47 protein-coding genes, 2 pseudogenes and 1 CRISPR repeat array (1 of these 50 running past the window's edge) are annotated in these 57671 nt (G+C 41.7%); of the genes and pseudogenes, 36 read left to right on the forward strand and 13 right to left on the reverse strand.

The window, feature by feature from the left end:
* Positions 1–137 precede the first annotated feature (137 nt).
* The 9 genes and pseudogenes from JO375_RS14310 (at position 138) to ahbB (ending at position 8102) form a co-directional block, all read left to right on the forward strand.
* On the forward strand, positions 138–587 hold the full coding sequence (locus JO375_RS14310; protein ID WP_229525180.1) for a deaminase domain-containing protein: 450 nt from the start codon (positions 138–140) through the stop codon (positions 585–587).
* Between the two features lie 21 nt (positions 588–608).
* Positions 609–1313 carry an Imm3 family immunity protein gene (locus tag JO375_RS14315; protein WP_229525105.1) on the forward strand — a complete coding sequence of 235 codons (705 nt, stop codon included), beginning with the start codon at positions 609–611 and terminating at the stop codon, positions 1311–1313.
* Between the two features lie 705 nt (positions 1314–2018).
* Entirely contained in the window at positions 2019–2753 is a 735-nt protein-coding gene (locus JO375_RS14320) for a BlaI/MecI/CopY family transcriptional regulator (protein WP_229525106.1), read from the forward strand.
* A gap of 595 nt (positions 2754–3348) precedes the next feature.
* Positions 3349–3411, forward strand: a complete 63-nt coding sequence (locus JO375_RS14325; protein WP_229525181.1) for a hypothetical protein — start codon at positions 3349–3351, stop codon at positions 3409–3411.
* Between the two features lie 17 nt (positions 3412–3428).
* On the forward strand, positions 3429–3620 hold the full coding sequence (locus JO375_RS14330) for a hypothetical protein (RefSeq protein WP_229525107.1): 192 nt from the start codon (positions 3429–3431) through the stop codon (positions 3618–3620).
* Between the two features lie 515 nt (positions 3621–4135).
* Positions 4136–4318, forward strand: a pseudogene (locus tag JO375_RS25065) (radical SAM protein); the annotation flags it as partial.
* 576 nt (positions 4319–4894) lie between these two features.
* Entirely contained in the window at positions 4895–6067 is a 1173-nt protein-coding gene (locus tag JO375_RS14335; protein WP_229525108.1) for a radical SAM/SPASM domain-containing protein, read from the forward strand.
* Between the two features lie 43 nt (positions 6068–6110).
* Positions 6111–7094 (forward strand): radical SAM/SPASM domain-containing protein, encoded by a 984-nt coding sequence (locus tag JO375_RS14340; RefSeq protein ID WP_229525109.1) that lies wholly within the window; start codon positions 6111–6113, stop codon positions 7092–7094.
* 18 nt (positions 7095–7112) lie between these two features.
* The gene (gene ahbB / locus JO375_RS14345; RefSeq protein WP_229525110.1) at positions 7113–8102 is read left to right on the forward strand and encodes a siroheme decarboxylase subunit beta; all 990 of its coding nucleotides are present in this window, start codon (positions 7113–7115) and stop codon (positions 8100–8102) included.
* A gap of 605 nt (positions 8103–8707) precedes the next feature.
* Here the strand turns inward: ahbB and JO375_RS14350 are convergent.
* On the reverse strand, positions 8708–8920 hold the full coding sequence (locus tag JO375_RS14350) for a hypothetical protein (RefSeq protein ID WP_229525111.1): 213 nt from the start codon (positions 8918–8920) through the stop codon (positions 8708–8710).
* An 83-nt stretch (positions 8921–9003) separates the two neighbouring features.
* On the opposite strand from JO375_RS14350, the gene JO375_RS14355 reads away from it, so the two are divergent.
* From JO375_RS14355 to JO375_RS14450, 21 genes and pseudogenes are all read left to right on the forward strand, one after another.
* On the forward strand, positions 9004–9888 hold the full coding sequence (locus tag JO375_RS14355) for a copper amine oxidase N-terminal domain-containing protein (RefSeq protein WP_229525112.1): 885 nt from the start codon (positions 9004–9006) through the stop codon (positions 9886–9888).
* Positions 9889–10317: 429 nt separating this feature from the next.
* On the forward strand, positions 10318–11202 hold the full coding sequence (locus JO375_RS14360; protein ID WP_229525113.1) for a copper amine oxidase N-terminal domain-containing protein: 885 nt from the start codon (positions 10318–10320) through the stop codon (positions 11200–11202).
* 255 nt (positions 11203–11457) lie between these two features.
* The gene (locus JO375_RS14365) at positions 11458–12300 is read left to right on the forward strand and encodes a nuclear transport factor 2 family protein (RefSeq protein WP_229525114.1); all 843 of its coding nucleotides are present in this window, start codon (positions 11458–11460) and stop codon (positions 12298–12300) included.
* A gap of 74 nt (positions 12301–12374) precedes the next feature.
* Positions 12375–12659, forward strand: coding sequence for a hypothetical protein (locus JO375_RS14370; protein ID WP_229525115.1), 285 nt, complete (start codon positions 12375–12377; stop codon positions 12657–12659).
* A 445-nt stretch (positions 12660–13104) separates the two neighbouring features.
* A complete protein-coding gene (locus JO375_RS14375) occupies positions 13105–13506 on the forward strand; it encodes a hypothetical protein (RefSeq protein WP_229525116.1) in 402 nt (133 codons plus the stop codon).
* 12 nt (positions 13507–13518) lie between these two features.
* Entirely contained in the window at positions 13519–13794 is a 276-nt protein-coding gene (locus JO375_RS14380) for a hypothetical protein (RefSeq protein ID WP_229525117.1), read from the forward strand.
* Positions 13795–13886: 92 nt separating this feature from the next.
* Positions 13887–14189: an ArdC-like ssDNA-binding domain-containing protein gene (locus tag JO375_RS14385; protein ID WP_229525118.1), complete on the forward strand. Its 303-nt coding sequence runs from the start codon at positions 13887–13889 to the stop codon at positions 14187–14189.
* The gene (locus tag JO375_RS14390; RefSeq protein WP_229525119.1) at positions 14182–14382 is read left to right on the forward strand and encodes a hypothetical protein; all 201 of its coding nucleotides are present in this window, start codon (positions 14182–14184) and stop codon (positions 14380–14382) included. Before JO375_RS14385 ends, JO375_RS14390 begins: the two co-directional genes overlap by 8 nt.
* A gap of 322 nt (positions 14383–14704) precedes the next feature.
* On the forward strand, positions 14705–15319 hold the full coding sequence (locus JO375_RS14395) for a restriction endonuclease (RefSeq protein WP_229525120.1): 615 nt from the start codon (positions 14705–14707) through the stop codon (positions 15317–15319).
* 463 nt (positions 15320–15782) lie between these two features.
* The gene (locus tag JO375_RS14400; protein WP_229525121.1) at positions 15783–16247 is read left to right on the forward strand and encodes a hypothetical protein; all 465 of its coding nucleotides are present in this window, start codon (positions 15783–15785) and stop codon (positions 16245–16247) included.
* 68 nt (positions 16248–16315) lie between these two features.
* Positions 16316–19828 (forward strand): NACHT domain-containing protein, encoded by a 3513-nt coding sequence (locus JO375_RS14405; RefSeq protein WP_229525122.1) that lies wholly within the window; start codon positions 16316–16318, stop codon positions 19826–19828.
* A 200-nt stretch (positions 19829–20028) separates the two neighbouring features.
* The gene (locus tag JO375_RS14410) at positions 20029–21363 is read left to right on the forward strand and encodes an RES domain-containing protein (protein ID WP_229525123.1); all 1335 of its coding nucleotides are present in this window, start codon (positions 20029–20031) and stop codon (positions 21361–21363) included.
* Between the two features lie 317 nt (positions 21364–21680).
* Complete coding sequence (locus JO375_RS25070) at positions 21681–21947, forward strand: restriction endonuclease (protein WP_377532617.1); 267 nt, start codon at positions 21681–21683, stop codon at positions 21945–21947.
* Positions 21948–22223: 276 nt separating this feature from the next.
* Positions 22224–22463 (forward strand): hypothetical protein, encoded by a 240-nt coding sequence (locus JO375_RS14415; protein ID WP_229525124.1) that lies wholly within the window; start codon positions 22224–22226, stop codon positions 22461–22463.
* Between the two features lie 21 nt (positions 22464–22484).
* A complete protein-coding gene (locus JO375_RS14420; RefSeq protein ID WP_229525125.1) occupies positions 22485–22868 on the forward strand; it encodes a hypothetical protein in 384 nt (127 codons plus the stop codon).
* A gap of 271 nt (positions 22869–23139) precedes the next feature.
* Positions 23140–24228, forward strand: a complete 1089-nt coding sequence (locus tag JO375_RS14425) for a hypothetical protein (RefSeq protein WP_229525126.1) — start codon at positions 23140–23142, stop codon at positions 24226–24228.
* A gap of 2620 nt (positions 24229–26848) precedes the next feature.
* Entirely contained in the window at positions 26849–27100 is a 252-nt protein-coding gene (locus tag JO375_RS14430; RefSeq protein ID WP_229525127.1) for a hypothetical protein, read from the forward strand.
* 399 nt (positions 27101–27499) lie between these two features.
* Positions 27500–29431: a fructose-1,6-bisphosphatase gene (locus tag JO375_RS14435; protein ID WP_229525128.1), complete on the forward strand. Its 1932-nt coding sequence runs from the start codon at positions 27500–27502 to the stop codon at positions 29429–29431.
* Positions 29432–29821: 390 nt separating this feature from the next.
* Positions 29822–29908: a hypothetical protein gene (locus tag JO375_RS14440; protein ID WP_229525182.1), complete on the forward strand. Its 87-nt coding sequence runs from the start codon at positions 29822–29824 to the stop codon at positions 29906–29908.
* 109 nt (positions 29909–30017) lie between these two features.
* The gene (trxA, locus tag JO375_RS14445; protein WP_229525129.1) at positions 30018–30338 is read left to right on the forward strand and encodes a thioredoxin; all 321 of its coding nucleotides are present in this window, start codon (positions 30018–30020) and stop codon (positions 30336–30338) included.
* 120 nt (positions 30339–30458) lie between these two features.
* Positions 30459–30645: pseudogene (locus JO375_RS14450) on the forward strand (ArsR/SmtB family transcription factor); the annotation flags it as partial.
* A 462-nt stretch (positions 30646–31107) separates the two neighbouring features.
* Here JO375_RS14450 and JO375_RS14460 read toward each other — a convergent pair.
* Complete coding sequence (locus JO375_RS14460; RefSeq protein WP_229525130.1) at positions 31108–32118, reverse strand: LacI family DNA-binding transcriptional regulator; 1011 nt, start codon at positions 32116–32118, stop codon at positions 31108–31110.
* Between the two features lie 906 nt (positions 32119–33024).
* Between JO375_RS14460 and JO375_RS14465 the strand changes: the two genes are divergently transcribed.
* The gene (locus JO375_RS14465) at positions 33025–36837 is read left to right on the forward strand and encodes a GH32 C-terminal domain-containing protein (protein WP_229525131.1); all 3813 of its coding nucleotides are present in this window, start codon (positions 33025–33027) and stop codon (positions 36835–36837) included.
* Positions 36838–37180: 343 nt separating this feature from the next.
* Entirely contained in the window at positions 37181–37999 is an 819-nt protein-coding gene (locus JO375_RS14470; protein WP_229525132.1) for a GNAT family N-acetyltransferase, read from the forward strand.
* Between the two features lie 112 nt (positions 38000–38111).
* On the opposite strand, the gene JO375_RS14475 is transcribed toward JO375_RS14470, so the two are convergent.
* Positions 38112–39107, reverse strand: a complete 996-nt coding sequence (locus JO375_RS14475) for a carbohydrate kinase family protein (RefSeq protein ID WP_229525133.1) — start codon at positions 39105–39107, stop codon at positions 38112–38114.
* Positions 39108–39129: 22 nt separating this feature from the next.
* Entirely contained in the window at positions 39130–40155 is a 1026-nt protein-coding gene (locus tag JO375_RS14480) for a LacI family DNA-binding transcriptional regulator (protein ID WP_229525134.1), read from the reverse strand.
* Positions 40156–40666: 511 nt separating this feature from the next.
* Between JO375_RS14480 and JO375_RS14485 the strand changes: the two genes are divergently transcribed.
* The 4 genes from JO375_RS14485 (at position 40667) to JO375_RS14500 (ending at position 45760) form a co-directional block, all read left to right on the forward strand.
* Positions 40667–41551 carry an ABC transporter permease gene (locus tag JO375_RS14485; RefSeq protein ID WP_229525183.1) on the forward strand — a complete coding sequence of 295 codons (885 nt, stop codon included), beginning with the start codon at positions 40667–40669 and terminating at the stop codon, positions 41549–41551.
* Between the two features lie 14 nt (positions 41552–41565).
* On the forward strand, positions 41566–42447 hold the full coding sequence (locus JO375_RS14490) for a carbohydrate ABC transporter permease (protein ID WP_229525135.1): 882 nt from the start codon (positions 41566–41568) through the stop codon (positions 42445–42447).
* An 18-nt stretch (positions 42448–42465) separates the two neighbouring features.
* On the forward strand, positions 42466–44085 hold the full coding sequence (locus tag JO375_RS14495) for an ABC transporter substrate-binding protein (protein WP_229525136.1): 1620 nt from the start codon (positions 42466–42468) through the stop codon (positions 44083–44085).
* Between the two features lie 88 nt (positions 44086–44173).
* Entirely contained in the window at positions 44174–45760 is a 1587-nt protein-coding gene (locus tag JO375_RS14500) for a glycoside hydrolase family 32 protein (protein WP_229525137.1), read from the forward strand.
* 356 nt (positions 45761–46116) lie between these two features.
* Here the strand turns inward: JO375_RS14500 and JO375_RS25075 are convergent, their stop codons facing one another.
* From JO375_RS25075 to cas10, 9 genes are all read right to left on the reverse strand, one after another.
* Positions 46117–46440 carry a Mu transposase C-terminal domain-containing protein gene (locus tag JO375_RS25075; protein WP_377532357.1) on the reverse strand — a complete coding sequence of 108 codons (324 nt, stop codon included), beginning with the start codon at positions 46438–46440 and terminating at the stop codon, positions 46117–46119.
* A complete protein-coding gene (locus tag JO375_RS14505) occupies positions 46437–46802 on the reverse strand; it encodes a TnsA endonuclease N-terminal domain-containing protein (protein ID WP_229525138.1) in 366 nt (121 codons plus the stop codon). The genes JO375_RS25075 and JO375_RS14505 overlap by 4 nt, the downstream gene beginning before the upstream one ends.
* 462 nt (positions 46803–47264) lie before the next feature.
* Complete coding sequence (locus JO375_RS14510) at positions 47265–48392, reverse strand: serine hydrolase domain-containing protein (RefSeq protein WP_229525139.1); 1128 nt, start codon at positions 48390–48392, stop codon at positions 47265–47267.
* Positions 48393–48849: 457 nt separating this feature from the next.
* Positions 48850–50364 carry an SAVED domain-containing protein gene (locus JO375_RS14515; protein ID WP_229525140.1) on the reverse strand — a complete coding sequence of 505 codons (1515 nt, stop codon included), beginning with the start codon at positions 50362–50364 and terminating at the stop codon, positions 48850–48852.
* Between the two features lie 1333 nt (positions 50365–51697).
* A CRISPR array of direct repeats spans positions 51698–52394; the repeat unit is 32 nt; unit sequence ATTTCAATCCACGCACTCACATGGAGTGCGAC.
* Between the two features lie 194 nt (positions 52395–52588).
* Positions 52589–53380 (reverse strand): type III-B CRISPR module RAMP protein Cmr6, encoded by a 792-nt coding sequence (gene cmr6 / locus JO375_RS14520; RefSeq protein ID WP_229525141.1) that lies wholly within the window; start codon positions 53378–53380, stop codon positions 52589–52591.
* Positions 53377–53763, reverse strand: a complete 387-nt coding sequence (gene cmr5 / locus JO375_RS14525) for a type III-B CRISPR module-associated protein Cmr5 (RefSeq protein ID WP_229525142.1) — start codon at positions 53761–53763, stop codon at positions 53377–53379. The genes cmr6 and cmr5 overlap by 4 nt, the downstream gene beginning before the upstream one ends.
* Positions 53760–54662: a type III-B CRISPR module RAMP protein Cmr4 gene (gene cmr4 / locus JO375_RS14530; protein WP_229525143.1), complete on the reverse strand. Its 903-nt coding sequence runs from the start codon at positions 54660–54662 to the stop codon at positions 53760–53762. Before cmr4 ends, cmr5 begins: the two co-directional genes overlap by 4 nt.
* Before the next feature lie 33 nt (positions 54663–54695).
* Positions 54696–55958 carry a type III-B CRISPR module-associated protein Cmr3 gene (gene cmr3 / locus JO375_RS14535; RefSeq protein WP_229525144.1) on the reverse strand — a complete coding sequence of 421 codons (1263 nt, stop codon included), beginning with the start codon at positions 55956–55958 and terminating at the stop codon, positions 54696–54698.
* Positions 55927–57671, reverse strand: partial view of a type III-B CRISPR-associated protein Cas10/Cmr2 gene (cas10, locus tag JO375_RS14540; protein ID WP_229525145.1) — the 3' portion only. It continues 88 nt past the right edge of the window; 1745 of the gene's 1833 nt are visible here — the last part of the coding sequence; its start codon lies beyond the right edge, outside the window; it ends in the stop codon at positions 55927–55929. Before cas10 ends, cmr3 begins: the two co-directional genes overlap by 32 nt.

The raw sequence follows: 57671 nt of genomic DNA on the forward strand, positions 1-57671 counted from the left end.
TACATAAATTTTGATTTAGGTAACGTAGACGATACGGACTAAGATCGTTTTCTCCTTAGGGGACGGGTAAAGGTGTTCAGGGGAAAAGCGGGAGATTTCCTACTAAATCAATTGATCCAATAGCGGATAAACATATTATTGATAAAGTATCCGAGGCAAGGGGAGGATTATCAAATAGATATAAAGAAAATGGTAATTTTGCTTATGCTGAAGTAAATATTAAAGGCGTCGAGAAAACAGACTTTTATGCGCATAGCGGAATTCATGATGTAAACAAAAAAATTCCTGGTTCTGAGGAGTTTTCATTCAAACCTGACGAGCCAATATTTAAGGCAACTGAAGCTCCTGATAAAGCAGGAAATACTTACTTGAGGGACGGAGATACAGAGTATAAAATCTTAAATGATCTAGCAAATAGATTAGGCGATAATCCAAATGCAACTGGGAAAATTAAATTATTTACTGAAAAGGACACATGCGGTAGTTGTAATAAAATTATTCAACAATTTGATAAAAAGTATCCTAATATTACAATTGAAGTAGTTCATAATGGTGATGTTCCTATTCCACCTAAGACTTCAAAATAATTTTTCGGAGGTTTCTAAAAAATGGCCACAAGTTATGAAGAGTACTCGGAATATATAAATGAGACGTATTGTGAGTTTAAAGAAGAGGAAAAGATGAGTAGTAAGGAGGCTATTGCAAGGACATTTAATGAATATGATATGTCAATGAAAAAAAGTGAGACAGATAAAGCGGTGATAAGTGTTATCATTGCAGAAATTTTAGTTTCTCATGTAAGGATTCTACACACTTTTAAGGATTATATGATGGAAACAATATCCGAACTAAATTTTAAATTAATAGAACAAGAGAATAAATTATCAAGTGATCAATTCAATGAATTAATTTCACGTAAAGACAAAGTACTTAAACAATTGGATAATAAACCTTTGGATTATTATCCAAGGGTATGTTGGTACTATGAAGAATTGACAGATGAACTTAATAAATTTTTTGATCAAATCAACACAGACTCCATAAATGAAGAAGAAATAATTGCTAGAGTTCTTAATCGTTTTGAACGAGATTGTAAGAATACATTGAGTGAAAAAATAATCGTGTATACAACGCTAGCCGAAAATCTTTTGAAATTTGGATACACAAGAAAAGAAGGCTTATATAGGATTAAAGAGGAGTTGCAGCTATTCAATGTGGAAGATATTCGTGATGAGCAACTGATAGAAGAGGAGAGGAGGGACTTGGTAGTAAGAATTGATAACGTGTTAGAGCAATTCAACAATATAAGTTAATATATATAAAATTTGAGATTATTATAACGAACATACACGACCAACAAACCAATATTAACTTCAAAAAATCTCGATAGATTTTTTTTAAAAAAAAGGCTTATTCCAAGGATAAATGAAAAGGAATAAGCCTTGTTTACAATAGACGAATAAAAATAATGAGAGAAGGAATTACCCGTGTTGTGGTCTTTTTTTATCCGGTGGGTAGATGAAATAGATCCCCCAGTGCCGAGTGAACCCATCATTTAACCAATAACACAAATAACCCATGTAATACCTTTATAAAGATTTCTTCATTTCGGTTGTACGCACATCAAATGCTTGAATTTTATACCCTAAAAAGTGCTATTCCGATACATTGAACAGGTCGATTATGGTCAGATACTACCATGATTGACCTGTTTTTTGTTATGATCGCTTTCTCACAGGATTTTCAAAATGCTACGCAACTGTAGAATACGCCGCCCCGATAGGGAGGATGAAAGGCAAAGCATCTTTTGAGATAGATAGTCCGACCATTAATATTGTCAGGATGTATCTGAACAATATCCGCAATAAATCTGGAAGTTGTAGCGATTGTTATTGTGTAAGCAAGGAATCTGGTGACGACCAGTTGACATATAAAGGTGAGGTAACGATTGGGCTAGCCGCCTTCCCCACTCCACAGCCGCCGAGCGGCGGAACACCATGCGAAGGAAGGTAATGGAAATGAAATTGACCGATTGGAACGAGCTGCATTCTGGCTTGTTCAAAAATACTTGTGCTGAGCAACTGGAAGAAGAAGTAACATATCTTCATGAAGTCGACACCACGTTTTATGCGAAAGTTCCGCAAGAAATCCGCCGCTGTTTCTTCTTGGACGGCAATGCGGTCAATGTTCTGCTTGAACTTGTGTCGTGGCGCATGTTAGACAGTGGGCGGAAACGTGAAGTCACGGAGTGGTTTGCTATCAATCAGCAAGTGATGGCTCTCTATCTTGGGCTTAGCGAGAATACTATATGCTCCAAGCTAAAGGAGTTGCAGAAGAAGCAGTTTATTGAGGTTCAACGACGTGGACGGAGGAACTTCTATCGACTGAATACAACGTTGAACCCCTATCTCGTCCTTTCGGAAGCCCTTCATGCGTTCTTACGACATGTCTACAGCAAGTCCAACTATGACGTGGTACTAGAGCAGATGGAGGACTTGGACAAGGAAGCCTATCGCGAAAAGCAGGATTTGTTTCGGGAAGTTGTCGCTATGGCGGTTCTACCGACAATTAGGAACAAGGACTTCTATCAGCCGTATGCGAGACGAATACAGGAAGATATACGCAATGCGGCGGTGGATGAGACAGGTATGCTGTCATTGGTCAACTATCACAGCATCATACTGGGCTTGTGTACGGAACTGAGCGATAAAATCGAACGACGAGTACGGCTGTTAGACGGAACTGCATCGTAAAGAGCCGCCCTGTTTCGGCGTTAGAGTGACCGCTAAAGCCCCAAAAAATTGAGGTTTATTGCCCCAATATTTTGGATTGAGGGGACTGTCAGTCCTAAATATTTGGTTTGAGAATCCTCGATCACAAAATTTTGGTTTGTATATATAATAAATACTTTAAACATCTATTGTATCCATACCTGTAAAGAAGATTTGAAAAAATACCCTTGACTGCACGCACTCCTGCGGAGCTCGGCGGATTTCTTTCCATAGCGGTTTTTATGGGGAGGATACTTTACTCAAGAATTAAAGATAGAGTTCCGTCGCCGCTCCTCCCTGCACCGTCGGGCGGCTCATTGGCTCTGGGAACGCATAGAAGGCTCATATAGACGTTTCTACAAGTGGTAAAGGTCGTTGGTAGTAATGTTGGAGATTTTAGTCATTCCAAAGTTGATAAGTCATAGGAAACCTATGTTGATGATGAATTCCCAAGATATAATGACACGGAGGCAAAGATTCTTGAAGATATTGCTCCTCAAATAAAAAACCCTAATGTTAAAGGGCGAATAGATTTGTTACAGAACTAGATGCGTGCCAAAGTTGCTCCAATTTAATTATGGAATTTAGACGTAAGTTCCCAAATATTGAGTTAAATGTCTATTCTAAAAATATGAAATAAGGACTGATGATATGAACATGACAAGTTATGAATCAATAAAATCATCTATAGTGTTAGACTTTGAGGAATATATTGAAGAAGAAGGTTTAAGTGTGGCGCAGGTTTCAGCAAAAACTTTGGAAGAAGATTGGAGAATAGTAAATGATAATTTCTTCAGATCATGGGATAGTACCAGCATAGCTGTCATGAAGTGCAAACGTATCAGTTAATTCATTCGACGACATTGTCCGAGGGCTGTTAGCGAACAAAACTGTTGTCTGTCCGATGGAAATAAAGTTTTAGACTGGAAGGCTTGATATTACGGGCTTTGAGAAAGGGATAATCGTCAGCTTGCTGGAAATTAGTATTAGGGGTAGTACCAGCTAAGCTGTCACAGCTCGCAAAGAAAACCAGTGAAAAGTTCTGGTTTTTGTTGGTATCGGAACCATAGTTCTGCTTTGCACTCGTTATTCTGATTCAACGTGGTTTCCAAGGCGCAGTTTGAACCACGTAGCTGTCATGAAGTGCAATGATGTCATGTTCGCTGGTACTGCCCCGATTTGTTGGCGGGCCCCCTGGTAGATCGTACCGTGAAAAGAATATAAAACTTTCAGGTTTATTATGTGATTAAGTAGGAGATAGCTAGTATTGTTACAATTTAAATTAGTGATTAAATAAAAGGGAGGGAATAACAATTAGAAATCATTTAACAGTAGGGTTTAATTACTAACATAAGTGTCCTCTTAATTGTAACTTTTGTGGAAACCCAAAATCCGTTATTGGAGATAAAGAATTTACCCCAGAGGAATTAACCCACCTTGTCATTGAATTTTCTAAACATAAAGATGTCGAAAAATTTGTTCTAACTGGTGGTGAACCTTTCCTCTTTGTGTCCGAAGAAAATAAAGTATTAGACTGCAGTTGTTGATTTGACTCGGTTTTTTGGTCGCAAAATGTCAGGTATTGAGAAATAAGTTTTAGACTGGTTATGTAACTGATTCTCTTGAATCAAGGGAATCAGAAAAATAAAGTATTAGACTATTGGAATAGGTGCGTCCATTGGGGGGATTTCTCTGCAACTTTACAGCTGTTTCTTTAGTATGATGGACGGTGTGTACATGACCCGGGAAAGTTAGCTCATTTCATTGCTCGTTCTTGTCGTTATGATCATAGCAACTGGCTAACGGTAAGAAAAAATCATTTCGGCCACGACCTTTTTGATACCTGCAGCATTGCGGTTTTTTTCTTGAAATATAAGACTTTTTAGGCTTCGCGCCTATCGTTTGGTCTTATATTTTTACGAGAAACGTACCTAAAAGCGATACTCGTATCGCTACTTCGGAAGCGTAAGCTCTAATAAGACGCCGTCAGGCGTTTCTTCTTATTGCAGACCCAAGCATTAATGCGGCGCAAGAGCAAGATAATAGCGCATATCCTTATTCTCACAAGTTATTTTAAGATAAAGAGAACTGGTATCTAATTATAGGGAGATGAGGGAGCGGAAATGATTAATGTAACGAAACTACTTACCGGTATGAAGGGAGAAGGCGATGACCTTCGTTATACCATTAAGCCGGGACACAAACCGCATGGCGTTTCCGCGGGCAGAGGGCCTGTCGTCGTATGGAATTCGACACGGGCTTGCAACTTAACCTGTAAACATTGTTATGCGAATGCCTGTCCTGCCCATGATCCCGATGAAATGTCGACGGAGGAAGCTAAGGTGTTTATTGATAATCTGGCCGCCTTCCAGGTGCCGGTACTGCTTTTTTCCGGTGGAGAGCCTCTGATCCGCAAAGATATTTATGAGCTGATTTCTTATGCGTCAAGCAAAGGGCTTCGGCCGGTAGTATCGACCAATGGCACATTGATTACCATGGACAGGGCGAAGATGCTAAAAGAAGCAGGGGTTAAGTATGTCGGTGTAAGCCTGGATGGGCTAGAAGAGCGCCATGATGAATTTCGTGGGCGAAAAGGGGCCTTTGAACAGGCGCTTCAGGGTATCCGAAACTGCTTGGCCATCGGCCAGAAGGTAGGGGTCCGGTTCACGATCAGCAGACATACATATGAAGACTTGGATGGAGTCCTTGATTTGATCGAGCGGGAAAATATTCCTCGGGCCTGCTTCTACCATCTCGTCTATTCCGGCCGCGGGAGCGCCCTGCAGCAAGAGGATGTTACCCATGAACAATCCCGGCATGCTCTTGACCGGATTATGGCTAAAACGATGGACCTGCATGTGAAAGGCAAACCGGTGGAATTGCTCACCGTTGATAATCATGCGGATGGCGTTTACTTATACCAGCGGATGATGGAGCACGACCCGGAGCGCGCAGCTGAACTGCTTGGCTTGCTTCAGAGAAATGGCGGCAACCGTTCCGGAATAGCCATCGGCTGCGTGGATTGGCACGGCAACGTCTATCCCGATCAGTTCACGAGAGATATCGAAATCGGTAATATCCGCAAGCAGAAATTCAGCGAGATTTGGCGTGATGCCGCTCATCCGCTAATGGTCGGCCTGCGCGACCGTAAACCGCTGCTAAAGGGACGCTGCAGAGAATGCAATTGGCTGGATATCTGTAACGGGAATTTCCGGGCCCGGGCTTCGGTAAGCGGTGATTTCTGGGCGGAGGACCCATCTTGTTATTTAAGTGACCGAGAAATTGGAATCGTATAACACTGGAAAGGAAGGCTGAATACGCATGCTCGTTTCCTGGAATGTGACCAAGAAATGCAATTTATACTGCGAACACTGCTATCGCGACTCGGGGCCGACATCGTCTATAGAAGACCAGCTAACCACGGAGGAAGGCATCCGGCTCATTGATCAGATCAAGCAGGCCGGATTCAAGCTTCTCATATTCAGCGGCGGCGAGCCCTTGATCCGTGAAGATCTCTGCGAATTGATCGCGTATGCCTCGTCTATCGGCCTTCGTCCCGCACTTGGCAGCAACGGCACGCTTCTGACCGCCGCCAAAGCTGCGGAGCTGAAAAAAGTGGGTTTGGGAGGCATTGCCATCAGCATAGACAGCGCCACGCCTGAGTATCACAACCGGTTCAGGAATGCGCCGGAAGGCTGGCAGCAAGCATTGGAGGGCATCCGTTATGCCCGGGAAGCAGGGCTGAGAGTGCAGATCAACATGACGCTGACCGAAGGAAATATGGATGATTTCGTGCAGGTTGCCCAGCTTGCCGAGGAGCTTCATGTATCCTCTCTGCACCCGTTCTTTCTCGTCCCGACCGGACGGGCCGTCCATATCGAAGAAGACGGGCTGAAGCGGGAACGGTATTACTCGGTTCTGCGCAGTGTTCTGTCCAAACAGAAATCAACATCCCTTGAAATCAAACCGACATGCGCACCCCAGTTCATGCCGCTTGCCAAGAGCATGGGGCTGGAAATGCGGTACACGCGCGGTTGTCTGGCCGGGGTCTCCTATTGTTCGGTGCTGCCGAATGGCGAGGTGCATATTTGTCCGTACCTGCCGGTCAAGGTGGGGAATGTTCGCGAGCAGCCTTTTGATGAAATATGGCGGGATAATCCGGTGTTTCGGGATTTAAGGGACTTCAAGAAATATGAGGGAGAATGCGGCTCCTGTCCCGATGTGGGCATTTGTGGCGGCTGCCGGGCGAGATCGTACTATTACAGCGGCGGCAATTTCATGGCCGAAGAGCCGTGGTGTTACAAAAGATCGGCGACGCTGTAAGCTGGGGAGGTGGGAACAGTGGACCTGGATTCGAACGACCGGAAGCTGCTGAATCGGCTGCAAATCGGGCTTCCTCTGGTCAGACGCCCTTGGAATGCCATTGCGGAGGAACTGGAATTGCGCCAGGAAGATGTGCTTCAAAGGCTTGAAAGGCTGAAGAAAGAGGGATTCATCCGGCGGATCGGCGGGGTGTTTAATCCGGCGGGACTGGGATTTAGAGGCTGTCTGTATGCGATGGCAGTCAGGGAGGATCTTTTTTACCAGACCGCTGCTGTCGTCAACAGGTATAGAGGCGTAACCCATAACTACCGTCGGCGCAGCAGGCTCAATATGTGGTTCACGCTGACTTCCTGGACCGAGGAAGAACGGGGGGCTATTCTTGAAACGATCCGTGAAGCTGCGGGCGGGCCGCTGCTATATGAGTTCCCCTCCGAGCAATTATTCAAACTAAAGGTCTTCCTGAATATGGAAGGGAAGGCTGATGCATCAGCCATTACACCCAGCCCGAACTTGAATGGAGGCGCAACTTCCAAACAGGAACCATGCAAAATAGAAATAATGGATTTGCAGCTGATCCGCGAACTGCAGGGAGATCTTCCGTTGTCACCCGAACCGTATACCGAGATTGCCAATAAGACAGGTTGCAGCTTGGAAGAGGTGTTTCTGCGCTTGCAGGCGCTGCAGGCAGGAGGAGCACTCAAACGAATCGGAGCCGTTCTAAAGCATAGGGAAGCGGGATTTTCAGCAAATGGCCTGTTCATCTGCGTACTTCCTGAGGAGCATATACCTGAGGCAGGAAAAAGGCTGGCCGGTTATTCGGAAGTCAGCCACTGCTACAAGCGCCGGGCGCATCCCGATTGGCCGTATAATTTATACGCCATGATTCATGGACCCGATGAAGCGTCTGTTCGGAAAGTTGCGGAGCAATTTGTTCGGCGGGAAGGCATCAAGGATTACGATATTCTGTTCAGCACGGAAGAACTGAAGAAAACGAGCTTTTCGATCTAAAGCGCTTCTTATATTCACACGGATGCCGTCTCTTCAAGGACAGTGTCTGTTTTTCGTGTTGACAGGTTAACGCTCTTTGACTATATTGAGTTTATTCGTAATACTTACAATTTTACACAGATCGGAAGTACCGAGCGTGCAGTCTGAAAGCATCGGCAAAGGCCCCGCTAACCTTAATTGTCGGCGGGGCCTTTTTTGCTTTATAAATGTATGAAGAAAATATAGTTCTAGACTGGAATTGTTGATTCTACAAGGTTTTGGAGCTGAGGAATCGTCAGCCTTTGAGAAATAAGTTTTAGACTGAATATCCAGGAGAAGGGGTCCGTACCGCAAACCGACACTGTTCGGAGAAAATAAAGTAGTAGACTGAGTATTGACTGGTGATCGCCCTGCAGTTGATGGCCGCTGGGCCTACGGATCACTGGGCCAATCCGCATCCGGAAAGGCATTCGTCAGTCTACAACTTTATTTTCCGAGTCTAATGTAGTGTAGTGCTTAGAAAAATTTATTTGAGCCCACCACCGTATTTGGATGCTGCTTAATTTCCAATTTACAGGGAAATGGGCTAACTATGTTTTATTAAAGGCAGTGTAAGGTACTGTCGCTTATAAGACATCATCATCAGCTAACTCATCTGCCTTGCGTTCGTAATCTTCTAAATTAGCAGGAATCTTTAATCTTACTTTATCGCCATCAAGTACTACTCCCATTTTGCTCGCATGTTTGAACGGATCATACGGTTCATTGTTTTTAAGGCATGAGTATAAAACTTGGGCAATCTTACCGCAAACATGACCAATTGCTTTTCTCTTCGCCATTCCTCGATCAACTAATCGCTTATAGTAAACACGAAAACGGTTTTTAATTTAGTGAATTACAAATTATTGGAGGTTAGTTAGGTATGAAAAAAATCTTTCTTTCATCTATGCTTACTTTAAGCATGCTCTTAACGTTTGCTATCCCGCTTTCTGCTGCACCGTCGATTCAATTGGTCATAAATAGTGAGGTGGTACATTCAGATGCCCCCCCTGTTTCTGTAGCAGGGAGAACTATGGTTTCTTTAGCTTCCTTAAAGCCGCTAAAGCTTAATCTAGTCTGGAACGCGGACAAGAAGACGGTGACTGTCAATGCTCCTGGGGTAAAAGAAAAGCTTATACTTACGATCGGCAAAAAAGAAGCTTCTTATGGAGAAAAAACACTTACTTTGGATGTGCCTGCTCAATTGAACAAGAATCGCGTAGTTGTGCCATTGCGCTTCATCAGCGAAGCCTTTAAAGCAGAGGTGGAGTGGAAAGCGGACAAAAATACTGTCATTATCCGGAGTGCTGATCAAGTAGAAACATATAAGAAGCTGTATCAAGGTACGGATTTGGTGGCGGCACGCAAAATCGCTGTAAATCTTCCTTCTAAGGATGAAAATACGCTTAATAATACCGAGGAGGGTGTTTATTATCAGTATATCTTTCCTGAAGGAGAAGCATTGAGATATTATTATGTTGTTGGGAATTTATATACTTACTATGAAATTAAGGATGATGTTAAACATTTAGTTTGGGAAGGTGTAGAAGAAGATGATCCGAGGCAGAAAATGAAAGAAAAAGGAAAGCGTCCATCGGAAGACAACACACAATATTATTTTTTAAAAGAACGTGTGGACAATAGTGTCACATATGGTAAAGTAGGGGCCAAAAAACCAGTAACACAAGCTTTACCCGGTAATGCTTCGGTATTAGCGGATATTATTTTACCTATTTCCGGTGAAGTAAGGAAAGACCAAATTAAATAGATTATTCACTTCAATTTGGACGTCCTGAGCAATAAGGGACGTCCTTTTTATGTTTTAAGTTTTCTATTCCAGTAGGTTGAAGAACAACAGGACAGAAGCGGGGAAACAGGCTCATGCTACTGGTCTAAGACGGCAAGAACGGCCACCTAAGATCGCACCGCTGGATTACTACTCACGTGGATAACTAGAGCACCTACGCCGGGCGAGAGCGACCTGGCCAAGGCGCTCTACGTTCTTGGCGCTCGGCTTAACGCAACCCACGGAGCGAAGGGTCTTGAAAGGGGATTAGGGAAGGAAAAAAACACCGGGAACACTCCATTTCGCTCATCATCTCAAAACATATGAATTACTTTGGTATGGATTGGAAACTTTCGAATTATTTCATACGTCTTATGTAAGGGTACTCATCGAAAAAGGAGGTAATTTATCTTGAAAAAGGTTATTGTGTTTGTGTTTTTCTTCGTGCTTATGTTTCAATCCTGGGCGATTGCTGATGCTGCCAATCCTATATCCGTTAACGCGGTGAATGTGAATGGAAAGTTTATAGCAACTGATGTTTCACCTATTATTAAGGACGGGCGTGTTTTGGTCCCTATACGCACGCTTGCTTCACTTGGGGTAACCTATCAATGGGATAGTAAAAGTCAGTCTGCTCTCAACACAAAAGGCAAAGATCAAATTAAGCTGACGGCCAACAAAAAAGAGGCATTTAAAAATAACCAAGCAGTTCAGGTAGACGTTCCTGTCCAAACTCAAGGAAGGATATTGGTACCCATCCGTTTTGTTTCGGAGAACTTTGGCTACAAGGCAAACTATGAGAAGGTCCGGTCTATTTTATTTATTCAAGACGGAAATTATAGGGTAGACCAAGAGAGCTTACAGGCAGAAGATTTACAAGCAGCCCGTCAGGCTGCTATATCGTTGCCGATTCAATTCTCCTTCAAATCGCTTTCTTCTTTAGAAAGACCGGGGGCTAATAAAGACTATGGTTATGTCTTCCCGAGAGGGGATGCGTCCAGATACATGTATTCAAACAATGTTGGACACACAGTAGTTGAAATTAAAAATGGAGTGGCCAAAGCAGTTTGGCAATTTACGGAAGGAAATGGTCTGGCTGATATTGTATCCAGTGCTGGTCAGAAACCAAGTTATAATTACGTCGAATGGGTAACTGATATTATGATGTTTAATGATGAGAATGGGAATATCAAAGCTGTATACAAAGATGAGAAAGGTCAACAAAAGGATCTCACTGCAAAGGCGAAATCCTATATAGATATTATCCAACCTATTCCTAATGAGACGAGAAAATAATAGCTAATACTGAATCCATTTATTAAAGGACGTCCTGGGCAGCAGGGACGTCCCTTTATTTTGATAGACAACAGTTTTTAATTTAGTGAATTACAAATTATTGGAGGTTAGTTAGGTATGAAAAAAATCTTTCTTTCAGAGTTGATGAAAATCTATCGCTCTCGGGGTAACAAAATTTTCACATGGCTGTAATGTACATTTATTCCAAAAACATGTAAGATGATTATGTAAAAAAAAAGAGAGGATGGAAGATGAATGAAATTTCTAAGTTTTAATGGTAAAATAAAAAAGACAATGTTATTGGTTCCTTTGCTTGCAATGTCAGTATTTCCTGGTCTTACGGGCGCAGAAAGCGTTTCGAATCAGGAATTAGCTAAGCAGGCTATAAAAAACTATGTGGAAGCAGGAAAATCTGGAGATGGTTTGGAAGCTTCAAAATGGGTGATAGATACCAGATTTAACAACAAAGAGGAACAAGCTAAAGTATACAACGAATCATTAAAAGATAGCCCATTCTCCGATGTTAGTATTACAGATGTGGCTTCTGCCTCTGATGGTACTTATAAAGCCACTGTTGAACTAACCAGGAAAGATGACGGTTCAATCAATACAGTCACATATCCAATTATTAAAAAGGACGACAGCTGGAAAATTCTGATAGATGGACAACAAGAGACAAAAAGTAAAAAGGTTGAAAAATTATTGCAATCTCAGAAAGAGAATAGCACTTCGTTGGTCAAACCTATGTCTACTGAACTCGCAAGATATGGTGTAGGCGGTAAGGAATGGGTCTCTGCGGGGGATCACACATACAGTAGTCAGTTTAATATGAACAAGGACAGAATAGGTATTACAGGTTGGCAGCAGATTCCTGGAAGCACATCAAAATGTGCTGTGCGTTATAGTGTTGTAAGCAAAGGTTTTTTTAGTGATGAACCTTACGGGCAGGCATTCCATACAGGTTTCAATTATTGGGATGGAGATGCTTTCTATGAATCTATATACACAGGCCGCACACTTTCCGGTGTATTTCTAAAAGCTACAAATGAGGAAATTGGTAATTCCGTGAAGGTAAGAGGACATGTTTACCACAATTAAGATTAGGATGCAAGGAGATCTGGAGCTTTGCTCTTCAGGTCTTCTTGCTACTTTGTTTTCTATGGAGGTTGAAAATGGTTTTGCTAAAAGATAGTTCTACCAAAGAAGCAATTCGAGAGCAATATGAACAAATTTGGAGTGAACTTTTAAATAAAGATGAGGAAAAAGCAGAACATGTTTTAAAGAAATTGGAATATGAGTTGTTGCCTACCCGTCAGAAAATCCTAAGACGATGGGGGAAAATTCTATCTCCATTAAAAAAACGTTTTATCTGGATTATCCTTTTTAGTGTGATTGGGTTCTTCCTTTTAGCTTACGTATTATTTATCTACGTATCATTGTGGGTTGAAGATTATTAAAGACGTTTCTGGGAAACCGGAAGCGTCTTTTTTTTATGAGCCGGTTGAAACCTAAAGGCTGGTTATAACCAGCCTGGGTACCTGTAGCAAGCAGGCTGGCTTCCCAATCGGTGAGCAGAAAAGTTGGCAGGGAAAGAGCGGGAAGCTGGCTCATGCTACTGGCTCTAAGGCGGGCGCTCTTGCCGCCTTAGAGCCAGTACGCACCGCTGGGCCGCTACTCACGCCGATAACTATAGCGCCTACGCCGGGTGAGAGCGTCCCGGCCAAGGCGCTCTACGTTCCTGTCGTTCGTTTCACGCAGCCCACGGAGCGCAAGAGCTGTAGGCCAAATCAAAGATGGCAGGCACACATCATGAGCCGCTACGCTGGCGCTGCGCTTTATCATCGTGCTTATCGATTAAAACCGTTTTGAAAGTAGACCAGGGAAGATGGAGAGAACCGGCGAATGCCGGTTCTTTTTGATGGAAAGCATTTTTTTCCCTTTTGGGGAAGCCAGCCATGCGGCAGGCAACGTCCAAAAAATGCTCTTTTGACAACCAAAATCCAAGACAGAAAGGAAGAAATACACATGCCGAACATGCTTAGAAAGTTCTCTTTAGGTCGGGTAGTGGGAACGCCGGGATGTTTGCAAGCCGTTTCGGATGATGAAATTTTGTTAGCTCTACGCTGGCATATTTCAGGGAACTGGGGCGAGATATCGGAAGAGGACAAGGAAAGCAACGAGCAGGCTTTAAAAGATGGTGGGCGGCTGCTATCGGCCTACAGAGCAGCGAGCGGGGTCCGGTTCTGGATTATTACAGAAGCAGATCGCAGCGTCACCACGCTGTTACTGCCAGAAGAATATTAAGGGGGAGCAATCATGAAGGATGAAGATTTTACAACGGTTTTCAGATATGTGCGTGAGGTCGAGACCGAGGATTATTGGCCATTTTTAGAATGGTTGGTCCTTGCGCGGATTCAGCGCTGTGAATCAAATATATGCAGTTTGGAAATGCAGCAGGCAGCGGGTGACCAAGAAGAAAATTTGGACGAGCTTCTTATTGATTGCCGAGCAGAGTTAGCAGCATTTCAAGACTTAAAAACATTTGTAGATCAAAACAAAAATGGAAAAGGCCCCAATCGCGGTAACGATTGAAGCCTGATACAAACCTCGCTGAAAGGTTGGTAGGGACGGATGCTATCCGTTCCCACCTCCTATCATAACACGGGAAAAAATGGGAGAGCAATATGAAAAATGATGTATACGAGCTTGTAACTAAACGCATTTTGGATATGCTGGCGGCAGGTGTTGCCCCGTGGCGGCAACCGTGGGTTGTCGGCGGCGCGGTCAACTGGAAAACACAAAAACCCTATCGCGGCATTAACACGATGCTGCTGGATTCTGGCGAATACGCCACGTTCAAACAAATAAAAGAATCAGGCGGCAGGGTCAAGCGGGGAGAGAAGGCGCAAACTGTGGTGTTTTGGAAGTGGCTGGAGCTGAAGGACAAAGACAGCACACGAACCCAAAAAAATACCGTATTTGCGTAAATCTGCGGTGTTCAATATTCAAACGCAATGCGAAGGACTACAAAGCAAACGGCAGGAACTAACGTTCCAGCATGACCCGATTGCCGCTGCTGAAGCGATCATAAACGGTTATGTAGGTGGACCGCCTACGAGTTTTATGTCAGGCCGAGCGTTCTACAGACCGAGAACGGACACGATCGCCGAGTTGTATTAAAGCCCACCTCAGGGACGCGTAAGCAATTTTTTTAAGTTACCCTGTTACCCGTTTTCATTGCTACTTAACATATATTTACCACTTTCTTCAATGACGCTCTAGGGAAACCTAGAGTGTTTTTTGTATTCCATCATAAAAGACGGATAAAGAATGAGGATTAAAGAGACCGATTCTCGAGGGATACGTGGAATTTATGCTTTATAAAACAATAAGGCTATTATTTACTTTTTCACTTTTTTACATTTTTACATCTTGTACGAAATAAGTCCCAAGTGTAAAATTCCCTTATAGTTCATTATGCTTATTTAGTAGGAGGAGAATCATGGCTAGAAGGAAAAGTAAATCGAAACAGGAAGAAGAGTTATTCCAAGGGCTGGCTGGTATGGTCATGCTGGGAGGTATTGCAGGTACATACTCGTTAACTAAATCCTGGGGTGCTTCAATGGTGGTTGGAGTGCTCGGAGTGGTTGGTGTTGTTCTATTAATGATCAGCATTCAGCGTAAGCGAACTGAGCGCCTAAAGAGATCCGGTATTACACAGATTGACAAAATGGATGGCGTGCAGTTTGAACATTATCTGGGCCACCTGTTCCGATTTCAAGGTTACAAGGCTGAAGTAACACAGGCAACTGGTGACTTCGGTGCTGATTTAATTCTTTCAAAGGAAGGCAAACGAATAGTTGTACAAGCGAAGCGTTACAGCAAGAATGTAGGCTTAAAAGCGGTTCAGGAAGTACAGAGCGCCCGTGCACATTATAGAGCAAATAGTGCATGGGTGGTCACCAATAGCAACTTTACACAGCAGGCCTATGAGTTAGCTAAGTCAAATGGTGTCAGACTAATTAACCGTGATGAATTGATTGAGATGTTGCTACAGATGAAAGGAAAATTGTCTGCATCCAAGAAAGCCAATGATAATGTAAAGACAAGTGCATAATTCGTTTATTAGTCTCACTCATTTTCAAATAGAAAACTGTATCTCGCAAGTACTCATTAGAATCCTTTAGGTTTACCATTAATGCTGATGAAGCACGTCAGTTCGTGCAGTGTTCCATTAAATGTGATAATACTCAACGATGTTCCGTTAAGCCCTGGCTTCCGTGATCTACTAGAGGCAAAAATCGAGGCATTTGAGCTATATTGATGCACTTTGGCTAATGCCGCAGAGATAACTGGTTAGAACGATTTTTTCGTTAGAGTGGTTTTGTCAGTCGAAACCTCCTGGTTGTGATCGAGTCTTAAACTTAGCCACATAGGGGACTTATTTATCTTTTATTAGAATGGAACAAGCAATCAGCTAATCAATATACACTGGAAGGGCAAAGAATCTGCCTAGTGTTAAAGCAATTTTGTGAAAATGATATAGAAAACAATTATACTTCGAAAAGGATTGGTTAAATTTGAAAAATAATGATGAGGAGATCCAACATTCCTGGTGTCGCTTCTGGTATTTACGTGGAGACAACGAGGTAAGATCTATGTGGGAAGGGATGCATATACCTTCCAGACCGGATGATAGAACAAATCTATTCGAGCTAGATCAGCTTTCTACAATACCCTGTTTAATCCTATTAGGAGATGCCGGATTGGGAAAATCCACAATTATTGATGAATACCAAAGAAAAAAAATATTGAAAAATAAATTATATCTTAATTTGCGGTATGTATCTACGAAGGGAGAATTAAAGGAACAAATCTTCCAGCATCCGATTTATCAATCTTGGTACAACAGCAAAGATAGCATGAATCATCTTTATTTGTTTCTGGATAGTTTAGATGAAGGCATGCTGCAGTTAGGCTATTTGACGGAATTATTATTAGAATATTTACAAGACGTGATACATCAAGGCTGTTTTTGCGGGTAACGTGTAGACCTGGACTATTTCCTGACTCGTTTGAAAAAGGGTTAGCGAGATTGTGGGGGGACAAATCTGTGAAGGCATTTCAGTTATCCCCGTTATTTTTGGAAGATATCTCACAGGCTTGTGTGGATTATAAAATCGATCGTAAAGATTTTATGAATATAGTTAAAAAAAGCAATATGACGGGATTTGTTACCACACCTGTGACTTTGAGAATGCTGCTAACACACTTCAAAAGTAATGGAGAATTTCCGAGAACGAGAGACCAACTATATGAAATAGGCTGCTTAGAGCTGTGCGCGGAACCAAAGCGTAAAATGATAACTGCTCTCCCTTTAACACCTTCCAAGAGACGCTTTGAGATTGCTATGTTAATGGGAGCTATAACGATATTTTGTAACAAGCAATTGATCAGTAAAGGGAACCCTCTTTGTAATAATGACGTTGTTTTCGATATTCATAGCTGGAAAATAACTTCGTCAAAAGTATCAGGTATTCATTCGGATGACTTTGAAGAACTGTTACAGACGGCCTTATTTAAGGAGTTAGAGCCAAATAAATTTAGCTGGGCGCATTATAGTTATGCGGAATATTTAGCTGCTAGGTATGCACAAGATCAAGAACTAACAGGATCACAAATTATCAGTCTGATTGAGAATGAGGAAAGAAATATTGTTCCGCAGTTATACCAGACATCTGCATGGTTAGCCGGATCATCGGAAGAAGTATTCAACCACATCTTGCAAAATGATCCAGAAGTGTTGAGCCTTTGTGATTCCAATTTACTAAGTGATTCAAGCAAAAGAGCCCTGCTCATAGCTTTGCTGGACAGATATGAACAAAGTGGATCTTACAATCGTCTAGCCAGTTGGGATTTTTTTAAGCAACTCTATTTTTCTGGTATCGAGGAAGTTCTTCTTTCCTATCTAGATATGCGAACACTGTATTCACTAAACTGTAGATTAATTCTTGGTATTATAAAAGAAATGAAGCTTACATCGTTAATAGCAAAATTATTTGAAATTGCTACAGTATGGTTCAATCCTTTGCTTGCTGAACAGGCGCTATACGTGTTAACCAAAGTAATTGAAGAAGAAAAGGATAAGGCGGAATTAAGGAAAGTTCTTTTAGAAGGAAAAGTGGATGAAGATAACTCAAGTTTAGTCGTCAATTATTTATATCCCTCTCATTTATCTATAGAAGAGATTATTTCCTTTCTAGAATTAAAAAATTGGAACATGGATGTTAAGGAAATATTCACTTTCCTTTCAGAACACGATCAGTATCGAGTCGTAGAGCTATTAATTAATAGGGAAAGAGATAGTGATTTTTTTTTTGAGACCCAGATGCTTGATTGGCTGTTGATTCTTATGGGGGAGCAAACAGAATATGCAGAAAAATGGAATTCGCTAGCCTTATCAAGACTCCATATTAAGGGCCACCTCATACTCACACCAAGTATATTACATAGTGAAGATGTAACCTGGGATACAAGAATGGAATTGGTAAATTGGACTTGGGGAAATGTGGGAACTGGTACATGGTTTCGCATATATGAGTGGTTCAATTCAAAAGATTTGTCTGATCTCGTAAACCATATTGAAACAGTAGCTGAAAATGAGTTTCGGACTGAGCTGATTTTTTTGACTGTCCAACTTATGAATCCCTATAGTGAAAAGGATATAACCGATGTAAAACCACTTTACAAATGGATAGAAAATAACAGTAGAATGGTTGTACCAATCCAATCTTTGACAAGTGTAAATATGAGAAGCTTACCGGTTTTTACTGCCAATAAAAAAAGTAGGCATCTAAGTTTTGTAAGTAAAAGGGAATCTTTAAAACGTGTAGGAATTCTGCTTGGGGCAGAGAAAAAAGATGTAACACGTGTTTGGCCGCTGATTGCTCGGCAGCTAAGACCAGACTTACTTGAATTATATGAGCACTGCATAACTAAATCTCGAGCTTGGCCTCTTTTTTCAAATGAACAAAAAGAAAGATTGCTGCAAACAGCAAATTTATTCATTAATAAATTTGAAGTAAAGTATTATCCAGATGAGTACTGGAGATCAGATTTATCCCCGATATGTTCAGCGTTGCAATTAATATGGAAATTGCGTCCGCAATTATTTGAACAATTGTCAAATGAAAGATTATATCTTTTGATTCCATATATGGTTCATCCGAAGATGGATTCATACGATAGCGGTAATGATATTTTTCGTTTTGCCTACAAAAGAGCTAAATCCAAAGAAATTATTAAGCCTCTTCTTTCTCTTTTAAAGAAACGCCGCTCTATAGGATCTTGGCATGGAGATCGATCCATAGCAACAGAGAGAATCAATCACGTTTGGGATGAGAAGATAAATAAAGCAATTCAACATATCTTGATGGAACCATTGCTACCTAGAACTTCGGCTAGAGATTTATTGGGAATTTTATATCTACATGAAGAAGATACTGCTTTGACTTTTTGTGAGGATATCATAAAAGAACGCTTTCTGAGCTATTCTTCATGGAAGAAAGCTGTAGCTATAGCTTCCAAAATGTTGGATTCTGCCAAAGACGGTGGAGAAAAAATACTCACAATTTTATTAAGATCAAAAAAAAATGCGGATATCAAATTTGTATATTACGTTCTGAGGCTATACTCCAAAGATAGATCCGATTTTAATTATCGAAATAAATGGACCCCCGCAGGGTTGATAGAATTATATAGTTGGATTCATAAAAATGCTGGTCTATTTAAGAAGGAATGGAGGGTGGGGGTTGAGGAGTGGAAATCATATATCCTAAATGAAACGGAATCCATTGATATCTTAAAACCGGAGCATGTACTGCAATTAAAACAACTAATTCCAGACTGTAATATTGTGCGTGATCATTGGGAAATGATCAGGGTTCAGTTCCAACGGGAAAGTTGGTATGCTCCTTCCATAGAAGGACTGCTACATATGACGGAAAATGCTGAATCAAAGCCCATAACCAATGAATATCAGTTAATTGAGGCTCTTCGGGAATCATTAGAAGCTTTTGAACTTGAATGGAATGGTAATGAGAATCCATTAGTCGCACTTCTTTGGAACCAAAATAAAGGAAGCTTAAAGCATCAATATTGGCCAAAAGACGAAAATTTACTATCGGACACGTTAAAATATTTTGTTTCAAAAGATCTGCAGAGAAGAGGACTGATAGCAAATAGAGAAGTGCAGGTTCTTCGCAAACAAGGAGGCGAAAACGGGGCTCTTTTAGATATTAAGGTTGAGGTTCCTGCAACGAATGGCACTAGGACTTTACGTGTGTATATTGAAGTGAAGGGTTGCTGGAATGAAGATTTGGAGACTGCCATGCTAGACCAGCTTACTAATAAGTATATGGTTCAACATCATTGTGATTTCGGTATGTATGTTGTAGGCTGGTATCAGTGTTCACATTGGAAAAAAGAGTGGGATTATAGAGCGGGGAAAGCACCAACGTACTCTATTCATAAAGCAAGGGAGCTATTTAGTGCGCAGGCTAAGAATATATCTATTCAAAGTAGAAAGAGAATAGAGGCTGTGATATTAAATTTATCCTTGAGGTGAGATCATTTATATTTTCTCTGCCTAATGATTAAGTTAGACCGATTGCTAGAGCTATTGTTGTTGAACGGCATCAAACCAGCCACTTATAATTACCTCAGTGTTCGGAACTTTGTAACATTGATCAATCTATATATCATAGAATGACAGGATCACGTCGTATGGGCATCAATTGATTAACTGATGTTGAAAGGATGATATATTTGAAAGCATTACAACTGGGTAGTATTACGGAAACAACCATGTGTTCTTTTTGTTGGGGGGATTTGGCCGAAATATTCGATAAAAACAGACACAATTTGCTCGAGGATGCTGGGTATGAAGTGCAGATTGCAGAACTAGGGGATTCGACGATATGCGAAGTATGCAGTCAGAAGATCAACAGTCACGAAGATTATTATATTGTAACTGTTGATGATGCTGATTTGGTGGAAGTGGTCGATGAAATTTCAAAGCTTATTGGTGGTTGTGAACATTGCGAAGGAAGTGAAAGAGGGCATCTGGCCCATAACTATAATAAAGATTTAGGTCCAGATGAAGCGGAAATGGATGTCTCCGGAGAATCACTGAGTAGTTATTTAAGTGATCAGGGTGTACCAGACAATTACATTGCGCTATTTGCGGGTTATGTTAATTGTCCTCGTTGCGGGAGTGGTCGAGATGCTGATCCACGTGATGATCCAAGTGCTCAGGGGCTCGATGTACACTCAGAAATCTTCACTGTGAGTGATGTGAACTTTTTTTGGGGTGATGATTTCTATGATGAGTCCGCCTTACATCATTACTGCAGTTTCACAAGTAGCTATGGATTTGGCGTTAAGCATGAGGACTTAACTGAATTCGGTAAATTTCTGATTAAACATCCAACTATGGGCACCAAGCATCCTGTTGGTGATATGCTTTTTCAAGCTATTAAGCTCCATAAACAAGAAGGCCAAGGAATGAGGCTTAAACCGACATTGGATAACGGAATGCTGCTGTATCGCGGCCGAAGTCGTAAAGAGGATTCGACGGAACAATATCCAGCGTCAAAAATGTGGTCGCCACCTGAAGGAAATGCCAGCCATGGACGCTACAATGCGATCGGTGTACCGGTATTATATCTTACAAATGACCTGGAGGCTGTACCGTATGAGATCCATACAGCAGACGACGAAGTAATCGATATAGCAAGCTTTGAAATAAAAAAGGAACTGCTACTTTTTGATATTGGGGTTTTCGATCAGGGCTTTGAAGGCTTCTTTGAAGATAGTCGAGCTGATTCTCGGTTGTTAAAACATCGATATTTATTACCCAACTTTATCGGGGCATGCTGCAGTCTGGTTGAGTATGACGGAGTGAATTATACTGGTGTGCGAGAGGCTGGACCTTATACTAACTATGCACTATTTATTCAGGAAGAGGACCGTGATGTCGGAATTATCGATAAAATTAAAACGTACAAGCAAACGATCGTAAGAACGATAAATGTTATTGAATCTATTCCTGAAGAAAATGATCGCGTTAAAAGTCGCCTAAAAGGGACCTTTATGTTTTAACAATACAAGTTCTTGTCCCTTGCCGAGGACAAGAACTTGATTCCTTCCCGTAAAGGACTAACGTTTGCCCCAGTAGACTGTACTTAATCACACTCAAAACCGGTGATGAAGGAGAGAAATTAAAACGGGCCAATAAATTCAATGTTGAATAGGCATAGGAGGGCAGCCAAAAGATCATCAGGCATTCACAGTTCTATCCTGCGCCTTCCTACTCCGATTTGGTTCGAATCCGGTGGGTGAACAACAAGCTTTTCTTTATGAGAAAACTCAGTAAAAAAACAAGAGCATTGGATATCAGGTGAACAATACCAGGTAACCTGGATGAAGGCATTGATCTCATCATCGAAATAAGTGATGGCCGTATTGGGGTTAAATGCAAACGTTACTCAGGTAAAATCTCAGTTTCGACCGTGCAAGAAGCGTATGCTAAAAAAGATATGCACGACTGTGACAAAATTCTGGCTGTAACGAATTCCTACTTTACTGCTCCCGCCGTGAAGATGGCAGAAAAGATAAATGTAGTTCTCTGGGATCACGATGAACCGGTAACCGAGCTGTTAGAGGTACAAATTTTGTATTGGTGAACGTTTGCCTAAAGAATACTACGAGTTAAACGAAGTAAATGAAATTGCCATTTAGATGTTTCGCTGTGACTGTATTTCGCCGGTGCGTCTCCAAAATCAGGAGCGAGTCATCCGTATGTCCGGAAGAATCCGGGTGCAGCGATTCAAGGTGGCTCTTTTAATCGTGAAAGATTGAGGTGTCTGAATGTGTATAATTAAGCATTTGAAATGTATGATTAAGAAAGATTTGATTATTGTCCCAAAAATCATTATCACAATAAAATTATAGAAAATGGGTTGACAGAAGAATTATTGAATCAAGTGAGGATTAAAAAAAATGAAGCACAACATAAAATAAAGAAGGTAAAAGGTATTGGTGAGTTACTAAATATACATATCCAGATCCCTGATATTGAGGTGAATCGAAACCTTGAAATTATAGAAATACAAGAATGCAAACTGAATCCTTCTGGCTGTAAATCAAGCTATGAGATTGTTCAGAAGCATCCTCAGGTATTACATGTGGAGCTGAATTAGGAAATTGGGATTTTAAATTCAATGGCGGACGTAATTGAGCATCTGAGGGAGCTGCACAAAGAAAAAGGTTATCCAAGAGATGTGTATTATAGGCTTTTCTTTGATAGAGACGATCATATGACTTGTGTTTATTTTGATTTAAGTAATTATGATCCTGATAACTTGGCCATCCTGTATCTGTCTTTTGGCAAGACACCAATGAACTATCGGTCAAGAATGTATTTAAAACATACTGATGAAGATGTTGGAATTTTAAAGATAGTTGATTTTTTCTCTATAGAAGAAAACAAAGGACATGGGGCATTTATGCTCGAGTCACTTGTCGATTTAATTCCACTATTGAATCAGAAAATAGAGAGAAGGAACCAAGAGTATTATGGTTCTTTCTGTAAACAAAATCACTAATCTGTCCGATACATACATAAGGATGTTTTATTGTTAAATATACCCTTGAAAAATATCATTTCACATATCATTTATATTAGACCTCGGTTTAAGATAACAGCTACTTTAATACGCACAGCATTATGTAAATGCAGCAACCAGAAAGGAAATGGAACGTGAATCGTGAGGAAATTCTTCAACATTTTACAAAAGAGGTCTACGAACGCTTAAGCACCAAATGTTATTCACGAATGCATATTTTTAAGGACGATAACAAAAAGGGGAGAGTTATTTGTTTAGAAATAGAAAAGGTAAAAAATTTAACAAAAAACAAAGATATCAAAAAAATGAATTGAGTTTCTCAGAAAGAACAACCAGATTAGTATTAGTTCTAACTATAATAGGAGGTATTTTTGGATTTATCGGAAGTTTCTACCTAGATTTTTTTGTGTATTCTTTTTCGTCAAGAGTACCTTTGGAATTTTCTATAGGTGCAGAACATATTGTACTAATATGTTTAGGAATAAGTTTAACCATGATTATTGGGAATATTATAGTTTATATCTGGAGAGAGTTCAATAGCTTTAATTTACAAACAAATCTAGTAGAAGTTATAGAGCAAAAAATAAAAAAGGCAAATCAAGCATACAGTAACATTTTTAAGAGTATAAATATGAATCTTTCAATATCATCAATAATAATTGTAGTCTTTATTGTCGTTCGGAGTTTTTATGTTAAGGATCGTTTGGTTATCGGAATGACACTTATTTTTACATTTTTGGTACTGTCTATAATCATTTTGTTTTGTATTAAGAAAAAATATAAATTTGATCCTAAAAAAATACTGAATTTAATTACGCGTATATCAATTATGCGTGTTTGGGTTTTTGTAATAATTTCCTTTTTGTGGTCTTTATTTGGTATAATAACTATGATACCGAAGCAACCAATAGATATTAAGTTTGAAAACTCAAATATTGTCATTGACAGCGACAATTACCCACCACAAAATGTTTCTATTACTTTTATGAGTTTCGATAGGAAGGGAACCCCGCTTGCAAAGAAAATACGTTTAAAAGAGGATGATTTTAAAGTAGCTTTTCAAGAAGTTATAGAAAACCCGAATACAAACGATGATTATTTGTATCAGTTGAGAAAATCGTCACCTAGTAGTGATCAAGTAATTCAAATGGGGAATACTATGTATAACTATCGTTATAAATTAGATTACAGAAAATATATAAAAGAAGGAGAAAACTTTGTCCGTATCACTTTTGATGCTAAAGGATTATCCAGCAATAAAAATACAACAATTGTTACTCCAATAATTTATAAGGATAAGAAATATGACATCCAACAAAATGAATTCCATATCAAATAGTTGTTATGAGACAGCAAATCGCAGTCTTCTTTCTTACTTACTTCTATTCGGTACTGAAGCTCGGGAGGGGACAGCAAACCTCCTCTGAGCGGTATGTAGAAACACAGTAGATATCACTAAGCATGAGTAAAATGGTAAATCCCCTTATGACGGAGTGTTTTATTTGCTGTTCACTGATGTGAAATTCCGCAACCAGGTATAAAAAGATCTGCATAACTTCTTCGCAGTAAGTGGACAAAAGTGGTAATATAATTGAAGTTACTATGAAGAGACTGTAACGACGGGAACCCTAGATCTAGAATTGTCTGTATCTCGGGATAACATATATGTAACGGAAAATCGGAATTGACGCAGCATTACTTGAGGAATTCATTTTGCATCGCGTTATGTTTAACCATCAAGTTTGTTAGTCCTGCTATGCATAAATAAAAAGAACTCATTTTTGTTAATGAGTTCAGGCTGTCGAGACTTCTCGACAGCCTATTTTATGTTGAATTTGTTTAATGCGACACCGCATTAATGTTATATATTATAGGTAACTTTTTTCGCCTCTGGTTAGTTCAATTCAACATTTTACTCTGGAACCTAGAATTAAATCCAAGTATTTTTCTAATGTGGAAGTTGCCTTAACGCAAGATTACTTATATAGAGATGAATTTAAAAATGATTTATATAAGCAAAATTGTAGATGTTTCAAAGCTATAGACCAATATGTTAAAAAGAAATTCATCAAAAAACATCTAAAATGTATACTAATGCTTCAAGAACTTAGGAAGAATGAAAATGAAGAGTTTCCTCCCATTTGTCCATATGCATATGCTTATGTATTTTGGAAGCAAAGTTTATTAGGGAGAGAGCAATTTTAAAACACAACTCAGATGTAAGGCACAAACAAAAGATTGAAATTATGCTTCCAAATGTAGCTAGAACGATTAATTTTAATGAATTTAAATGCCCGCTAAGTACTAAAACTATGAAGAAATTGTTATTCAAAATGAATACTTTTAAACCATTGAGTGTAGCAATGAGAATTTACAAAAATCCAAATGATGAAAATAAAAGAATTGAATCTTACGTTAACCAATATGTAAGGAAACTAAGAATATAAAACACAATTTAATTCGCCTTTATTAGGCGTTTTTTTATTTTTGCTGTAGTAATATACTCATCAGATATAATAAAATAATATTGCATGGGGAATGAGATAAGATTCTTGTCATTTATGAGATAAAGTTCTTGTCATCCGACACCAGAGACTAATGTCGGGTGATAAGAACATTATCTCATTAATTGCTGCGAAAATCGCGGCTTTTTTTATTTTAGGGATAAAGTTCTTGTCAAAACCAAATGACAAGAACTTTATCCCATTTCCAATTTTGACAAGAATATTATCTCATTCCCGACGGGGGTTAATAAGAGGAGGATATAAGAAATCGTAGCAGCATAGGAATACTGATTAAGTACTTGCATTGCATTATGTTGCAACCTTTAGTCCATTCATTGTCTGAGCCAATCGAATAAAATGACGAATTCAAATCAGAACAAAGAAAGACGATTACGAAAGGGAGTTTATGGAGTGTTTTCCGGCTACACTTGCAGAAAAGTAATGAAGAGTCTCTTAAAGTACGACAATATCAGAAGACCATTAATAATGCTCGATATAGATAGATTGTTTTACAAATTTAATGATTTGGTACGGGAAAGTTCAAATAATGATGGGATTTACAATTCCGATTATGCTTTAACCAATTATATTGCTGAATGTTGCAAGGAAATAGGGTATCACGGTATTTCTTATAAAGGGGTAAGAGGTGAAGATTATACAAACTTATTTTAAATTTCACAAGCACAGAGGATATGAGTATTAATCACGTTAGAAGAATGAAAATAAACATAAAATATGAAGTTGATATTTAGCATATTATAAAGACTTTATCTCCAGGCTGCTGTCGGGAGACGAAAACATGGTCCCATTATAAAGTTGCTTATTTAGCGGCTTTAGGGGGGGGCCCCGTAATAAACAACATCTACTACCTTCAGAACGATAACCTTAGGGAGGGCGAATAGCAAAAGATCATTGAATGATGCTGAACGCTATGCTTTGGGGAGCCAGATCCGGAGCGCCATGGCGAGACTTTCTTGACCGTGTACACGCGTTTCCGACACTGGAAGATAGCTGGAATTTGGGGTCGAATAGAAGCATGTTTCCATCACACCTGACTTTGAAACATTATGATCGATGCCACGATATTTTGCGTCCATCAACACGGATCAGTGCAAAAGGGGGAAACAATTCCAAGCGATCGGACGATCCCAAAGCGGAATAACGACGAAAATACAAGCGATTGTCGATAGTCTCGGTAACCCGCTCCGTTACGACTTAACGGACCATGATTGTGAGTCATACCAAGCCGAAAACATCGCAAAATCCAGCATGAGTGGGATTGGTGGTTATACAAAGAAGAGTGTGGGAACACGGTAAGCGGTGAAACATAATCCTGTAGAGGGGACAGAACATGTTACGAATACCTTTGCTCTAACTACCATTAAACATCAATTCGTTGATTGAACAGAAGGTAACATGGTTTCCCCAGACGGCTATGCGCTAGCCATTGCGTATATGTCTCGACCTGGAAATGATGAAAAACAGTTGGATTTAATTTATGATTACCAAACTAATGTGAAAATGTATCCACAGTTTCGGCAATATCTCCAAGAGCGCCAGCCACCTTTCTTGGCTGCTTGGGGAAAGAATGACGTTTTATCTATTCCTGAAGGCGCTAAGGCCTTTAAAAAAAGGATCTACCCCATGCGAAAATTTATTTACTGGACTCAGGACACTTTGCCTTGGAAACACATGCTCAGGAAATAGGAGAATTGATGATTCACTTTTTTTGAAAACTTGTAAAGCACGAATCCTAAATTGCTCAGATGTTGGATGAAGTTTGTTCATTCATGAGGGACTGGAGTATGATGGGGGAAAGTTGTGCTGATATCACCACATAAATAATTTTATTTTTATTATTAACCATACAGGTGAAGAGGCATCAAAACCTAATGTTTTTTTACTTTAGCTATTTTTCGAATTGGAAATCTGTTAAAATCAATGCCACATAAAGAGCGATATCATCGAGCCTTAACGACCTGTGCGGATGGCATTCCGAAAGCGCCAATATTCCGTATGTAAAAAATCATTTATAGAATTGTAGGTTGAATAAAGCTTTTGGACCCGCTATACATCACCATACTTCCTTGAAGGGGGACATCTGTTTTGGATGAGCAGTTTCTAGATTTATTGGCTGAGAAATATGATACGGAAGAAAAAGTCATAACAGAGATCATCAACCTTGAAGCGATCTCCAATCTTCCCAAGGGAACTGAGCATTTTGTCAGTGATTTGCATGGGGAATTCCATGCTTTTCAGCATGTACTAAGAAACGGTTCGGGTAATGTAAAGGAGAAAATCAAGGATTTATTCCGTGAGGTTTGGACGGATAATGAAATCAATGATTTTGCGGTGTTAGTTTATTATCCGGAAGAAAAAATACAGCTGGTTAAAGCGGATCTGTGCAATAAACAAGCCTTGAACCGGTGGTATAGACAAACGATTGAACAAATGCTTAAGCTCATTTCTTATGCCTCTTCCAAATATACGCGCTCGAAATTGCGTAAAGCTCTGCCGGAGCAGTTTGTATATATTGTAGAAGAGCTTCTATACAAGACGGATTTGACCAACAATAAGGATTCTTATTATGAGGAGATATACCAGCAAATTATCTCCTTGGGCCAGGCGGACAAGCTCATTATCGGCCTTGCTTATACGACCCAGTCCCTAGTGGTTGACCATCTTCATGTGGTCGGAGATATCTATGACCGCGGGCCTGACCCAGACAAAATTATGGATACGCTGATCAACTACCCTTCTGTAGACATTCAGTGGGGGAACCATGATGTCCTGTGGATAGGCGCCTATGCGGGTTCCCTGGTCTGCCTTGCGAATATTATCCGGATCTGCGCCAGATACGACAATTTGGACATCGTTGAAGACGTATACGGAATTAATCTTCGTCCACTTCTGAACTTGGCGGAGAAATACTATGACAACAATCCGGCCTTCAGACCGAAGCTGCAGGCCGACCATAACGCATCGGAGCAGGAAATCCTGCAGATTACCAAAATTCATCAAGCCATTGCCTTGATCCAGTTTAAGCTTGAAATCCCAATTATCAAGAGACGCCCATACTTTAATATGTCTGAAAGGCTTTTGCTTGAGCAGATCGATTACGACAAAAATGAAGTCAAGATTGGCGGAAAAACTTACCCGCTGGAAAACACCTGTTTCGCAACCGTAAATCCGCAGCAGCCTGAACAATTGCTGGAAGAAGAACAGCAGGTGATGGAAAAGCTGCTGTTCTCCGTTCAGCATTCCGAAAAGCTGGCCAGACATATGAATTTTCTTATGAAAAAGGGCAGCCTTTATTTAAAATACAACGGGAATCTGTTAATCCACGGTTGTATTCCTTTGGATGAAGAAGGAAACATGCAAGAAATGCAGATTAATGACAAGACGTATTCGGGCCGTCAGTTGCTCGATGTTTTTGAAGATTATTTACGTTACGCCTTTGCGCATCCGGAAGAGACAGATGATCTAGCGACGGATATGGTATGGTACATCTGGACAGGGGAATGTTCCTCGCTCTTTGGAAAGAGAGAAATGACCACTTTTGAACGGTACTTTATCCAAGATAAAGAAACCCATAAGGAGAGAAAGAACCCTTACTACCATTTGCGTGAAAATGAAGAGATCTGTCGGAAAATCCTGCTGGAGTTTGATTTGAATCCGGATCATGGACATGTCATTAACGGGCACACGCCAGTTAAAGAAATTCATGGAGAGAATCCCGTTAAAGCAAACGGGAAAATGGTCGTCATTGACGGCGGTTTTTCCAAAGCCTATCAATCCACAACGGGCATCGCCGGATATACCTTGTTGTATAATTCCTTTGGCATGCAGCTCGTCGCCCATAAGAAATTTAATTCAAAAGAAGATGTGTTATGTAACGGAACGGACGTATTATCTGTAAAAAGACTGGTGGACAAAGAACTGGAGCGGAAGCTGGTGAGGGAAACCAATGTCGGGGGGGAGCTGTTGCAGAAAATCTCCAATTTGAAGAATCTCCTGGAATATCGCTACATGAAATGAAACAATTGCTAAAGGTACAATGAGCCCTCACCCGGGAGGCGGCTTTTAAGTATCCGGTAGGTTTTCCAAGGCCTACGTCAATCAACTTATTCGGAGAATTAATAAAAATAGCCAACTCAATGGAGTCGGCTATTTTTATGTGGGCAATTCAGGCAGTAGAAGCAACGCTTATCTGCCTACTCAGCAGCTATGGCAGGAAGACGCGCCCTGACTCGAAATCTAGCAATTGAGTTCGCCGGGAATCACTTTCGAGTGAATACCGTGCAGTTGTTGAAACTCCAATATACAACACCTTTATAAGTGAAGAGGAAGTAGCAAAAGTGCTTCCTGAATTTTAATGCCTTTCATCCGATCGGTCGGAACGGCGTACTTCTGAACGTAGCTGAAGCGATCCTATTTCTTGCTAGTGACTCAGCTTCGTGGATTACAGGTATTGTTATGTTGTTAGATGGCGGAGTCACAGCTCGCTTGAGATAACGGATCTATTCCTGCAAAGATAAAAAGACTTGACGAAACAAAAAAAAGTTATACTATAATTCAACTAATTAATTGAATAGTTGACTACAAAATATAGCAGGTCTTTTTTATGGGAGCTATAACATTAACAAAAGAAACATTTCATGGTCAAATTCAAACAGGGGTAACATTGGTTGACTTCTGGGCACCTTGGTGTGGCCCGTGTAAAATTCAGCTTCCAATTGTTGAGGAGTTAGCTAACGAGCTAAAGGGGGAAGCAACACTGGCAAAGGTCAATGTCGATGATGAGACGGAACTAGCTTCGCAATTTGGCATTAGAAGCATACCCACACTTCTTTTGTTTAAAGACGGTAAACTAGCTGACACGATGGTGGGTGTTAACCAAAAGCATATACTGAAAGAGAAAATTACTAATTTGACAAAACAATAATTCCAGATAAATAGACTGGAAATCGGCAATGCTTCGAATAAGCAATTGCCGATTTTAATCTAGACTTAAAGGAGGATTCATCATGCATTCAAATTCTGAAATTTCCATTAAAGAAAGACTATTCAACAATATGCCCGAATCGGGAAATGTTTGTCCAGTGATAAACGCCTTGAACTTTTGGATCTACTTTCCAATGGACCAAAACCTGTTGAATTGTTAGCACAACAGACGGGGATGAGTGTAGCTAGCTAATGTATCACGGCATCTTCAAATCTTGTTGGATTCCCGACTGGTGAAATTCAGAAGGAACTTAGGTGAAATATTGGTGGATCAAATACCCAATTCAGAGGATTCTTCCTGACGCAACCCCTCCGAAATCGCTCTCACAGCAAATTTCGTAGCGTCGTATATGGCTGAAGTAAGACTCATTACATGGTCTGCGCTCATCGAGTTGAAGTTCGTGGATGCCAGGAAAAGTGAATAAACATTAGCTCGCTGGATCGAAAGCAACAGATTGTATGGCTTTACTGATTCAGAACGGTAGCCATCCGGATCAAGTTGATTTTTCAACTCATTCTTTCCCCAAGACCCCAATCGAACCAACCATTTGAAGTTGAAAAGCGATTTTTGGTTGGAAGTTCTATAATTAACTTTTCAGCGCCCCCATCTTTTAATACTACATATTATCTTTCAAATCAAGGGTCCCGAAAGACCCTAAGACAAAAGTGAATAAAAATGGTTCCTTGTATCTTTGCTACATACAACTTGATTAGGAAGACTTCGTGGAGCCTCTCTGAACGATGCATGTCTCAAGATGAATGGTCTCATTCCGTCGATCCGGCTGCTCCAATCGAGCCAACAAGGACTCAACGACGCGTGTACCGAGCCCGTACGGATAAGTATGTATGGTCGTGAGCGGAGGATCGATAATCTTGGCATTAGCAATATCGTCGAAACCTGTTACCTCAATTTGTCCAGGAACATCGATGTGCAACTCTTTTAGGGCACGAATAACCGATATTCCAATATCATCGTTGGCACAAACAAATGCTGTCGGAAGCTTTGGAAGCTGCTTCAACTGTTCAAGCATCCACTCAGCAGATAGATAAGGATTGTTGTCCTCAAGCGTAATGCTGAACGTCTCTCCAGATGAAGCGCGATGCATTCGGAGGGCTTGATCGTAACCAAGCCAACGCTCATAAAAGCTTCGACAGTGATTGTGGTCTCCGATAAATCCGATCTCCGAATGACCGCGTCCAATGAGAGAACGAGTAAGATTGTATGTCGTGCGGTGATTCTCCATCAAGAGGATGTCGAATTTGTGTGGAGAGTTCAACGACTCTGGCAAAAAATCGATAAACACCGTTGGAATGCCCGTGTTTAGAATAGTTTTAATATAGGCTTCTTGGAAGATCTCAATACAAACAATTCCGTTCACATTTGAGTGGTTAATATTGGGGGGTAGTGTGCATGAATAGATATCGCCAGGATTGACAAGTGATAAGATCAGATTAAAGCCTTCAGCGCGTAGGGAGGTTTCCATCCCTTTAATCGTTTCAGAGTAGAAGCTGATGGCGTTAATGTCCGCTCGTGTAAGAAGAGCAATATTGCCTCCATTCATGAAACTGTAGTTTTTGTATTTCATCTCCGCTGCTTTTTGGATTACTTTCTTCTTTGTGCCCTCTGGAATTTGTGGATGGTTGTTGAGGGCTTTGGATATGGTATTTCGAGACAGCCCCATTGCATCCGCGATGTCTTGAACCGTTACTTTCTCAGCCATAATAAACTCCTTTTTACCCTGTTTCATAGAATCTTAAATGATAAACAAAAATTTATCGAAATGTAAATGTAAATATGGTTTTTAGTTGGAAACAATTCTTTGATCTTGCATACTATTAATAAACATTCCCCTCTTATACTACACTACTCTTTGCCTTTTTTGTAGTAAGAGTTACATAAGAAAAGATTCTATACTATATAGGATAAATCGGTGTTCTTATAAGAAAAGAAAGAGAGCTAGATCCCTTCTGGTGAGGGTTTGCTATCAAGGAAATATATAAACTTAAACAAGTAACAGAGTGAGTGAAATTTTCATTGCTTTTTATTTTTGAAAGCGCTACACTTTTCATTATATAAATTAATGTTTATAAATATTGATTATAAATGTAAACATAATGAACAATTATATGCACAAATATTTTGAGGGTAAAGCTGGAGGTAAACTAAAATGAGCTCTGTATAACCGTCTGAGAATTTATTGAGCTTTTCCGCCGGATAGCCAAATTACAGGTTCGTTACGCCAACTCCTAAGTCGGGGTCGGAAATTACAAACACTGAGTATTTTGCGGCGGGTTTTGCCGTTCCCGTTTGGCTGGGAAACAAATGTCAATGCAGCAATTTATAGCATGATTTAGATGGGGTGCTGCGTAAAGAATGTCCTACTGCTTGTGATATATCGTAGGTACGGGGGGACGGTGTTGGTGTTTATTCGGAAGGTAAAATTATACGTATACTTGTATACCCGAAGAGTGGACAAATGTTGACCAGACGGCATCCTGAAGATGAAATTCGTTAACATAGGGATGCCATAAAGGCCATTGAAGCCACTATCCCGGCCAGTTACTGTGCTGTAATTGGCCGCCTTCTAAAGATGATTATTCGATAGAGTAGAAATGGAGGGTAATCGATGAAAAAGAAATTCAAAGCTGTGCTGCACATCCTCATTGTGATGGCTATCATTATGACTTCATCTGGAGTTTACGCTGCTAGTCCTGATACCGGCTGGGCTGCACGTGCGGAAAGTAACACAGGAAAATCGGAAGAGGAGGGTCTTTCTATTTTAGAAAACGCTATCAATGTAAATGCAAATTTGACAGGATGGCAGGTAAAGGGAAAAGGCAAGTGGGGAGATTCCGCAGAAGGGCTCCTGCTGACATCTGATCCGCAGGAGAACATAATGGCCATCTCTGAAACGATAGCAGATGATTTCCTGTATGAAGCCGATGTTATGATCAAGGATATGCAAGCGGATGCTTCTTTGCTCTTCCGTTCTAATGAAGACGGGTTGAATTCGTATATGCTTCAAATTTCACCGCAGTCCGGTATTATCCGTTTAAAAGATGCGGTCGGTGGGACAGGTAAATTAAATGAAGCGCATCAGGTTTCTCTCAAGGCAGGGGAGATCTATCATCTCAAGGTAAAGGCTGAAGGGACCTCGCTGAAAGTTTATTGGGGAACTCAATATAAGCCTGTGATTGATATTCAAGACAGTTCATACCGCTCCGGCCGCCTTGGGGTCCACGTCTGGGATGGGTCTGCCTTGTTCCAGAACATAACCGTTAGCGATCTCAAAGGAAATTTGGGTATGGTGCTTGTAAAAAAAGGACAGTGGCAACCTGACCTCAGCGGCCAAAAAGGAACGTCTGTAGACCAGAGCAAGGCCCAGCAAATATATAGCAGGCAAGCTGCTGACTTTGTATATGAAGGAACAATCGCTTTCCGCTCCGATGCTGCTGCCGCTCTTGCTTTCCGCTCCTCTACCGATGGAGCCCGTGGATATGAAGCCACTCTGGTGAAGGAAGGAGAGCAGGTTCGCGTATCCCTGACGAAAGCGGATGGAACTGCAATTACAAGCTCAGAGCGATCTTATCCGAGCTTAGCGGGGGCGAAGCATTATGTGGAAGTAAAGGCGATGGGTAACCGGATTCAAATTTTCGTGGACGGTTATACTCCGCCAGCAATCGATGTAACCGATCATTCGTATTCAACAGGAAACGTCGGTCTTGTTGTGAAAAAGGGAAACGCTTACTTCCAGAATACTTATGTCACGGAGGCTAACAGCTATTATACTGAAACCTACCGTCCTCAGTATCATTATACACCGATCCGTGGTTACGCCAGTGACCCGAACGGGCTGGTCTATTTCGAAGGTGAGTACCATCTTTTCCATCAGGATGGAGGCACATGGGCTCATGCCGTCAGCAAGGATATGCTGAACTGGAAACGTCTGCCGATTGCACTTCCGTGGAATGATTACGGGCATATCTGGTCCGGATCTGCTGTGGCCGATGTAACGAATACATCAGGCTTGTTCACGAATTCGGGCGGCAAAGGTCTGATCGCCTATTATACCTCCTATAACCCGGATGGTCCAAATGGCAACCAGCGCATTGGCCTTGCTTACAGCAAGGATCAGGGGCGTACGTGGGAATATGCTAAGGATCGTCCGATTGTGATTGAGAACCCCGGCAAGAACGGGGAAGATTCGGGGGGATGGGATTTCCGCGACCCCAAGGTGATTCGCGATGACGAGCATAACCGCTGGGTCATGGTAGTGTCCGGTGGAGATCATATCCGGTTCTTTACATCGGCTAATTTGCTGGACTGGACATTAACCGATAATTGGGGTTATGGAGATTATATTCGTGGCGGTGTGTGGGAATGCCCTGATTTGTTCCCGCTGGTAGTGCAGGGAACGTCAGAGAAGAAGTGGGTTCTCATGATCAGTACAGGCGCGAATCCAGCAACAGGAGGTTCAGATTCAGAGTATTTTGTGGGAAGTCTGACTGCAGAGGGGAAATTCGTAAATGACAACCCGGCAGGAAAGGTGCTGAGAACGGATTTTGGCAAGGATTATTATGCATCCATGTCTTTCTCGGACATGACAGATGGGCGCAGAGTAATGTTGGCGTGGATGTCCAACTGGGATTATCCGTTCGCTTTCCCGACTTCGGGCTGGAAGGGGGAACTGACTATCCCAAGAGAGGTTACCCTGGTCATGACCCCCGACGGGCTCCGTCTCGCGCAGAGTCCGGTCAAGGAGATGGAGCATCTGCGCAGTAGGCTGTTCTCTGCAACTGACAAGATGATCAATCCATCTTCTCCAAACCTGCTGAGGGGACTTGTTTCTGGAGCATATGAGATTGAAGCCGAACTGGAGATTCCGGCTGGAAGTAACGTAACAGAGTTTGGTTTTAATGTACGTGAAGGTGCGAACCAGAAGACTGTGGTGGGTTATAAGCCAGGCGAAAGCAAATTGTTCGTGGACCGTTCTGCTTCCGGAGCTACGGATTTCTCCAATCTGTTTACTACAAGACATGAAACGGAGATGAAAGCCGAGAACAAGCAGATTCAGATGCGAATTTTAGTGGATGAATCCTCTATTGAGATCTTCGCTAATGGAGGCAAGGTGGTTTTCTCCGAGGCCATATTTCCTGATCCGGCCAGCAGGGAGATGAGCTTCTATACCCAGGGAGGCAATGTGAAGCTTGTTTCTCTGACGGTAAACAAGCTTGGATCGGTGTGGAATTCGGACAGGGATACGGCAAAACGGATTATAATGGATACGGGTGACCGTGAACTGGGGATAGGGCAAAGCGAAACGCTGCGGGCGGCAGTGGAGAATGGGTCCGGCAACGGTGTTCTCCCGCTGAAATGGAAATCCAGCAATGCCAAGGTGATAGGCATAAAAGGAGCGAGCGCTTCCCAGGCAACCCTTATGGCCAAAAAAGAAGGCGAGTCCGTCATTACTGTATCTACCCCGAATGGAAAGGTATCCTCCAGCCTTCTTGTAAAAGTCTCCGGCGGCGAGTTCCATACCAGTCTCAGCGGCTGGACCCAAGATCCGTCTATGGCTTCATGGGTAGTCAGCGAGGATGGAATTCGTGGGAGGTACTCCAGCGACGCGAATTATATGGCTCAGGAGCAGGCGGGTGATTTTACTTATGAAGCTGAACTGAAGCTTGGCACATCCGGCGGGGCTGGTTCACTTCTGTTCCGTGCAAGCGAGGATGGGCACAGCGGCTACTACCTGAATTTGGATCCTAACATGAAGTCTATTCGCCTGTTCTACAAAATCAATGGACGGTTCGAGGAACGGCAGGTTCTGGCGAAGGTCCCGGCCTTCATCCAGTCAGGCCAAACCTATGAAATAAAGATTCAAGCGGAAGGTCCGCATATCGTGGTGTATGTGGGAGGGCTGAAAATAATGGATCTGAAGGATGGGACCTTTGCCGAAGGTCATTTCGGACTTCATGTCTTTGGCGGCTCTGTCTCTTATCAGAATGTAAATGTGACAGGAGGAAAACCGACCAAGTCGAAGGAATCAAGCCTCGTGAACGCAGCGTTCCAAAAATCCATATATACAGCCCGCCTGGCAAATGGCGAAGCAGTTAGTGTACAGGATGCAAATGAAGCCTCGGATCAAAAATGGGTGTTTGTCCCGACCGGAGATGATGCAGACTCCTATTCCATCCGAACGACCTCCGGCCAGGCGCTGGATTTGGACGCAGAGCACAATAAAATTCAGCTCTATTCTTATTTGGGCTACAATAATCAGCGGTGGATTGTACACAAAAATAGGGATGGTTCGGTTGCCATTATCTCAGTTCATAATAATAGGGCTTTGACCATATCCGAGGATGGTTCAAAGCTTACTTTAGAGACTCCTGCAACGGATGAAATGCGACGGAATAGGTGGAAAGTAAGCTCTGATTTTTAGTTCTATCCTGTAGAAAAGCCCCTTCGCTTGGCGTAAAGGGGCTTTTGGTGTCCACAGAAAATAAAGTATTAGACTGAAAAATAAAGTTTTAGACTCGGAAAATAAAGTTGTAGACTGAGAGAATAAAGCTTAAGACTTACGGGTGCTTCATTACGCTAACGGGGCAGGGCAGGTTAGTTTAATTTAATTAAAATTCGTAATCATATCATTATAATTGTCAAAGTAAACTGATTATATTATTATCAAATTAGAAAGATGTCTAATTAGATAAGTTATTGACTTGAACTGCAAAAAAATGCAAGTTAATTTTGTGGAAATTAAGCGATAGTCTTCATGTTATTGTTTGAACAAAATTATAGTATCCTGTGGAAAGCATTTGTTTGTAATGATAGAGTATTCAACTTCTTTAATTGCTGGAAGAAGTATAATCAGAGAAAATAAAGGTAACATTCTTCCTACATTCGCTTACTCGGTATTAGATAATTATATTACTGGAGAAATCGTTATTGATGAGTGTTCAGCATTAATAGGAACCTCTGCGGGTATATATGTAGTTGTTGGGAACGAGAAAAATGATAAATTTTTAGACCTGCTTATGGTCAAATTTAAGAGTAGGAAGATTGCTAATCAGAGATTTACTTTGTTTTCTTCATCTTTAAATTGGGATAACAGAATCAAGAAGCTGTTCGGGGCAGAGTTGAAACAATTGCAAAGGTATTCCTTTAAATTTAATGAGGATAATTTTTCTAAATTAAGCAAAACTAATTTACCGGATAACTTTCAACTAAATATGACAAATGAGGAATCGATTCACGGGAATAGAAATTTTTACATAGAATATATCATTAAGTATTGGGGAACGGTAGAAAATTTTATGACGAAAGGATTCGGTTTCTCTGTAACTCAAAACAATGTGCATGCTGGAGAATGTGTTTCAATATTCTCGTCATTAGGATTTGCAGAAATAGATATTGTTACTAATGATCATTTTAGAGGTAGGGGATTGGCTCAATGCACCTCAGAAGCTTTTATTCTGGAGTGTTTAAATAGAAAGTTAACACCAAAATGGGATTGTGACATTCATAATCTTGCCTCAATCAATTTGGCTAGGAAATTGAGTTTTGCAAATCCAGAAAAATACTCGGTTTTCGTTAGGAAGTAAGACTACACTCAACTCCCTCAAAATGATTTAGTTTTCTCACTTCACTTTCCAAAGAATAACTAAAAAGGTGTCCAGCGACCCTAGGATAATCGTCGGGACACCTTTGCTGTTCTTACGCTTCGATTTTTGTTTCACCCTGTTGCTCTACGAAAAGCTTAACTTCTTCCAACGATGGCAAGGCTGCAATCGCTCCAACTTTGGTGCACACGATAGCGCCGACTTGATTGGCAAGTGTTATAAATTCCTGCTGTTGCTCCCAATCGGAGGTAAATGCCTTGGGCTGACTCAGCTGGCTGATTTGATACAGCATAGCTCCGACGAAGGCATCACCGGCACCGGTAGAATCGATAGATTTAACAGTAATACTGCTGATTAGCGAACGGGAGGTACCGCTTGAGATGAGGGTACCTTCTTTCCCCATGGTAACTGCCACCGTTTTGGCTCCCAACCCATGCAAAAGATCCAATGAAGCATTGCGGTCAGTCAGCCCGGTAATGATATTTAATTCCTCTTCGCTTACCTTTACGAAATCCGCATTGTGTATTCCTCTTCTGGACAATGTTATAAACTCCTCCAGCCTATCTTTCCAGAGGTCCCCTCGATAATTGGGATCAAAGGAGGTAAATTGCCCATTGGCTTTCGCTTCGTCCAATAAAGACAAATACGCTTCCCGGAAAGGATCGGCAAGCAAGGCCGTTGCCGATCCAAAATGTAGAATGGCAGCCTGTCGAGTCCATTCTCTATCAATGTCCTGCTGAGACAGCTGACGGTCAGCTCCGCGGTTGAATACGAAATCTCGTTCGCCGTTAGCGGCAAGGGAAACAAAAGCCAGTGTAGTCGGTGTTTCCGGATCAAAAAGAAGCATGGAAGTATCCACATGCTGCTCCTCCAGCGTTTGCTTCAGGTATATACCGAAGGGATCAGCTCCGATTTTCCCAAAGAATGACGCTTTTCCTCCGAGCTTGGCTACGGCTGCGCTTACATTTGCCGGAGCACCGCCGGCCTGCTTGGAGAAATGCTGACCCTTGGTAAGATTGACGTCAATATCTGTACAGAAAAAATCAATGAGCAGCTCGCCCACACAAAGAACCGTTCCGTCATTTTTCACTTTAATGCACCTCTTGGCAGATTTAGTTTAGAGCAGGCGTCGAGTCCCGGTATACGATATCCGTTGCCACATGGGTCACTCGGTAGGGCATGTTATTGTCTTTGATTCTGGATAATAACATTTCGGCTGAAATAATACCCATCTGACTACTGTAAATATGTACGGTTGTAAGATGGGGCTCGACAACCCGGGATTCCGAAGCATCATCGAACCCGCAGACAGCAACATCTTCGGGGACTTTAATCCCCTTGTTCTTCAACGATTTTATCACGTGGATGGCAATGAAATCATTGGCGCAAATAAAGACGGAGGGACAATCCCTCAGGGCATCTAATTGTTGCTCCATCTCTATAAAGAAGTTGCGGTCCGGTGCTACAATGCTATGGGCAGGATCCAGGGGGATTCCGGCTTCTGCCAGGGCTTTATTGAATCCGGTCCAACGTTCATTGAAGCTTTTACAGTGATTGTAATCGCCTACAAAACCGAAGCTCTCATATCCATGATCTATTAATTTCCGGGTAACACAGTATGTGCTGTGCTCATTTTCCATTAATACCAGGTCCGCCTTTAATTCCGGATACACTATATCCGCAGCGCAATCAATAAAAATGGTTGGGATGCCAAGATCCGTGATCAGCTTGCTGTATTCCTTGTTGAACATTTCGATGCAGAAGATGCCAGCCACGTTCGAAGGCTCGAAATTACCAGGTAGGGTCATCGTATTGATGTCGTTCTCACGGACAAAAAAAATGGATAAAGTGTAGCCCTGGTTGCTGATTTCCTTCTCCAGCCCGCTGATAAGCAGCGATCCAAAGTGTGAGCTATTGGGAAGATTACAGGTCATAAGTGCGATATTGCCTTGTTTTTCAGAGGCTGTTTCCATATAAGAAAACTGTTTGTACTTAAGTTCCACTGCTTTTTTGATTACCTTGTCTCTGGTATTGGCAGGAATACTCTCCACTCCATTAAGCGCCTTGGATGCAGTGTTTCTGGAAATCCCCAAGGCATCAGCGATGTCCTGAATAGTAACCTTAGACTTTCTCGTCATATTGTTCCACCTTATTCTCCCTATTTAAGTTTTTAAGTTTCTTCATATCTATAAATATATAGTATTTTTATGTTTTTAACAAATGATTTATTCAAATGAACAAGCTAATTTTACATTTATACAACTTTTATGCAGCATTTTTAGAGAGTTAGTTTTGGAAGTAATACATTTTTCTTGTTTATGCATTTATGATGAATTTATTTGCCCAAAATATATTGACTTATTAAATGTCCATCTGTTAAATTGTAAGAGTAAAAATGTTCAAATGTAAAATGTAAACCCATTCATTTTGCGAAAGTGTAAATTGCTAGTTCTGTTGGAGGTGGGGACATTACCAGCTTGAAAAACATCTTGGTGAATTATGTCAGAGAAATGACATAACATGGCTTATGATTTGTTTTTTTATAACAAGCCGTGAACAGTAGGAGGGAAAAGATTGGCAAACTCGATCGTTCAAAAAAGGGGAGTTAGGGCTTCAGAAACAAAAAAAGTAAACCATTGGCTAAGCTACATGGTTCGAAATTATATATTATATTTGTTTCTGGTTCCGTCCATAATTCTAACCGTCATTTTCAAGTATGTTCCCATGTACGGCTCGATCATTGCGTTTAAAAATTTCAGTCCACGTAAAGGTATCGTGGATAGCGAATGGGTTGGCTTTGAACATTTTCAGCGGTTTCTTTCGTCGCCAAATTTTTACGACATTTTAATGAATACGCTTAAATTAAGCGCTTACGGTCTTATTCTCGGTTTCCCAGTACCCATCATTCTGGCCTTAATGCTAAATTTGATCCGAGGAGCGAAGCTTAAGAAAAATATCCAGCTTATTGTATACGCGCCTAACTTTATCTCGGTTGTTGTTGTTGCTGGCATGTTGTTTGTTTTTCTATCGCCAACTGGAATAGTGAATGCTATGGTAACAACTTTTACCGGTAAGCCAATTTCTTTTATGACTGACCCTGCATATTTCCGAACGGTATATATTTTGTCCGGTATATGGCAAACAGCGGGCTGGTCCTCTATCATTTATGTGGCCACCTTGTCCAATGTGGACCCGCAGCTGCATGACGCTGCAACAATTGATGGCGCTTCTTTGATCAAGAGAATCTTACACATTGATCTGCCGGCTCTCAAACCCGTTATGGCCGTCCTGTTTATTCTCGCTGCAGGAGGTATCATGTCGATCGGTTATGAAAAGGCTTACCTAATGCAAACAGCACTGAACACGCCAACCTCTGAAATCATCGCGACCTATGTATACAAGGTGGGGTTGCAATCCGGTGATTATGCCTACTCTACGGCAATCGGGTTATTCAATTCCGTGATTAATGTAGTCTTGCTGATTTTCGTAAATACCGTTGTCAAGAAGCTGAACGAAGGGGAAGGGCTGTATTAGAAAAGGAGGTATTCATGGATATTCATTACACCGGGAAGGACCGGATTTTGCTCATCATCAATTATATTCTGCTTGGATTGTTTGTTCTCGCTATTCTGTTACCACTGATTTATGTGGTGCTTGCATCCTTTTTGACTCCAAACACCCTGATTACCAAAGGGCTGGCCATTACATCATCTGATTGGACAGTCACAGGATATGCCAAAATCCTAAACAACAGTGCCATGGTCCGTGGTTTTTTTAATGCTATTTTTTATTCAGCAGCCTTTGCGTTCGCAACCGTATTTTTTTCCGTCTTCGCAGCTTACCCGCTTGCGATTGAAGGGCTGGTCGGGAAACGGCCGATTATGATCTTTTTCCTGATTACGATGTTTTTCGGTGGCGGTCTAATTCCGACCTATCTCGTGGTTAAGGATTTAGGCATGCTGAATACGGTGTGGGCCATAATTCTCCCCGGCTCGATTAGCGTGTTCAATATTATTTTGGCAAAGACTTACTTCCAGGGGCTTCCCAAAGAACTGTTCCAGGCCGCGAGCATAGATGGAGCTTCCGAGCTCAGTATTTTCTTTAAAATCGTCCTGCCGTTGTCGAAGCCTATTATCTTTGTTCTAGCATTATACGCTTTTGTTGGGCAGTGGAACTCTTATTTCGACGCCATGATTTATCTCGATGATCCGAAGTTGTTTCCGCTTCAACTGGTGCTACGCTCCATTCTGATACAGAATCAGGTTCAGCCCGGTATGATTGCCGATGCAATGGCGCAAGCGGAGCTTAAGAAATTGTCCGAAATGATTAAATATTCTGCTATTGTCATATCAAGTTTGCCCTTGATTGTCATGTATCCATTCTTTCAGAAGTATTTCGAAAAGGGTGCAATGGTAGGTTCGATCAAATAATACACCGGGGGAATAGAGATGAAAAAAACATTACTAACCTTGTCAGTGCTGGTACTTTCTACTTCATTGCTTGCCGGATGCGGCGGTGCGGACAATAATTCTGCTGCATCCGAAGATTACAAGCTAAACAATGTCACTTTGCCGCTTAAAGAGAAAGTTAGCTTGCATTTTATGACTCAAAGCTCGCCGCTGGCACCTTCCGATCCAAATGAAAAGCTGATCTATAAAAGACTGGAAGAAAAAACGGGTGTGCATATCGACTTTACCAACTTCACCTCTGATTCTTTCATTGAGAAAAGAAACCTGGCGGTTGCCAGCGGGGATCTTCCAGATGCCATACTAGATGCGGGATATTCCGACTACGATTTATTGAACCTCGGAAAGGATGGAACCATTATCCCGCTGGAGGATTTGATAGATAAATATATGCCGAATTTACAGAAGGTATTGAAAGCAGCGCCTGAGTATAGATCCATGATGACTGCACAGGATGGGCACATTTATGCTTTTCCCTGGATTGAGGAGCTGGGAGCCGGGAAGGAAAGCATTCATTCTGTAAATGCTATGCCATGGATTAATGTAGAATGGCTGAAAAAACTGGGGCTTCAAATGCCAAAAAACACCGAGGACTTAAAAAAAGTCCTGGTCGCATTTAAAAATGGCGACCCTAACGGAAATGGCAAAGCAGATGAAATTCCGTTGTCCTTCATACTCAATAATGGCAATGAGGACCTGAATTTTCTATTCGGATCATTCGGTCTTGGAGACAACGGCGATCATACGGTAGTCACCAATGAGGGGAAAGTGGTCTTCACCGCCGATCAGGACGGTTACAAAGAGGGGATTAAATACCTTAATGAGCTGTATAAACTTAACCTGATCGACGAGGAGTCATTCGAGCAGGATTATAACACGTATCTGGCCAAAGGCCAGAGTGAAAGATATGGCCTCTACTTCCAATGGGATAAGGCGAATATTTCAGGTGACAACGATAAATATGATTTGATGAATCCACTCGCGGGACCAAGCGGTGAAGTCAATGTAACCCGGACGAACAATTTCGGCTTTGACCGGGGCAGAATGGTGATTACCAGCGCCAACAAAAATCTCGAGCTTACGGCAAAATGGATTGACCAGCTATATGATCCCATCCAGTCCGTACAGGACAACTGGGGTACCTACGGCGATAAATCTCAGCAGAACATTTTTGAGTACAATGAAGCGAGTCATATGCTGAAGCATCTTCCGCTTAAGGGAACTGCCCCTGTCGAGCTACGGCAAAAAACGAATATCGGTGGTCCATTGGCAATTCTTGATGAGTATTATGGAAACGTTACGACCAAGCCCGCCGATGCAGAGGGTCGGCTTAAATTGATGAAGGAAAGACTCGTTCCTTATATGAAGGCTGATCATAATTTCCCGAAAGTCTTCTTCTCGCTTGAGGACCAAAAGCAGATCTCCACACTGGAAACCGATTTGTTTGCTTACGTTAACCGTAAACGGGCGGAATGGATCAAAACGGGCAAAGTTGAGGAAGAATGGGCGGAATATAAGGCAGAGCTGTCCAGGCTGGGACTTGACAAATGGCTACAAATCAAACAGAAAGGCTATGACAGATATATTAAAGATCAAGGCTGAAACATCTAAAAGCTAGCATCTCAAAATACATTTGCCAACGAACAAACTCAATTAATTCACTAAAATACCTTATCAAGTCAAGAGGAGAGTGGATACCATTAAAGATATAAACCTAACGGACGACAATAGCAGCAGAAAAGAATCACGAAACGGTTATTATAGAGAGACGTACAGACCTCAATTTCATTATTCACCTGGGTATAATTGGATGAATGATCCCAACGGCATGGTTTACTATGAAGGAGAGTACCACCTGTTCTACCAGCATACGCCCCATGATACGCGGCCTGACTTTGGTAGGATGCATTGGGGGCATGCGGTAAGCAAGGATTTAGTGCATTGGGACGAACTCCCACCGGCAATTCCGCCTGGGGAGGACGGAGCGATCTTCTCGGGAAGTGCGGTGGTGGATAAGAACAATACAAGTGGATTTTTCAATGAAGAAGGATCAGGATTGGTAGCAATTTATACGAATGAGGGCAACAGAGCTCAGCCTGGAAAGTCGCAGGTGCAAAGCATTGCTTACAGCAAGGATAAAGGTCGAACCTGGACAAAATATGAAGGCAACCCGGTTTTATTCCCAACGGAAACGCTAGACTTTCGTGATCCGAAGGTGTTTTGGCATGATGAGTCATCAATGTGGATCATGATTCTTGCCGTAAGAGATCGTGTAGAATTTTACTCGTCTCCAAATCTGAAAGAATGGTCTTTTGCAAGCGAATTCGGTTCTGACATTCCGGGTATCCACCGAGGGATATTTGAATGTCCTGATGTATTTCGAGTCCAAGTTGATGAGGATCCGAATACCATGAAGTGGATTCTGATGCTAAGCGTCGGGGATAGGAATGGTGTGAATCCAAACGATCCAGAGCCACCAGCAGGCGGTTCGGGTATGATGTATTTCATAGGCAACTTTGACGGTAAGGCATTTACTTTGGAGGAAATGTTAGAATCTATCGATAGCATCAAATGGGTAGACTACGGATCAGATTTTTACGCTGCTGTGACCTGGAGTGGCGTTCCAAACGAGGACGGACGAAAGATTTGGGTTGGCTGGATGAATAATTGGCGTTATGCTACCATGCTGCCTTCGGAGGAATGGCGTGGCCAGACATCAATCCCCCGGGAGATAAAGCTTAGAACTTATCCGGAAGGGCTTCACTTAATCCAAGCACCCATAAGTGAATTAAGTCAGCTAAGAAAACCGATTTTGTCTCTGCAAGATTTGACGATTAAGTCAGGTATGAACGTGTTGTCTGATATTTCTGCGGCAAAGGCAGAAATCATTGCAGAATTTGAAATCGGTACGGCAGTGGAATTCGGGTTTAAAGTGCGGAAGTCTTCCAATCAGGAGACGATCATCGGATATAATATTTCGAGTGGGGAGTTGTTCGTTGATCGGACGAAGTCGAGCGCCACTGATTTCCATTCCGATTTCACAGCAAAACACAAGGCCCCAATGAAACCAGAGCATGGACGGGTACAGTTGAGTATTTATGTGGATTGGTCAAGTATCGAGGTCTTCGGCAATCAGGGAAAAGCAATCATTTCAGATATGATTTTCCCTGATTTGGAAAGTAAGGGACTTGAACTCTATGCCATTGGCGGTGAACTAAGGGTCGTATCGCTTCAAATCAATGATATGGTAAGCATTTGGGGAAATGAGACTGTTTAGACAGTAGTTGTGATCATCATTCCAATTGAAACGTTCTTAGCAGCGGCTTGATTCGATGAAATGGTTAAAGCCCGATTGCTTATATGCGTATCTAAATTTGCCCCCGAAACTAATTAAAGTTCTGGACACGTAACCCCCGGTCAGCTCACAACCGTACCGGGATTCGTATCCTTAGAAGTTAGTAAAAATCGGAAGACGACCACGGAGAATCTTAATATATAGTTTTAAAGTGGTAAAAAGGAGTAAGAATTCTTTCCTTGCATCTTACCTATAATAATATGATGATTGATAATAAGATCATATTCTTTACCCAAGGGGGTACCTAGTTCTTGTTTTCAGTTTGGGACAAGAAAGGCTCAGGAAATCGAATAGCAAAAGTACAGCAAGTTATTCGACAAGCAGAAGAAGAAAGTAATTCCCCTAATCAGCTCTCCAAACTCACTACCATCTGGGAGAAACACTCTGATCGTACGAAGATCATCTACATTTATGTGTACATTAACCTTTGTACCAATTAAATGAGCAGATTTTACTAGTAATTCATTACGGTATTCAACTCCCATATATTCGATGTAAGGACGCTTTCCTGAGGAAATACTACCTCGAATAGTTCTAGGTTGTTCGACTTGTGTAAACAGAAATTCTGTACGCTTTGATTCATTTAACAATCTGGGTTTCATTCCTTTCTTGAGCCTTTGATTTTCTGTGCCTCTATTTGTTTCAATGTTCGAGAGTTACGTGGATTTTCGGGATTTAACTCGGATTCATATTTAACCTCACAACATTTTACAGTTCCATTTTTCATCTGAACCCACATGTCAAAAATACTTGTATGTAGCTCACCATTAAAAACATAGCTGATTTTAGGATATTGTTCACAATAAGTTTCCACACCTGGCGAAGTTTCAACTCGTACCCAATGGTCAAATTCCAGGTCACTATAAAGTGTGACCTCCCTCATACCCACTTTAGGTCCGAGCGAACTCCAATAATTATTACCGTATTTAGAACTCCGGGGTACGATATTTGGTGTGTGCATCATAATCATCTCCTTTCAAAACTTTTATTTCCTAATTCCTGAATAATAAACATTTTTCAATGAAAATATTCCTTTTTATTCAGAATATATTCCTTTAAATGCCGTAGAATCTTTCACTCTAATTACCCTATAAATGGCTTGAATAGTATTCATCAGAACACCGTTGAATTTGTAAGTTTCTTGATTTTTCATGAATTTTTATTAATTGATTTAAAACAAAAACCTAATAACAGTTGGTAGTCCTTTTTTTCTTTAACATATACACAAAAGCTGTATTTTGTACATATGTCTATAAATCGAACAAATCCCTTTCCGTATATGGATTTTAATTTAGTGTCATACATCATATATTACAATTTTCAGGCTCAAAATAAATAAGTTCGTGATTAATTTATGTCTGCCGGCACGAATTATGAATGGCCCGACTATAAAACGATGTCGGGCCATTCTTTTCAAGGCATAAAATTATGATTCAACATTACTTAGTTTCTCGCGGATTAGATCAGATACAAGTCGATCGGGAGACCGCTTTCCCCTTCCAACCTTCATACGATTACACAGTACCGCCACTGCAAGGCTTTTCGATGGATCGGCATATCCAATCATACCGCCCAAACCGGCATAGCCGAAAGCCATCGGGTTGCCACCCATGGTATCACCTTCTTGACTAAGGCTATAGCCAAGTCCCAATTTAATGGGAGCGAGCGCAACTTCGTCGATGCCTTCAAAATGCAGTGACGTCGCCTCCACTACGGAAGCTGGCTCGAGCAGACGTCTACCACCATCCACACCGTGGCCAATCAGTGAGGCATACATACACGCTAACGCCTGAGCCGTAGCGACGACATTCACGGCAGGTACGGCCGCTGCATGGAACCAGGGCGAATTCCATTCAGAATTTGTAACTGGGACCAGAGCAGGAGGCAGAACTCGCTTGAAAAGCATGTCATCCGGCATGGAAGCAATCGGTACGGCTTCACCGCTAATCTCAGCTATACGGGATTCTGCTTCCGAGGAAGCACTTAAGTACAGATCCTTTTCAATGCCTAAGGGTTTGCATATCTCGTCATGAACAATTTGAGCAAAAGTCCGCCCATCCGCTCGGGATGCGGTTTCCCCCAAAATCCAGCCGAAGGTCAGACCATGGTAACCAGACTTGCTGCCAGGTTCCCAGATTGGCTCAAGCTTCTCCATCTCGCTGACCATCGCTCGCCATTCCGTGATGAGCCGCATATCCGCGTACGTGGGCATCAAGGGAACTCCTGCCGTATGGGTAAGCGCCTGGCGGAGAGTAATCTTTTCCTTACCATTCGCTCCGAATTCGGGCCAGTAATGGGAAATCCGTTCATCATAAGCTAGTTTGCCCTGTTGGACGAGAATATGAATGGCAGTTGAAACAATGCCTTTGGAGCAAGATTGCACAACGAATAAGGTATCTGAGTCAACGGATCGTCGTCCTGCTGAATCCGCGCTGCCTGAAAAAGCATTCAGAACCAACTCTCCGCGCCAATAGGCTGCTGCTTGAAATCCTGCGCCGATATCGTCTTCCGCGAGTTCATCTAACAACTGCTGGACGTGATTCTGAAGATCCACGAGATTTTGATGTTTTCTAATGAATGGATTGGTCAATGCACTCAACTCCCTTATAATAATTGAACAATAAGGTGCAGAGCCCATCCTTAGAAACGTCACGTGGGCGAACAGAGTTGCTTATGTCCGCCCATGCAAAGGTTCGCCCCTAAGAATAGGCTTTGCATGAGCCGCGTAGCATATTGGCAAAATGATTTGCCATCAAAATCGACCACCTTTCACTGGAAATCATAGCAAAAAATCATCGATGCCTCAACATGAAAAACATATATAAATAAACTTTACAATAAGCACCTCTACTCAAGGTCGGGTGTCATGGACAAAGGTTTGTCCATAGCAACCTATTCCTTAAAGTGGTGTGACCTTTAATCAGATCATTCACTTGATTACCTGTTAGCCGAATTTCTTTAAGGAATCTTGCAAAGTAAGTTGGAATATTCATATGAAAACCTCCATTGTACTAGTGTGGGAGCAAAAAAGAAGGGATATATGATCCATCGCCAGAAAAGTTATGTTCATATAGAACAATCTCCGGAATATTTGCAGCTTGTTGAGCTAAGAAGAAAACAAAGCCATTAGGCGCTGAAATAAAAAAGTGAACTTTCCCCTTTCTTTGATTTGGATTGCGTTTATCTAAAGCTTTGATTACTTGCTCAGCTAGTTTCCAAGCATGCGTACCATCCTTGACAGCTTTAAATCCTTCTGACGGCATACGGAAATGATAAAAGGTCTTCACAGGGAGTTGGCTATTCTCAATATGCCACTCAACATGAGGTTTTACATCACGAGTTACACTAATGGCAACAACCGTATCTCCTTCAGTTGAAGTGCTATCTGAAACCTCTTCGAGGAAAGTTGAATAGCTTTGGTCCTGGCAATGTACATCCGGAATCCATGCAATTAAACCGTCTCCGCGCTGAACAGGAAATGCTCTAACTCCTGATTTAGGATTTAGAGTTAACCCTAAAGCAAAAGTTATGGAGAGGTGTGTGTTGAGTTGAAGCAAGTAGGCATTGCCTGGTGAAAAGACTCCTTTTGTGAACTCTTTTAACTTCTGTGCAATATCTTCGTTCCACGTTTTTCCTGGTTTAATTAGCCGTCCATCGAAGTGGTCACAAAGACATAGTAAGTGGCTAGTCTCTTCCTCTAAATTTTCTGCATAAGAAAGGAAGCTACGAATTCCAACAGAAATCTCATCTATGATTAATTGCAGGCCTGTATATAGTCCCTCTCTTCGGCACAAACTCAATAGAGTTTCCTTGTTGAAGCGCTTACTTCCTTTGCTTGCACAATTAACGATTAAATCGTTATAAGGATTTACGAGCACTTTAAAATCAATGGGCCTAAGCCCTGCAAGCATTAATTTTGAATTAAGCAGATCTCTAATTAACATAGAAATACCGGGTTTACTATGCTGAATGCGGATACTTCTCAAGATTTTCCGCAGCTCTCCTTCATCATTTAACCCAAGGTGTTTCATCATGGATTTCCGAGCCTGTGCTATTTTAGTTCTCTTTTTTCCGTCAAAAAAGGCATTCAAATTTAACTTATTGTGATGATTATCCAATAAAGTCTCTAAAAGATCGCCTTTTTTTATGTTCCAGAGTGTTATTAAATGAAAACGAGCATTGGTGTACCCTTGCGACAGAGCATCGCGAACACGATCTAAAAACGAGTGTGTGGAGGCATTAATGAAAGAAGGATCAATGAGGTCTAACAATTCAATTTGATGTGTATTCTTAACATGATATTTCACTTGATAAAAGTCCATGGTGATTTCGTCTGCAATATCATAATCACCTGTTATAGGTTCGAAATACTCAACTACAACATCATCAAGAGATTTAATTCGATCATCTTCGTAGTATACTTCTTTAACATTGGTATTATTATGTAGTAACTCGGATGCAAAAAACCAAAAATACAGATTTTGGTACGTCATACCGGCATTTATTGCATCGATGGATTTCCCCATTTATCACAGTCCCATTCTTAGGTTTAAGAACCTATGTTCTCAATATATTATCTCACATAAATCGGTCATATTCAATTGTCTTATCTTAACTTCTAACAATCTCCTAATTTAATTTCATTGGAAAGTGGTTGCATTTCTAGCTGAAAGCCTTGTAAATTGGGTCTCTTCTGCTAAACAATCATGATGAGGAAGCACAACTGACATAAAGGCAAACTCATAAGAAAAAAGCAGGAGTGGGTAAAGACTGAAATTATATACATCTTGATTAAGGAAATATGGAGAATACAGATGAACCTTAAACTCTTGCGGCGAATCGATCCCTTAGATCGGATTAATTGAGAGCGATAACTTTATCACAGTAGTAAGTTCTAATCTCGCCATCAAAATACTTTTCAATGGCACTTATATCTATGTAGGAATATTATCAATGACTTGTCACGAGCCATAAAAACAATTTATGGTTACGAACGGTTGATTGGTCAATGTTGAAAGCTCCTCTTTTGGAGATATCAAAACGTTGAACGAATTCTTTTGGGCACGCTCAATTACTTAACAAAGCTTTTGGCTTGCTTAACTGCTTTACCAATTGTGCGATCGGCATTGATTTGATCTTTTGAATTAAGGGCTCAAATTTGGTTTTGGTTTCACCTACATATAAAAATTTCCTAGACGAGCGGTGATATCTATACCTCCGATTTGTATATTCCTCTTGCATATAAGGAACCTTATTATTAAAACTGTGAAGCCATTTTGCAGGAATCCTCCCGCATACAAGCTTCGTATGTGTCTCCCCGTGTTTCTAAATTTACATTTAGTTTATTTAACAGATGAAGGAAAGTTCGTGAAAAGTCACTTATCATAAATAACGAGGGTACAATAACAACGTCATTCCCCTCGTACACGATAACTGGTTTTAAATACATGTCGTATAGTTTGTCACTGCCAAATTTCGTAAAACGCATTTTTGCTTAGTTATAAATATAAGAACAGTAACTAGTATTTTCCCAATATCATCTTACTGATCCACAAGTACAGAAATAATGGTAGCTTTCCACGAGTTTTCTTATAGTAATGTGTCCTCCATTCTTTTCTGGCTGGCGGGCGTTGAAAAAGTTTCAACGTGTTTTATGATCGCATCAATCCACACACTTATATAGAGTGCGACAAGGACTACGGCCTATTGAAATATGGCATGCAAGTGATTTCAATCCACGCACTCACATGGAGTGCGACGTAAAAACGATATAGTCGCAACACTGGTAGAGGTTATTTCAATCCACGCACTCAATGGAGTGCGACACAAAACAGGAGGAGAATATGGATGAGCAAATATATTTCAATCCACGCACTCACATGGAGTGCGACTCCGAGTTCATGAGCCATCTGCCACGATTTGAATTATTTCAATCCACGCAGTCACATGGAGTGCGACTTCTTGGATGGTATTAAAGTTGGCGCCGATGCTGCATTTCAATCCACGCACTCACATGGAGTGCGACTTTGATCACACAATATGATAAGTGGACGTATGGGGCTATTTCAATCCACGCACTCACATGGAGTGCGACGCAGAAGCATTTATCAACGATAATAACTTAATAATTATTTCAATCCACGCACTCACATGGAGTGCGACGGTAACAACATCAAAATCATTAGATTCAACATTATTTCAATCCACGCACTCACATGGAGTGCGACCGGGAAACGATCTGTATGGTTTTATACCAGCGCTATTTCAATCCACGCACTCACATGGAGTGCGACTGCTCTTTGCGCTGATTCACTAGGATCGGCAAAATTTCAATCCACGCACTCACATGGAGTGCGACACCCAATATCATCGGGTTTATGATAATCAGGCAGAATTTCAATCCACGCACTCACATGGAGTGCGACTTTCCTCACCAGCAAACGGGCCTTCGATAATCTGATTTCAATCCACGCACTCACATGGAGTGCGACTGTTAAAGTAAGGAAGTGGATTGAAAACTCTTAATTTCAATCCACGCACTCACATGGAGTGCGACAGCGAAAATGCAGTAATTCATACCCTAATGATATCAATTCCAAACATTATCGCAAAAAAACGATGCCAAAAAGGCTTTAATCAAACATTGACTTTTACTGAAGGTAACTGATCCAATTACTTTTCGACAAATTTCGAGGTGCGAAGGACCCGGGGATTTTATGTGAGCTTCACATTCGCACCTTCATAATTCTGTCATTCAATCTCTAACAGTCTTCCATATCCTGCGTTGGTCTTCCCGCCAATGCCTTCCTCTCTTAGCGCTCCGAGTAGGATTGTTTTTGCCAAACTTAGCCACTTCATAGCTGATTCCTTCTCTCCCTCACAGGTTAATGTAATTCCAAAGTGAGCCGACGCTGAAAGAAATGGAATAGGGACGGGAGAATCATCATCACGTGGAGCCTTGTACTCAATATCATTACGATAAGGCTCTACAATAATGCCGTTATAATCCTGATGATGCGCTGTAAGCACATCCTGTTTGAGTGCTTTGCAAACTGTTGCTGGAGTAGGAAGAGCATCGTGAAACTGAATAAATCCAGCAGATGTTTGTGATCCAAATAAAATGTTGTAGTCGCTTCCTGTACGCTTCAATGCTGGTTGCTGGTCACCCAGTTGTCGATGTGCATAATGCGAAGCAACACCCTTCAAGGCTGTTCCTGGTAGGTAAGGCACACCATAAATGCAATGTAGCGCAAGACTAGTCTCAAGCACGGAATTCCCTCCGTGCCCAATAACGAGTGGCGTTTGTGATCTAACCTGGATATGCAATGATGTAGTTTCTCCATAGCTCTCCTTCTTGTAGTATCGGTCATGGTAATGCTTATACCAGCTTTTTTTTGCCGTTGTCCAGTCAGCTTCATAAGCCTTGATCAGTTTCTGGTAGAAAACTTGTTTGCCGTCGCCTTTACTAACAACTTGTTCTAAACACAAATCTTTACCCTGCAAACTTGTATCACCCTTGGTGATAGCCAGATGGGCGTTCATAAGATGCCCTCCTGTTCCGGCGCATCCGTTCCTTGTTCGATCTTCAGAATGGCTTCCGCATACCGCTTAAACCAGACGGAGGCACTTAGTACCCGCCGAGACAAGTGAAGATAGTCTGCATTTTGTATTTCAAGTTCTTCTTTCCAAGATTTATCGAGACCAAGCGCATTCCGCATATGCTGCAAATATAAAGCATGAGGACTTTCTACGTTCTTCGACTTCGCCTGAAAGAAGGTAACGGCCAGACGTAAACCGTTGGTCAGAACGAGCGAAGGAAAACGGTGACACAGTTGCCCATATTGCTGGGCAGCGACGGAGTCCTCATCAAGTGACTTTATTCCTTCGAATGCGGCCTGCGCATATTCATGCTGGGATGATTTCATTGATCTCCGCCTCCCGAAAGGCGGCAGCGTACGCGCCCTTTGCCGACACTTGCATTGCCTCCAAGTTGTAAGAATACTTCTTTTTTCAAATGTTGAAGACTGGAAATCCGTTTGGAGATATCTGACGATCCATCTACCCGATCACACCAGATCATCCCGTAAAATATGGCTTCAGTAGGTACATATTCCTCATACCATAGTGCACCCGCTTGCGTAGTTTTTGTTTCTTCCTGTATTCGAATGCGTGGAGTAATCTCACAACACATCGTCGTAAAGTATCTGAATGTGTCGTCCGATACTAATACAAGTCGCTCGATGAACATTTCCTTTGAATAAGGTTCATTTTCATCGAACAGCATATTCGCCAGCCAACTTGCCCAGGTGGTAAAGCCGTGCGATATTTCCGCCTTACCATAGAACTCATCGAGGAAAACTTGCTGTTGACTCACCACTACAGAATCAGTAGTTATCCAAGCGGTCTCATTATTCTTCGCATCTTGCTCAAATTGATCTAAATCTGGAATTTTTAAAGACACCCCCATCGCTGCTGCATCTCGTACTAGGCGTTTCAGTACCATAGGGGAAGTAACATAAGCGAAAGTTCCATATCGGCTGGCTACCGGGAAAGCAAGAATCCGTCCATCGGAAATAACAAGTGCTCCAGCTTCGGCCCCATTGTGATCTGATTTACCGAATGCTTGCTTGAACCAAGCGCTTTCTCCTCCTTCGGCTCGATAGTAGTCTCTCTTTACCCCTTTCATGCTACTCCCAGGAATCATAGGCCATTCAGTCACCTTCTCGCGCATAATAGGCAGATCAATTGCCCCGAGTCCTTCTCCCGAACCGATATGTAGTGGAGACAAACAGTGTATCCAGTACCACTGGCTTACATTTTCCATTTCCCTTGCTCCTTTATTGTAGGTTTTTATTTATTATTTGTTCGTTTGGGGTGGGTTTGAAATGTTCCATTTCCCCCATAAAGCCAGTCCATACCCGTCTTCTTTGTCAAAAGCCTCTTTGCGGCGATTCGTATCCGACACGGATTGTAGCCACATTTCCTTCGCCAAATCAGCCGCATTCCCTTTGGTGACTTCAAAGAAGTATACGCTTCCTGCTGGGACCATACGCCGAACCGCCTTTTCGCTAAACAAATCATCCTTCGAGTAACTCCATCCCGATACAGGATGCCACCGTGGAACACAAGCCCAGCGCAATTGAAGCTCTACTCCACACTTCCATGGATTTTTAGTTTGGAGATTTTCGTCCAGCCAGCCTGGCAACCAACCTTTTCGGAAATAAGCAGGAGTCGCTAATACCATACGAATATATGAGGCTCCCTGCATACTATCTTGAATGGCTACGGGACAAGCCCATGACAAGTCATCTTCCACCTCACTGAAGTGAGCCAATCTGCGTTTGCCCCCCATGGGATGCATCTCTGATATTTTGCCTGTACAGCTGGACGTATGCTCTCCAAAATCAATCTCAGCTTCCACAGTGAAATCTGGTGGAAAAACCAGCGACTCTGTTGAAAATAATTGCTGTTCCTTGGCGGTATACGTCTTGGGGTCGATTGCAGTATGTGTGCGTTCTTCACGAATAAATGCGGGTAGAAAAGGTGTTGTTTCACAAGCTGCGTGCAACGGATTATTTTTCTGATCCAGACGCCATTGATTTAGAAGCTTGGACCATGTTTCTTCTGTCACGGTGCCTGTTAACCAATGCACCATCCGCTCCTTTGAGATGTATGCGGGTGCTTCCTTTATCCCTTTGTGTGTCCCTGCTCCAAGTGGCGGCCAGAGCACATCTGCTAGACGTCCTTCCTGACCCACGCCAAAGAATCCCTGTCTGCCATGTTGAGCCCCTGTCAAGTTAACAGGTCGAATGAATCGGATACTTGCTTCCCCATGTTCTTCATACATTTCAGCGTCCTGAGGCATGGCAAAATACAAGTTTTCTCGGTATTTATATATCGGACCTCGAACATTCAATTTAGAAAAATGGTTAAGGCTGAGGGAGGACTTTCCTTCCTGTGCTTGTTCCCTTTTAGCCAGCATCGTGCGGATTGTACCCGCAAGCATACTTGGCGTGACATCACTTAATGTGTGGGCCCGGATTCCCGGTGTAGCGCTGAACGGTCTTCCGTCCCGTACCATAATAGGATCAAGAGGTTTTACTTGCAGTCGTTTCTTCATAAGTCGTTCCCACCTTTTCCAGATGAATCGTCAAAATGAGTTGCTCTGCCAATATCCGCAATCGTTCTAATGGCTCTGTTTCGGTATCATAAAGTTCCTTCAACTTAGGAATCCACTGTTTTTTAAAAGTCGCCTTGTCTATGCTTTCCGGCTTCTTCTTGAACGCCAGACGCTCAATCTCCATCCAGAGTAATTCTGCGAGCAATTTCGGATCACAAAGCCACGCTGACCCTGTATCCATTTCCTTGTAAATTTGGTATGTTCTACGGAGTTCATAGGCAAATTGGGCAGAAAAAAACTTTTTATACTCGTGTAACACTTTCATTTGCTCCACTGGATTATCTTCGAACGGCAGTGCTACTTTCATCAGATCGCCTCCACCCCGTTTGTGGAAGTGAACCTCCAATGCATTACGTGTTTTTTTGGCCTGTCGTTCTGCTTCATGTGCCATTCTACGTACTTCTTCAAGGGGTTCCAGCATATGAGTGATTACAATCCCCACAGAAAGAGTCGGGACAGAAATAACAGACCCTAATATTTCAATAAAAGACTTACGCAACTCATTGGCTGCATTCAAACATGTATGTACTGGCAAATAAGCCATAACATCATCTCCGCCACCATAAACGAGTTGTCCCTGATGATTTTTCATAATTTTTGCTGCTTGCAGAGCAAATCTGGAGAGCGCTTGAGAAAAATGTATATGGCTCTGTTCATCCTTAATGTTGCGAAGATGTTCCCCCATGCGATCACCATCAGCGATTAGAAAAGCATAATAAGGAGTTGGACGGACAAAATTAAACTGATGATCCCTTGATTTCTTCTCCAACTGGACATACATCCGTTCCAACTCGTTCGCTATAGAATCTTTGAGGTTCTCTTGATGTTCCTTGGGAACCATAACGCATTCTTCAAGATAATCCCCGATTCGGCGTTCATAAAAAAGACGCGCGTCATAGGAATTGGAATCTAGCTTGTTTATTGTCTTTAAATTCTCTTTTCCCAACAATTCATTCACGGTATGCAAATAATCAGTCACTGCCGAACCTATGAAAGTCACATCACGAATTTGGTCTTGGAAAGGCAGAAAGGCTGTCTCGCAAACCGAAAGAAACCGCTCTTGGTCAGGGTGAAGTACTAAAGACAAACGCTTAATGACGGAGATGGCGTCTAAGGTCTCATATTCTTTAATTCCCAACCGTAAAAGCCGCCCAATGTTCCTATCGTGGTTGATCCACACTGATTCACGACCGCCGTCCAGAGAAGATTTTTTCTCACCGTACATCGCGCCTGGGTCATTCTGCTTAAAATCCCTTAGCGTCTTACGGGCAGCTAATAATTGTTCCGTTTTGCTTAATGCCTCATCGTAATGTAGTCCTTGCATCGCTGTCCAAGCCGCTTGAAACTCAAGTAAATCGCTGACTTGACGATCCCACGTGCGTATATTAATAATTCGCCCAATTTTCTCCTCAGCCGCTCTGGCATACTCCTTCCACTTGCCTTGGATAGCTCTTCTGACTTGCCAAGCAATCTTGCTAGGCTGATCTGTATTCATTATCCCAAGAATCTTGTTTGGTGCACTTATCTTCTCTACTTGTTCGGAGTTTGTGTCTATCGCCATCGCAGGAAAAACCAATCGGCCACCCAGTTCCTGAAATTCCTGAGCTCCCGCTATGCTTAATTCAGAGAGCAAATACGAGCCAAACCATAAAT

The organism is Paenibacillus farraposensis, from assembly GCF_020736845.1.
GTDB lineage: Bacteria > Bacillota > Bacilli > Paenibacillales > Paenibacillaceae > Paenibacillus > Paenibacillus farraposensis.

What these genes read in the sequence shown, in the direction of transcription:
- JO375_RS14315 (WP_229525105.1), top strand. Translation starts at nt 609, where the DNA reads ATGGCCACAAGTTATGAAGAGTACTCGGAATATATAAATGAGACGTAT.
- JO375_RS14320 (WP_229525106.1), top strand. Translation starts at nt 2,019, where the DNA reads ATGAAATTGACCGATTGGAACGAGCTGCATTCTGGCTTGTTCAAAAAT.
- JO375_RS14330 (WP_229525107.1), top strand. Translation starts at nt 3,429, where the DNA reads ATGACAAGTTATGAATCAATAAAATCATCTATAGTGTTAGACTTTGAG.
- JO375_RS14335 (WP_229525108.1), top strand. Translation starts at nt 4,895, where the DNA reads ATGATTAATGTAACGAAACTACTTACCGGTATGAAGGGAGAAGGCGAT.
- JO375_RS14350 (WP_229525111.1), bottom strand. Translation starts at nt 8,920, where the DNA reads ATGGCGAAGAGAAAAGCAATTGGTCATGTTTGCGGTAAGATTGCCCAA.
- JO375_RS14355 (WP_229525112.1), top strand. Translation starts at nt 9,004, where the DNA reads ATGAAAAAAATCTTTCTTTCATCTATGCTTACTTTAAGCATGCTCTTA.
- JO375_RS14365 (WP_229525114.1), top strand. Translation starts at nt 11,458, where the DNA reads ATGAAATTTCTAAGTTTTAATGGTAAAATAAAAAAGACAATGTTATTG.
- JO375_RS14370 (WP_229525115.1), top strand. Translation starts at nt 12,375, where the DNA reads ATGGTTTTGCTAAAAGATAGTTCTACCAAAGAAGCAATTCGAGAGCAA.
- JO375_RS14375 (WP_229525116.1), top strand. Translation starts at nt 13,105, where the DNA reads ATGCCGGTTCTTTTTGATGGAAAGCATTTTTTTCCCTTTTGGGGAAGC.
- JO375_RS14380 (WP_229525117.1), top strand. Translation starts at nt 13,519, where the DNA reads ATGAAGGATGAAGATTTTACAACGGTTTTCAGATATGTGCGTGAGGTC.
- JO375_RS14385 (WP_229525118.1), top strand. Translation starts at nt 13,887, where the DNA reads ATGAAAAATGATGTATACGAGCTTGTAACTAAACGCATTTTGGATATG.
- JO375_RS14395 (WP_229525120.1), top strand. Translation starts at nt 14,705, where the DNA reads ATGGCTAGAAGGAAAAGTAAATCGAAACAGGAAGAAGAGTTATTCCAA.
- JO375_RS14420 (WP_229525125.1), top strand. Translation starts at nt 22,485, where the DNA reads ATGGCGGACGTAATTGAGCATCTGAGGGAGCTGCACAAAGAAAAAGGT.
- JO375_RS14430 (WP_229525127.1), top strand. Translation starts at nt 26,849, where the DNA reads ATGTCTCGACCTGGAAATGATGAAAAACAGTTGGATTTAATTTATGAT.
- trxA (WP_229525129.1), top strand. Translation starts at nt 30,018, where the DNA reads ATGGGAGCTATAACATTAACAAAAGAAACATTTCATGGTCAAATTCAA.
- JO375_RS14460 (WP_229525130.1), bottom strand. Translation starts at nt 32,118, where the DNA reads ATGGCTGAGAAAGTAACGGTTCAAGACATCGCGGATGCAATGGGGCTG.
- JO375_RS14465 (WP_229525131.1), top strand. Translation starts at nt 33,025, where the DNA reads ATGAAAAAGAAATTCAAAGCTGTGCTGCACATCCTCATTGTGATGGCT.
- JO375_RS14480 (WP_229525134.1), bottom strand. Translation starts at nt 40,155, where the DNA reads ATGACGAGAAAGTCTAAGGTTACTATTCAGGACATCGCTGATGCCTTG.
- JO375_RS14485 (WP_229525183.1), top strand. Translation starts at nt 40,667, where the DNA reads ATGGTTCGAAATTATATATTATATTTGTTTCTGGTTCCGTCCATAATT.
- JO375_RS14490 (WP_229525135.1), top strand. Translation starts at nt 41,566, where the DNA reads ATGGATATTCATTACACCGGGAAGGACCGGATTTTGCTCATCATCAAT.
- JO375_RS14495 (WP_229525136.1), top strand. Translation starts at nt 42,466, where the DNA reads ATGAAAAAAACATTACTAACCTTGTCAGTGCTGGTACTTTCTACTTCA.
- JO375_RS25075 (WP_377532357.1), bottom strand. Translation starts at nt 46,440, where the DNA reads ATGAAACCCAGATTGTTAAATGAATCAAAGCGTACAGAATTTCTGTTT.
- JO375_RS14505 (WP_229525138.1), bottom strand. Translation starts at nt 46,802, where the DNA reads ATGATGCACACACCAAATATCGTACCCCGGAGTTCTAAATACGGTAAT.
- JO375_RS14515 (WP_229525140.1), bottom strand. Translation starts at nt 50,364, where the DNA reads ATGGGGAAATCCATCGATGCAATAAATGCCGGTATGACGTACCAAAAT.
- cmr6 (WP_229525141.1), bottom strand. Translation starts at nt 53,380, where the DNA reads ATGAACGCCCATCTGGCTATCACCAAGGGTGATACAAGTTTGCAGGGT.
- cmr5 (WP_229525142.1), bottom strand. Translation starts at nt 53,763, where the DNA reads ATGAAATCATCCCAGCATGAATATGCGCAGGCCGCATTCGAAGGAATA.
- cmr4 (WP_229525143.1), bottom strand. Translation starts at nt 54,662, where the DNA reads ATGGAAAATGTAAGCCAGTGGTACTGGATACACTGTTTGTCTCCACTA.
- cmr3 (WP_229525144.1), bottom strand. Translation starts at nt 55,958, where the DNA reads ATGAAGAAACGACTGCAAGTAAAACCTCTTGATCCTATTATGGTACGG.